Source organism: Myceligenerans crystallogenes, assembly GCF_039529775.1.
Lineage (GTDB): Bacteria > Actinomycetota > Actinomycetes > Actinomycetales > Cellulomonadaceae > Myceligenerans > Myceligenerans crystallogenes.
In genome coordinates, this window is record NZ_BAAANL010000002.1 from 308,673 (window position 1) to 365,022 (window position 56,350).

At 74.5% G+C, this 56,350-nt stretch carries 51 protein-coding genes and 1 riboswitch (2 of these 52 only partly in view); of the genes, 28 read left to right on the forward strand and 23 right to left on the reverse strand.

Annotated features, from left to right (window positions below):
• Positions 1–374, forward strand: partial view of a winged helix-turn-helix transcriptional regulator gene (locus ABD208_RS06130; RefSeq protein WP_344100601.1) — the 3' portion only. It extends 280 nt beyond the left edge of the window; only the last 374 of its 654 coding nucleotides appear in the window; its start codon lies beyond the left edge, outside the window; its stop codon occupies positions 372–374.
• A gap of 13 nt (positions 375–387) precedes the next feature.
• On the opposite strand, the gene ABD208_RS06135 is transcribed toward ABD208_RS06130, so the two are convergent.
• Genes ABD208_RS06135 through ABD208_RS06155 form a run of 5 tightly spaced genes read right to left on the reverse strand, consistent with a single transcriptional unit; the run spans position 388 to position 9,588 of the window.
• Positions 388–1,131 (reverse strand): GNAT family N-acetyltransferase, encoded by a 744-nt coding sequence (locus ABD208_RS06135; protein WP_344100603.1) that lies wholly within the window; start codon positions 1,129–1,131, stop codon positions 388–390.
• 51 nt (positions 1,132–1,182) lie between these two features.
• On the reverse strand, positions 1,183–3,711 hold the full coding sequence (locus ABD208_RS06140; protein WP_344100605.1) for a penicillin acylase family protein: 2,529 nt from the start codon (positions 3,709–3,711) through the stop codon (positions 1,183–1,185).
• Positions 3,708–6,365: a GNAT family N-acetyltransferase gene (locus ABD208_RS06145; RefSeq protein ID WP_344100607.1), complete on the reverse strand. Its 2,658-nt coding sequence runs from the start codon at positions 6,363–6,365 to the stop codon at positions 3,708–3,710. The genes ABD208_RS06140 and ABD208_RS06145 overlap by 4 nt, the downstream gene beginning before the upstream one ends.
• Entirely contained in the window at positions 6,362–7,768 is a 1,407-nt protein-coding gene (locus tag ABD208_RS06150) for a lysine N(6)-hydroxylase/L-ornithine N(5)-oxygenase family protein (RefSeq protein WP_344100609.1), read from the reverse strand. Before ABD208_RS06150 ends, ABD208_RS06145 begins: the two co-directional genes overlap by 4 nt.
• On the reverse strand, positions 7,768–9,588 hold the full coding sequence (locus ABD208_RS06155) for a pyridoxal phosphate-dependent decarboxylase family protein (RefSeq protein ID WP_344100611.1): 1,821 nt from the start codon (positions 9,586–9,588) through the stop codon (positions 7,768–7,770). The genes ABD208_RS06150 and ABD208_RS06155 overlap by 1 nt, the downstream gene beginning before the upstream one ends.
• Before the next feature lie 224 nt (positions 9,589–9,812).
• Here ABD208_RS06155 and ABD208_RS06160 point away from each other — a divergent pair, with 224 nt between their 5' ends.
• The gene (locus ABD208_RS06160; protein ID WP_344100613.1) at positions 9,813–10,727 is read left to right on the forward strand and encodes a hypothetical protein; all 915 of its coding nucleotides are present in this window, start codon (positions 9,813–9,815) and stop codon (positions 10,725–10,727) included.
• A 48-nt stretch (positions 10,728–10,775) separates the two neighbouring features.
• A complete protein-coding gene (locus ABD208_RS06165) occupies positions 10,776–11,366 on the forward strand; it encodes a hypothetical protein (RefSeq protein ID WP_344100615.1) in 591 nt (196 codons plus the stop codon).
• A gap of 44 nt (positions 11,367–11,410) precedes the next feature.
• Here the strand turns inward: ABD208_RS06165 and thiD are convergent, their stop codons facing one another.
• The 6 genes from thiD to ABD208_RS06195 form a co-directional block, all read right to left on the reverse strand.
• Complete coding sequence (thiD, locus tag ABD208_RS06170; protein WP_344100617.1) at positions 11,411–12,271, reverse strand: bifunctional hydroxymethylpyrimidine kinase/phosphomethylpyrimidine kinase; 861 nt, start codon at positions 12,269–12,271, stop codon at positions 11,411–11,413.
• Positions 12,262–12,359, reverse strand: a riboswitch (TPP riboswitch). It overlaps the preceding gene by 10 nt.
• A 48-nt stretch (positions 12,360–12,407) precedes the next feature.
• Entirely contained in the window at positions 12,408–13,268 is an 861-nt protein-coding gene (locus ABD208_RS06175) for an HpcH/HpaI aldolase/citrate lyase family protein (protein ID WP_344100619.1), read from the reverse strand.
• On the reverse strand, positions 13,265–13,780 hold the full coding sequence (locus tag ABD208_RS06180; protein ID WP_344100621.1) for a MaoC family dehydratase: 516 nt from the start codon (positions 13,778–13,780) through the stop codon (positions 13,265–13,267). The genes ABD208_RS06175 and ABD208_RS06180 overlap by 4 nt, the downstream gene beginning before the upstream one ends.
• On the reverse strand, positions 13,777–14,928 hold the full coding sequence (locus ABD208_RS06185; protein ID WP_344100623.1) for an acyl-CoA dehydrogenase family protein: 1,152 nt from the start codon (positions 14,926–14,928) through the stop codon (positions 13,777–13,779). The genes ABD208_RS06180 and ABD208_RS06185 overlap by 4 nt, the downstream gene beginning before the upstream one ends.
• Before the next feature lie 62 nt (positions 14,929–14,990).
• Complete coding sequence (locus ABD208_RS06190; protein ID WP_344100625.1) at positions 14,991–17,003, reverse strand: acetyl/propionyl/methylcrotonyl-CoA carboxylase subunit alpha; 2,013 nt, start codon at positions 17,001–17,003, stop codon at positions 14,991–14,993.
• A gap of 8 nt (positions 17,004–17,011) precedes the next feature.
• Positions 17,012–18,679, reverse strand: coding sequence for a carboxyl transferase domain-containing protein (locus ABD208_RS06195; RefSeq protein ID WP_344100626.1), 1,668 nt, complete (start codon positions 18,677–18,679; stop codon positions 17,012–17,014).
• A gap of 70 nt (positions 18,680–18,749) precedes the next feature.
• Here ABD208_RS06195 and ABD208_RS06200 point away from each other — a divergent pair, with 70 nt between their 5' ends.
• From ABD208_RS06200 to ABD208_RS06215, 4 genes are all read left to right on the forward strand, one after another.
• Positions 18,750–19,382: a TetR/AcrR family transcriptional regulator gene (locus tag ABD208_RS06200; protein WP_344100628.1), complete on the forward strand. Its 633-nt coding sequence runs from the start codon at positions 18,750–18,752 to the stop codon at positions 19,380–19,382.
• Between the two features lie 172 nt (positions 19,383–19,554).
• A complete protein-coding gene (locus tag ABD208_RS06205; RefSeq protein ID WP_344100630.1) occupies positions 19,555–19,977 on the forward strand; it encodes an ArsR/SmtB family transcription factor in 423 nt (140 codons plus the stop codon).
• On the forward strand, positions 19,974–20,636 hold the full coding sequence (locus ABD208_RS06210) for an SRPBCC family protein (RefSeq protein ID WP_344100632.1): 663 nt from the start codon (positions 19,974–19,976) through the stop codon (positions 20,634–20,636). Before ABD208_RS06205 ends, ABD208_RS06210 begins: the two co-directional genes overlap by 4 nt.
• Positions 20,637–20,677: 41 nt before the next feature.
• Positions 20,678–21,397, forward strand: coding sequence for a response regulator (locus ABD208_RS06215; RefSeq protein ID WP_344100634.1), 720 nt, complete (start codon positions 20,678–20,680; stop codon positions 21,395–21,397).
• 3 nt (positions 21,398–21,400) lie between these two features.
• Here ABD208_RS06215 and ABD208_RS06220 read toward each other — a convergent pair whose 3' ends face one another.
• On the reverse strand, positions 21,401–24,340 hold the full coding sequence (locus tag ABD208_RS06220) for a helix-turn-helix transcriptional regulator (protein ID WP_344100636.1): 2,940 nt from the start codon (positions 24,338–24,340) through the stop codon (positions 21,401–21,403).
• 154 nt (positions 24,341–24,494) lie between these two features.
• Between ABD208_RS06220 and ABD208_RS06225 the strand changes: the two genes are divergently transcribed.
• The 6 genes from ABD208_RS06225 (at position 24,495) to ABD208_RS06250 (ending at position 28,957) form a co-directional block, all read left to right on the forward strand.
• Positions 24,495–24,956: an SRPBCC family protein gene (locus ABD208_RS06225; RefSeq protein ID WP_344100638.1), complete on the forward strand. Its 462-nt coding sequence runs from the start codon at positions 24,495–24,497 to the stop codon at positions 24,954–24,956.
• Positions 24,957–24,969: 13 nt separating this feature from the next.
• On the forward strand, positions 24,970–25,428 hold the full coding sequence (locus ABD208_RS06230; protein ID WP_344100640.1) for an SRPBCC domain-containing protein: 459 nt from the start codon (positions 24,970–24,972) through the stop codon (positions 25,426–25,428).
• Positions 25,425–25,844 carry an ArsR/SmtB family transcription factor gene (locus tag ABD208_RS06235; RefSeq protein WP_344100642.1) on the forward strand — a complete coding sequence of 140 codons (420 nt, stop codon included), beginning with the start codon at positions 25,425–25,427 and terminating at the stop codon, positions 25,842–25,844. Before ABD208_RS06230 ends, ABD208_RS06235 begins: the two co-directional genes overlap by 4 nt.
• A 40-nt stretch (positions 25,845–25,884) precedes the next feature.
• Complete coding sequence (locus tag ABD208_RS06240; RefSeq protein WP_344100644.1) at positions 25,885–26,877, forward strand: dihydrofolate reductase family protein; 993 nt, start codon at positions 25,885–25,887, stop codon at positions 26,875–26,877.
• Between the two features lie 134 nt (positions 26,878–27,011).
• Complete coding sequence (gene ddaH / locus ABD208_RS06245) at positions 27,012–27,908, forward strand: dimethylargininase (RefSeq protein WP_344100646.1); 897 nt, start codon at positions 27,012–27,014, stop codon at positions 27,906–27,908.
• Positions 27,905–28,957, forward strand: coding sequence for an ornithine cyclodeaminase (locus tag ABD208_RS06250; RefSeq protein WP_344100648.1), 1,053 nt, complete (start codon positions 27,905–27,907; stop codon positions 28,955–28,957). Before ddaH ends, ABD208_RS06250 begins: the two co-directional genes overlap by 4 nt.
• Here ABD208_RS06250 and ABD208_RS06255 read toward each other — a convergent pair.
• Complete coding sequence (locus tag ABD208_RS06255) at positions 28,954–30,129, reverse strand: acyltransferase family protein (protein ID WP_344100650.1); 1,176 nt, start codon at positions 30,127–30,129, stop codon at positions 28,954–28,956. The genes ABD208_RS06250 and ABD208_RS06255 overlap by 4 nt on opposite strands.
• A gap of 192 nt (positions 30,130–30,321) precedes the next feature.
• Between ABD208_RS06255 and ABD208_RS06260 the strand changes: the two genes are divergently transcribed.
• Complete coding sequence (locus tag ABD208_RS06260; RefSeq protein ID WP_344100652.1) at positions 30,322–31,317, forward strand: hypothetical protein; 996 nt, start codon at positions 30,322–30,324, stop codon at positions 31,315–31,317.
• A gap of 77 nt (positions 31,318–31,394) precedes the next feature.
• Here ABD208_RS06260 and katG read toward each other — a convergent pair whose 3' ends face one another.
• Positions 31,395–33,608 (reverse strand): catalase/peroxidase HPI, encoded by a 2,214-nt coding sequence (gene katG, locus ABD208_RS06265; protein WP_344100654.1) that lies wholly within the window; start codon positions 33,606–33,608, stop codon positions 31,395–31,397.
• Positions 33,609–33,649: 41 nt separating this feature from the next.
• On the reverse strand, positions 33,650–34,096 hold the full coding sequence (locus tag ABD208_RS06270) for a Fur family transcriptional regulator (RefSeq protein WP_425561079.1): 447 nt from the start codon (positions 34,094–34,096) through the stop codon (positions 33,650–33,652).
• An 84-nt stretch (positions 34,097–34,180) separates the two neighbouring features.
• Here ABD208_RS06270 and ABD208_RS06275 point away from each other — a divergent pair, with 84 nt between their 5' ends.
• A complete protein-coding gene (locus ABD208_RS06275) occupies positions 34,181–35,356 on the forward strand; it encodes an AI-2E family transporter (protein WP_344100658.1) in 1,176 nt (391 codons plus the stop codon).
• Positions 35,357–35,437: 81 nt separating this feature from the next.
• Here the strand turns inward: ABD208_RS06275 and ABD208_RS06280 are convergent, their stop codons facing one another.
• Positions 35,438–36,316 carry a formate/nitrite transporter family protein gene (locus ABD208_RS06280; RefSeq protein WP_344100660.1) on the reverse strand — a complete coding sequence of 293 codons (879 nt, stop codon included), beginning with the start codon at positions 36,314–36,316 and terminating at the stop codon, positions 35,438–35,440.
• Positions 36,317–36,665: 349 nt separating this feature from the next.
• On the opposite strand from ABD208_RS06280, the gene ABD208_RS06285 reads away from it, so the two are divergent.
• The 6 genes from ABD208_RS06285 (at position 36,666) to ABD208_RS06310 (ending at position 41,845) form a co-directional block, all read left to right on the forward strand.
• The gene (locus ABD208_RS06285) at positions 36,666–37,943 is read left to right on the forward strand and encodes a cytochrome P450 family protein (protein WP_344100662.1); all 1,278 of its coding nucleotides are present in this window, start codon (positions 36,666–36,668) and stop codon (positions 37,941–37,943) included.
• A 10-nt stretch (positions 37,944–37,953) separates the two neighbouring features.
• On the forward strand, positions 37,954–38,415 hold the full coding sequence (locus ABD208_RS06290; RefSeq protein WP_344100664.1) for an anthrone oxygenase family protein: 462 nt from the start codon (positions 37,954–37,956) through the stop codon (positions 38,413–38,415).
• A gap of 178 nt (positions 38,416–38,593) precedes the next feature.
• The gene (locus ABD208_RS06295) at positions 38,594–39,820 is read left to right on the forward strand and encodes a glycosyltransferase (protein ID WP_344100666.1); all 1,227 of its coding nucleotides are present in this window, start codon (positions 38,594–38,596) and stop codon (positions 39,818–39,820) included.
• 68 nt (positions 39,821–39,888) lie between these two features.
• Positions 39,889–40,413, forward strand: a complete 525-nt coding sequence (locus ABD208_RS06300) for a pyridoxamine 5'-phosphate oxidase family protein (RefSeq protein ID WP_344100669.1) — start codon at positions 39,889–39,891, stop codon at positions 40,411–40,413.
• A 26-nt stretch (positions 40,414–40,439) separates the two neighbouring features.
• A complete protein-coding gene (locus ABD208_RS06305) occupies positions 40,440–41,090 on the forward strand; it encodes a maleylpyruvate isomerase family mycothiol-dependent enzyme (RefSeq protein WP_344100671.1) in 651 nt (216 codons plus the stop codon).
• A 41-nt stretch (positions 41,091–41,131) separates the two neighbouring features.
• Positions 41,132–41,845 carry a hypothetical protein gene (locus tag ABD208_RS06310; protein ID WP_344100673.1) on the forward strand — a complete coding sequence of 238 codons (714 nt, stop codon included), beginning with the start codon at positions 41,132–41,134 and terminating at the stop codon, positions 41,843–41,845.
• A 121-nt stretch (positions 41,846–41,966) separates the two neighbouring features.
• On the opposite strand, the gene ABD208_RS06315 is transcribed toward ABD208_RS06310, so the two are convergent.
• Positions 41,967–42,467: a DoxX family protein gene (locus ABD208_RS06315; protein WP_344100675.1), complete on the reverse strand. Its 501-nt coding sequence runs from the start codon at positions 42,465–42,467 to the stop codon at positions 41,967–41,969.
• 60 nt (positions 42,468–42,527) lie between these two features.
• Here ABD208_RS06315 and ABD208_RS06320 point away from each other — a divergent pair, with 60 nt between their 5' ends.
• Positions 42,528–43,142 carry a TetR/AcrR family transcriptional regulator gene (locus tag ABD208_RS06320; RefSeq protein WP_344100677.1) on the forward strand — a complete coding sequence of 205 codons (615 nt, stop codon included), beginning with the start codon at positions 42,528–42,530 and terminating at the stop codon, positions 43,140–43,142.
• Between the two features lie 39 nt (positions 43,143–43,181).
• On the opposite strand, the gene ABD208_RS06325 is transcribed toward ABD208_RS06320, so the two are convergent.
• Together ABD208_RS06325 and ABD208_RS06330 are read right to left on the reverse strand one after the other, a co-directional pair.
• The gene (locus tag ABD208_RS06325) at positions 43,182–43,724 is read right to left on the reverse strand and encodes a hypothetical protein (RefSeq protein WP_344100679.1); all 543 of its coding nucleotides are present in this window, start codon (positions 43,722–43,724) and stop codon (positions 43,182–43,184) included.
• A gap of 88 nt (positions 43,725–43,812) precedes the next feature.
• Positions 43,813–45,702, reverse strand: a complete 1,890-nt coding sequence (locus tag ABD208_RS06330) for an ABC transporter ATP-binding protein (RefSeq protein ID WP_344101211.1) — start codon at positions 45,700–45,702, stop codon at positions 43,813–43,815.
• A 230-nt stretch (positions 45,703–45,932) separates the two neighbouring features.
• Here ABD208_RS06330 and ABD208_RS06335 point away from each other — a divergent pair, with 230 nt between their 5' ends.
• The gene (locus tag ABD208_RS06335; protein WP_344100681.1) at positions 45,933–47,081 is read left to right on the forward strand and encodes a winged helix DNA-binding domain-containing protein; all 1,149 of its coding nucleotides are present in this window, start codon (positions 45,933–45,935) and stop codon (positions 47,079–47,081) included.
• Between the two features lie 42 nt (positions 47,082–47,123).
• Here ABD208_RS06335 and ABD208_RS06340 read toward each other — a convergent pair whose 3' ends face one another.
• Positions 47,124–48,080 (reverse strand): LysR family transcriptional regulator, encoded by a 957-nt coding sequence (locus tag ABD208_RS06340; RefSeq protein ID WP_344100683.1) that lies wholly within the window; start codon positions 48,078–48,080, stop codon positions 47,124–47,126.
• A 71-nt stretch (positions 48,081–48,151) separates the two neighbouring features.
• On the opposite strand from ABD208_RS06340, the gene ABD208_RS06345 reads away from it, so the two are divergent.
• From ABD208_RS06345 to ABD208_RS06355, 3 genes are read left to right on the forward strand one after another with little or no spacing between them, the layout of a single operon-like run.
• Positions 48,152–49,117 (forward strand): EamA family transporter, encoded by a 966-nt coding sequence (locus ABD208_RS06345; protein ID WP_344100685.1) that lies wholly within the window; start codon positions 48,152–48,154, stop codon positions 49,115–49,117.
• Between the two features lie 4 nt (positions 49,118–49,121).
• Positions 49,122–50,204: a sigma-70 family RNA polymerase sigma factor gene (locus ABD208_RS06350; protein WP_344100687.1), complete on the forward strand. Its 1,083-nt coding sequence runs from the start codon at positions 49,122–49,124 to the stop codon at positions 50,202–50,204.
• Between the two features lie 35 nt (positions 50,205–50,239).
• On the forward strand, positions 50,240–51,910 hold the full coding sequence (locus tag ABD208_RS06355; protein ID WP_344100689.1) for a RyR domain-containing protein: 1,671 nt from the start codon (positions 50,240–50,242) through the stop codon (positions 51,908–51,910).
• 13 nt (positions 51,911–51,923) lie between these two features.
• On the opposite strand, the gene ABD208_RS06360 is transcribed toward ABD208_RS06355, so the two are convergent.
• From ABD208_RS06360 to ABD208_RS06370, 3 genes are all read right to left on the reverse strand, one after another.
• Positions 51,924–52,955, reverse strand: coding sequence for a methyltransferase (locus ABD208_RS06360; RefSeq protein WP_344100691.1), 1,032 nt, complete (start codon positions 52,953–52,955; stop codon positions 51,924–51,926).
• 90 nt (positions 52,956–53,045) lie between these two features.
• On the reverse strand, positions 53,046–53,717 hold the full coding sequence (locus ABD208_RS06365) for a response regulator (protein ID WP_344101212.1): 672 nt from the start codon (positions 53,715–53,717) through the stop codon (positions 53,046–53,048).
• Between the two features lie 32 nt (positions 53,718–53,749).
• A complete protein-coding gene (locus ABD208_RS06370) occupies positions 53,750–55,096 on the reverse strand; it encodes a sensor histidine kinase (RefSeq protein ID WP_344100693.1) in 1,347 nt (448 codons plus the stop codon).
• A 206-nt stretch (positions 55,097–55,302) separates the two neighbouring features.
• Here ABD208_RS06370 and ABD208_RS06375 point away from each other — a divergent pair, with 206 nt between their 5' ends.
• Both ABD208_RS06375 and ABD208_RS06380 read left to right on the forward strand, forming a co-directional pair.
• Positions 55,303–56,199 carry an alpha/beta hydrolase family protein gene (locus ABD208_RS06375; RefSeq protein WP_344100695.1) on the forward strand — a complete coding sequence of 299 codons (897 nt, stop codon included), beginning with the start codon at positions 55,303–55,305 and terminating at the stop codon, positions 56,197–56,199.
• A 102-nt stretch (positions 56,200–56,301) separates the two neighbouring features.
• Positions 56,302–56,350: the 5' end (the start) of a helix-turn-helix transcriptional regulator gene (locus ABD208_RS06380; RefSeq protein ID WP_344100697.1), read on the forward strand. 1,442 nt of this gene lie beyond the right edge of the window; only the first 49 of its 1,491 coding nucleotides appear in the window; it begins with the start codon at positions 56,302–56,304; its stop codon lies beyond the right edge, outside the window.

A 56,350-nucleotide genomic window follows, 5' to 3' on the forward strand; every position in this document is an offset into this window, starting at 1 on the left:
CGCCCGCGCGGCAGCGGTGCGACGTCTTCACCGCGAACTGCCCGAGCCGACGCCTGCTGGACACGATCGGGAACAAGTGGGTGAGCCTGACGATCGTGGCGATCGCGGAGGCGGGCTCCCTGCGGTACTCGGAGCTGGCGGCGCGGATCGACGGGGTGAGCCAGAAGATGCTCACCCAGTCGCTGCGGAACATGGAGCGTGACGGCCTGGTGACGCGCACGGTCACCCCGTCGGTCCCGCTCCGGACCGACTACGCCCTGACGCCGCTCGGCCTCTCGCTCCTGCCGGTGCTGCGGGGTCTGAAGGACTGGGCGGAGGAGCACATGTCCGACGTCGACGCGGCCCGCGAGTCCTACGCCACGGCGCAGGGCTGAGGCGCCCGGCCGGTCATCGGCGGCCCGCGGACGCCGCCGCGAGGATCCCCTCCGCCCGGCCGCGGGTCAGGTACGCCATCACGGCGTCCTTCGGCCCGTTCGGGGACTCGAAGTGCACCTGCTCGCCCGCCTCGAAGCCCATCGCGACCATCCGGGCCAGCGCCGCCGCGTTCCGGGCGTCGGGCTCGCCGATCACCCGGCGGGTGCCCGGCCCGGCGAACAGGAAGGCGAGGCAGGCCGGGCCCAGGACGGCCCAGCTCTCGTCCGAGCCGCCCGCGCCGGGCAGGGCCGGGGCGCGGAAGAAGTGCAGGCCCAGGTCCCCCTCGGCGACGGGGTAGGCGCCGGCGACGGGGTCGTCCTCCGGGTGGTAGGCCTGCACGAGGGCGACCGGGTCGCCGTCCCAGCGCACCAGGTAGGCGTTGTGGGTGGGCAGGGAGTCGACGAACTCGTACGTCTCGCGCAGCTCGTCGCGCGTGAGCTCGCCCAGGCCCCAGAACCGCGCGCGGGGCTCGGTGACCCAGGCGTGCAGCACGTCCAGGTCGGCGACCGGGTCCAGGACGTGCGCGGCGATCACCCCGCGCGGCGTCGTCGTCCGCCAGACCTCGGCGCCGGGGGCGCCGTGCAACAGGCGGACGGCGGGCCGGTCCGGCACGGACGGGTCGGCCGAAACCTCCGATCCGGGCACGGCCCACGGCACCGCGGGGCCGGGGTCTCCCGCGGGCGGTGGTGTGAGGTCAGGGGTCTGGGGGGTGCTCATGGTGGTCTCTCGTTCGGTCGTCGGGGTGGGGGGTCCGGGGGCGGGCGCGCGCTACGACGCCGCCGGTTGCAGGGCCGGGGCGAGGTACGACGGCGCCGGGGTGGGCGCAGGTGCCGGGGCCGCGGCGCGGGGCGCGTCAGGCACGACGAGGGGGACGACGTCGGGCACGACGAGGGGGACGACGACGGGGGTCAGCCGGGACCAGTCCGTCTCCACCGGCAGCGTCCCGCCGTCGGCCCACGTCTCGTGCTGGTCGGCGACGTGCGGGTCGCCGGGGTTGCCGCTCGCGCCGAACGGGACCACCCAGCGGCTCGCGCGGCGGTCGGACAGGTCCCAGATCCAGCGGGCCACCGCACCGCGCGCCGCCGCGGGCGAGACGCCGGGCGTGCCGCCGGTGCACTGCACCGTGTCGTTGTCACCGCCCAGCACGGGAGCCGAGCCTGCGGCGGGCACCCGCAGGTGCGGACCGCCCGGCAGCGGCACGGGCGCCAGGACGTGCAGGTCGCCCCATGTCACTGCGCCAGCCACGACATCGGTCACGACATCGACCGCGACCTCGCCCAGGGCGGGGACCGCGCCCGGCCCCCCGTCGAGGCCCGCGTCCAGGCCCGCCTCCGCGACCGCGCCCGGCCCCAGCGCCCGCAGGACGCGCACCAGCCCGTGCCCGATCGCCGCCTCCGGGACGAACCACGGCGCGAAGATCTCCCCGTACCGGCACGGGTCCGTCCGCAGCCCGGCCAGCCGTGGGTCCGCGGCGGCCCGCCGCACGAGGGCGTCCCGCCACCTGACGAACCGGGCCGCGGCGGCGCTGCCCGCGTCCAGCGGGGCGCCGGCGCCGGCCCACTCCTCCAGTCCCCGGGGGACGCCCGTGAGCTCCAGGAGGGCGAGCGCGCCGGCGCTCGCGACATCCGCGTGGATCCGGCGCTGCGTCCCGGGCGACTCGCCGCCCGCCGGTGCCTCGGCCAGGAGCCGGCGGATCCGGTCTGCGCGGTGGGGCGCGTAGGACCAGCCGAGCGCGTGGTTCTCCCGGCGACGCCGGTCGCGCGCCCCGGCACCCGGCCGTGACGCGGTCACGGGACGCTCGTTCGCGTCCACCGCGACGCCGGTCGTCACGAGTTCCGGCTCGGGCAGCAGGGTCCAGGCCCGGGGCCGTGCCGCCTCGGTCCAGGCGCGTACGGGCAGCACGCGTTCCCCGGGCGCACGCCGGGCGACCCGGCCCGCCGTCAGGGAGTAGATCTCCCCGCCGGAGTCCGCCGTCAGGACGCGGTTCACCGGGTCCACCCAGCCGTCCGCGAAGGCGTCCGCCACGTCCCGCGCCGTGCGCGAGCGCAGCAGGCGCCGCCAGGTCGCGACACCGGCGTCGGCCAGGACGCGCACGGGCCAGCGGACGGTGAAGCGGGGCACGGAATCAGAGCCTGCATCAGAGCCTGCATCGGAATCGGAATCGGAGTCTGAGTCCGAGTCTGAGTCTGAGTCCGAGTCGTCCGGTGATCCGTCCCTCCGGTCCGCGACCCAGACGCCGCGCGGCGTCTCGATCCACCGCACCCGCTCGTGACGTACCGCCCCGCCGGCCTCGCGGACCTCGATCGTCTCGGTCCCGGAGTCCGCCGCTTCCCAGCCGTCGGGGCCCTGGGCCTCGTGGCCGCCGGCCGCCGTCGTCCGGAAGCGTTCCTCGAAGACCTCGACCTGGTGCGCCATCGCGTTGGTGATGCCCCAGGCCACGCCGGTCTCCGGCGCCGCGGCTGCGGGCGGGCCCGCAGCGGGCGAGGTCACCGCGAACCCGAAGTGCTGCACGCCGGGCACGCCCGGGAAGGCGAGGCCCAGCACGTCGTAGGCGTCCTCGCCCGGCCCCTGACCGGTGCAGGCCAGCCGGATCTGCTGGTAGGGGCCGGGGAGCTCCAGGATCCGGTGCGGGTCCCCGGCGAGCAGCGGCGCGCCCGACGCCGTGCCGCCGGGGGCGACCGCCCACGCGTTGGAGCCGGAGTCGCTGCCCGCGCCCGCGCCGCCGTCGGCCGCGAACCACTCGCACAGCGTCTCGGGCGGCACGCCCGGGAACGCCGGGCCGAGCGAGCGGGCCACGTGGTCCCGCCACAGCACGGCCGGGAACCCGTTGAACAGCACGTGGTCCACGAGGAACACGCCGATCGGGGTCCACGGGCGCCACGACGACGCCGGGCCGTCGCCCGCCGCGGGGCCGGACCCGGGCCGCGCGGCGGCGAGCCCCGCGTTCACCCCGGCCGCGTACGCCGCGAGCCAGTCCCGCTCGGGCCGGGCGAGCGCGTCGTGCACCCGCCGTGCGGTGTCGGCGAGCCGGACCCGCACGGCGAACCGGTCCCACACCAGGCCCTCGGGGCCGATGCGGGCGGCCAGCCGCGCCTCGGCGCGGCGCCGGCCGGTCTCGATCTGGTCCGCGCGGTCGAGCGCGGTGACGTAGCCCTGGCCGTAGGCCAGGGCGCGCTCGGTCGCCGCGCGCACGTGCGGGATGCCGAGGGAGTCGCGGTGGAGCTCGAAGCGGTGGGGCCGCTCGGGCGATCCGGTGGGGGGTGGGGGTGTCTGGGGAGGGTGGTGCTCTGGGATCACGCGGGTTCCGTACTCCTGAGGGGATTTCGTAGTCGTCCGGCGTAGATGAGGGAGGACGACTGGCTTGCCAGGTTGACCATGTTCGTGGTGTCGCGCAGCTGGAGCCGGTTGAGGCAGGAGTGCGCGAAGGTCTCCGCCCGCAGGTCGACGCCCGGGCCGGGCCCCGCCAGGTCCGGGTGCTCGTCCCGGTGCCGGCCGATCACCTCGCCGACGATCCGCCAGAACGGCGCCGCGCCCAGCACGCCGTCGGCCGCGAGGATGCCCGACAGGTGCCGCAGCACGCCGTCGAACACGTCGGTGAAGACCGCCAGGGCCTTCTCCTCGTCGTCGACGACGTCGCGGATCCGCTCCACGCGCTCCGGCAGCGCGCGGTCCGACAGCATCACGACCTCCTCGCCGATGTCCTTCATGAACACCCGCCGCACCACGTGGTCCCGCAGCACGAGCACGAGGTTCTCCCCGTGCGGCATGAAGGCCAGGTCGTGCGCGAGCAGGCAGTGCACCACCGGGTACAGGTAGGCGTCCAGGTAGTGCCGCAGCCAGTCCCGCGCCGGGAGGCCCGACGCGCGGATCAGCGACGTCACCAGCGCCCGGCCGCTCGCGTCCCGGTGCAGCAGGCCGGCCATGGTGGCGACGCGCTCGCCGTCGGCCAGCAGCGGGACGGGCGACTCGCGCCACAGCGCCGCGAGCATCTTGCGGTACGGGTTCGGCGCGGGCGTGCGGTGGTAGACGTCGCCCGTGTAGCCGACGGCGGCGACCTCCCGCAGCAGGCCGAAACCGGCGGCCCGCAGCGTCTCGTCCCCGGTCACCAGGTCGTGCACGAAGTCGTTCACCGCCGGGGTGTCGCGCATGTACCGCGGCGACAGGCCACGCAGGAAGCCCATGTTCTGGATCGCGGTGGCGACCTTCACGTAGTGCCGGTCCGGCCGCGTCACGTCGAACATCGTGCGGATCGACTGCTGCGGCTGGTACTCGTCGGCCCCCGGGCCGAGCGGCACGAGGTCACCGCGCGCGACGTCCGCCGCGAACGTGATCGCCACCCGGTGCTCCCACTGCCACGGATGCACGGGCAGGTAGAGGTAGTCCGCCGGGTCCAGGCCGCGCCCGGCCAGCCGGTCCGCGAACGCCGCCCGCTCCGCGCCCGACAGCTGCGTCCCGTACAGCTCCCGCTCGGACCACCCCGCCCCGGCCGACAGATGCGTGTGCTCCCGCCGCGCCGCCAGCCACATCAGGCGCAGCCGCCCGCCCCGCTCGGGCGCGTACGCGCGGTAGTCCGACAGGGAGAACCCGATCCGGCCGTTGTTCGCGACGAAGCCCGGATGACCCTCGGTCATCGCGGCCTCCACGGCCTGGAAGGCGCCGGGCACGTCGGGCCCCGCGAGCCGTTCGGTCAGCACGTCCGACGACGGCGCGACGCCCAGCAGCTCCCGCTCCCGCTTCGCCATCGCACCCGCCAGCGTGGCCGAGAGCTCCTCCAGGTACACCGGCAGGAGGTGCTCCGGGATCTGGAGCAGCGGCTGGAGCTCCGCGACGAGCTCGAGGGCGTCCAGGGGCAGGGAACCGCCCGGAACCGTCCGCGACCTGCGCAGGCTGGCCTCGTCGATGACCCAGTGCTCCAGCGGGTAACGGCGCGCCGCGAAGTGGTACGTGACCCCGGCCTCGTCCAGGACCAGGACGTACGGGCGGGGGTCGTCGTGCGTGACCTCGGTCGGCGCGGCGTCCGCTGCCGCGCCCGCCGCGACGCCGGTCATCCTGCCTGCCACGGCGTCCCGTCCCACGCCGGCCGGATCCGCCGCGACCGGCAGGAACAGCCGCTCGTGCGTGAACTCCGCGATGGCCTTGGCCACGAGGTGACGGTGGGCCGCCTCCGCGAGCGCCGGGCGCAGGTGGGCCGCCGGTTCGGTGCCGAGCGGGCCGGTGCCGTCGCCGAGGGGCGAGGCGGCGAAGTCGTCGCGGGTGCAGACGCTGAGGCGGGCGCGCTTGGTGTGCGTGCCGTGGACGACGTCGACGTCGCCCACGACGCGGAAGCCCGCCGCGGCGTTCTTGGCGTGGATCGCGAGGTTCCGGGCGTCGGGTTCGACGACGACGCGCAGGGCGCCGCGACCGGCGAGCCCTGGCCCGCCGTCCGCACCCGCGCGGTCCCCGCTGCCGCCGTCCCGGGCGCCGTCGTCGGCGGTGCCGTCGGTGAGGCAGAACCGCATCACCGCGGCCATGACCGCGTCCGTCAGCCCCGAGATCCGCGGCTCCGGGCCGCCGGCCGGGGGCGCGGGCGCGATCAGGACGTGCATGCCGAGGTCCCCGGGCAGGTGCCGGTGGATGCCGGGCGGGAGCGTGTCGAGGACCACCCGGGACGGGTCGTACGTCTCGCAGTACGCGACCGGCGCGCCGTCGCGGCGCAGCAGCCAGCCGTCCTCGGCGGCGGACGCCGCCACGTGATCGAGGTACTCGCGCACCTGGGCGGGCGTGAGGTCGCCCATCTCCCAGAAGGCGGAGGCCGGGTGGGCGAGCCAGGCGTGCATGAGCGCGACGTCGCGGGCCGGGTCGGCCGGTTCCACCGTCAAGGTGCCCACGCGGGTGGTCGTGGCGAACCTCATCGCGAGCCTCGCCGCGGACCCCGCGGCGGTTTCCGGTGTGCTTTCCGGCATGAAGGTCATGACGGCACCTCCGCGGTCCCGGGCAGCCCGAACGTCTGGAACGCGATCCGCCGCTCGACCGGATACGGCTCCCGGCCCGTGACCTGGGCCAGGATCACCGAGCTGCGCCACGGCGCGAAGCCGAGGTCCGGGGCCGTGACGCCGTGGGTGTGCTCCTCGCCGTTGACCACGAACACGCGGCGGGCCGCGTCCACCGTGTAGTCGCGGGAGACGACGTAGCGGCCCCGCTCGTCCAGGTCGAGGCGCTCGCGGACGGGCGCCAGGAAGTCCGGCGTCCCGCCCGCGTAACCCGTCGCCGCGACGATCGCGCGGGTGCGGTGCTCGGCGATCTCGCCGGTCTGGCCGTGCCGCAGGGTCAGGACGTACTCGCCCCCGCGCGCACCGCCGTCACCATCACCGTCGCCCGCCGGCTCGAAGCGCGCCGCGGTGACCTCGCAGTCCGACAGCAGCGTCGTGGGCAGCTCCGCCCCGAGCGCCGACTTGCGGTACAGCGCGTCGTAGATGTCGTCCACCAGCTCGGCGCTGATCCCCTTGTACAGGTTCCGCTGCTCCCGGCCGAGCCGGTCGCGCAGTTCCTGCGGCAGCGACACGTAGTGGTCCGTGTACTCGGGAGAGGTCATCTCCAGGGTGAGCTTCGTGTACTCCATCGGGAAGAACCGCCCCGAGCGCGTCACCCAGTCCAGCCGGTACGGGCTCGCCTCCGGATCAGCGCTGCCCTGCCCTGACCCCAGGCCCTCCAGCAGGTCGCGGTACACCTCCCCCGCCGACTGCCCCGAGCCCACCACCGTCACCGCCCCCGAGGCCGCGAGCGCCGCGCGGTGCGGCAGGTACTCCCCGGTGTGCACGACGGGCCCCGCCCCGCCCGCACCCGCGAACTCCGTGAGCGCCTCGAGCGCGGCCGGCAGCCGCGGCGTCGTCCCGGTGCCGAGCACGAGATGCTTGGCACAGTATTTCTCCTCCGTGACGCCGTCCGGGCCGGTCACCCGCGCGGTCACGACGTATGCCCCGGCGGCGTCGTCGTGCACGACGCTCGTCACGCGCCGCCCCCAGCGCAGCATGCCGGGCGCGTCCGCCTCGATGCGTTCCGCGGCCCAGCGGCAGTAGGCGTCGTACTCGGCGCGCAGCGGGTAGAACGACTCGCGGATGTAGAACGGGTAGAGCCGCCCGGTCTGCTTGAGCCAGTTGAGGAACGTGTACGACGACGTCGGGTCGGCCATCGTGACCAGGTCCGCGAGGAACGGGACCTGGAGGGTGGTGCCCTCGATGAGCATGCCGGGATGCCAGGAGAAGGCGTCGCGCTGGTCGAGGAAGACGGCGTCGACGTCGGGCAGCGGGCGGGCCAGGGCCGCCAGGCCCAGGTTCATCGGGCCCAGGCCGATACCGAGCAGGTCGTAGGTGCGCATCAGGCGGACCCCTCGTTCCGGCCCGCAGCGGGGCCCGCGCCCGGCCCCGCAGCAGGCGGCGCGTCGGGCCGCACGCCGTCGCGCACGAGGCGCGGGTGGGTGTCGCGGCAGGGCGGCACGTCCGGCGTGACCAGCTCCTCCCCCGCGAGCAGGCCGTGCGCGGCGGAGCGGACCAGGTCCAGGACGGCGCGCACGTCGCCGAGCGTCATGTCCGGGTTGAGGAGGGTGAGCTTGAGGCAGGGGCGGCCGTCGACCACGGTCTTGGCCACGAGCGCGCGCCCGGAGTCGAACAGGACGCGGCGCACCTGCGGCACGAGCGCGTCGGCGCGCTCGGGGGCCAGGCCGTCCGGCTCGTAGCGGAACAGCACGGTGGACAGGTCGGTGGGCGCGACGAGCTTGAGCTCCGGGTCGCCGGCCAGGTCGGCGTGCACGGCCTGGGCCAGGTCGCACATGGCGTCGACGAGCTGCCCGACGCCGTCGGCCCCCAGCGCCCGCAGGGTGACCCACAGCTTGAGCGCGTCGAAGCGGCGGGTGGTCTGCAGGGACTTGTCGACCTGGTTGGGGTCGGGGTTGGGCTCGCCGCCCGGCTCGTGGTCCTCGGTGGCGGGGTTGAGGTAGTCGGCGTGCCAGGAGCCGCGGGCCATGTCGGCGGCCTCGCGCACGATCAGCGCGCTGGAGGACACCGGCTGGAAGAACGACTTGTGGTAGTCGACCGTGACGCTGCGGGCGCGCTCGATCCCCGCCAGCTTGCCGCGGCGGGTGGGGCTGACCAGGAGCCCGCAGCCGTAGGCGGCGTCCACGTGCAGCCAGGCGCCGGTCGCGTCGGCGAGGTCCGCGATCGCGCGGATCGGGTCGATGCAGCCCCGGTCGGTGGTGCCGCCGGTGGCGACCACGGCCATGGCGATGTCGCCGGCCCGGACGACGTCGGTCAGCGCGCGGCCGAGCGCGTCGGGGTCCATACGGCCCTCGTCGTCGACCCCGACGGCGATCACGGCGTCCTCGGACAGCCCGAGCAGCAGCGCCGACTTCGCGACCGAGAAGTGGCTCGCGGACGTCGCCAGGACGCGCAGGCGCGACTGCGCGACGGCGCGCTCGGTGCCGCGCAGGTCCTCCAGCGCGCGCTGCCGGGCCAGGAACATGGCCTGGAGGTTGGACTGGGTGCCGCCGGACGTGAACACGCCGTCGGCCCCGGCCGCCTCGCCGCGCTCGTCGCGGCCCACGGGGAAGCCGATGCGCGCCGCGGTCCAGTCCACCAGGCGGCGCTCCATGAGCGTGGCCGCCCCGGACTGGTCGTACGTGTCCACGGACGTGTTGATCGCCGCGAGCATCGCCTCCGCCGCCACCGCGGGCAGCGCGACCGGGCAGTTCAGGTGGGCCGCGTAGGCCGGGTGGTGGAACCACACCGCGTTGTCCGCGTAGAGCGCGGCCGTCTCGCGCAGCGCCTCCGTCGTCCCGATGCCGGGCCCGTCCAGGTCGACCGCGTCGGTGCGCTCACCGAGCTCGGCCCGGCCCACGCCCGCGAACGGCTGCGTGACCGCGGCCACCCGCGCCGCGATGTCGTCCACGACGCCCTTGGTGACGCGCGCGTACTCCGCGGCGGTGGCGCCGCGCAGCAGCGCGTCGCCCGGGACCGGGCCGCGCGGCGCGCGCTCGTCCCCGTCGCGGGGTGTCGGAGCGGGTGTCGCACCGGGCGTCGCACCCGAGGTCGCACCGGGCGTCACGGCGGATGTCACACCGGATGTCGCTCGAGGTGGCTCGGGCGACGACGGCGCCGCGGCGGAGCGCAGGCCGGTGGCCGCGGCGGGCAGGGGTGAGGACATGCGAGAGGCTCCTCGGGTGGGTCGACGGTGAAGGGGCAGGCAATTAAGTAAGGCTTGCCTGACCTAAATTAGCCGACGCTTCGTCCTTCTCCAACCACGGACCCATGTTCCGGACGCCTGCCGGACGCCGCGGGCCCGCGGGACGCAGCACGGTCCGGACACGATTTCGGCGACACGACGCCGAATATGTCGCGTACAGAACCCCAGATCGGTACGTTTCGCCTATGAGCGACGAGCGCCAGATCACATCTGACGACACGGAGAACGACGCGGCTCCGGCCCCCGCGGGCAACGGCGCCGGCGAGGACAGCGACCGCATCGAGCGACTGCGCGCGCTGCTGACCGCACCGATCAAGATCCCCGAGTCGGAGAGCAGCGGAGCGGGCAGCGGTGTGAGCAGCGGTGCGAGCGGCAGCACGAGCACCGCCACGGGCGGCACCCGCGACGGGGCCGACGCCGATCCCGACGCCGGCGACCCCGACGAGTACCCCGCCCCCGCCGTCGACATCCCGCCGCACGTGCGGGCCGCCGCGGAGGCCGCCGCGTCACGCGGGGCCGACGAGCAGCGCACCGCCAAGGGCGGGAAGAAGCGCCGGACCTGGGCCGACGCGTTCCTCGACTCCGGCAGGCGCGACCTCGGCGCGGCCGGCGGCGATGCCGCCGCCCAGCTGCTGGCCCGGCTCGACGAGCTCGACCGGCGCACCGGCGAGGACATCGCCCTGGTCCGCGCCCGGGCCAACGAGGCCGCCGACTCGGCCGCCGAGGCGCGCCAGGGCATCGAGGCCCTGCGCACCGAGGCGTCCGCGGCCGCCGAGGGCGCGCGGGCCGCCACCGCGCGGCTCGACGTCGCCGAACGGACCGCGGCCGAGAACTCCGCCACGAGCTCCGCGGCGACCGGCGAGCTCCGCGACGACCTCACCGCCCAGCGCGACGAGATCGCCCGGCTCACCGCGTCCCTCGAGGAATCCCTGGAAACCGCCCGCGAGGCCGCGGCCGGCGCGGGATCCGCGGCCTCGGCGGCCTCGGCGGCGCGGGAGGCCGCGCAGACGGCGGCGAGGAAGGCGGGCACGGCCATGGTCGTGGCCGTCATCGGGGTGGTGTGCGCGCTGGCGGCGATCGGGCTGGCTTTCCTGCCCTGACCTCGGGAGGGGTTCGCCGCCGGGCCCGGCGCTGGTACCTTTCTGGCCATGGCGCCCCTGGACGACTCACCCCGGCACGCGACACCGAGGCAGGCCCGCAAGGCCTGGGACCCGCGGCCCCTCCTGTCCGATCTCAAGGCGGGGGTGCAGGCGCAGCTGTCCCGGGCGGACGTGCCCGGCGAGGGCCCGGACGGCGCCGGGGTCTCGACGGTCGCCCAGCCGACCGTCGACGCCGGGATGTCCGACCCGGCGGGGTCCGAGAACGCGCGGGTCGGCGGGTCGGCGATGGTGCACGCGCCGGTCGCGCCGGACTCGGCCGAGTCCCGCGACAAGAAGAACCTGCGGCGCGCGGCCGAGGCGGCCGAGGCCGCCGCCGCGCAGGCCGCGGGCGCGGCGTCGCAGGCGGCGATCACCGCCGAGCGGGCGATGAGCGAGGCCCACGCCGCGCGCACCGACGCCGCCGCCGCGAGCAGGAACGTGACCGCCGCGCTCGGCGAGCTGAGCGCCGCCGCCGAGGAGATCTCGGCGCTGCACCGGACCCTGCAGGACGTGCGGGAGCGGGCCCGGCGGGAGGTCCTCGTCGCGTGGGGCGGCGCCGGGGTGGCGCTGCTGGTCGCCGTCGTCGCGCTGCTCGTGTGACAGCCGGGCGCCGGCCGGTGACGTGACCGCCCGCCGCCCGGGCCTCACGCCTCCAGCGCGTACGGCTTGACGCCCGCCGCGTCCCACAGCATGCCCAGGTGGTCCACCGGCCCGTGCCCGCCGCGCGAGCCGACGCCCAGGCTCTCCCCCCGCGCGATCGCCGCGCGCAGCCAGGTCGTCGCGCGGCGCAGCGACTCCGGCCACGAGCCCGTCGTCACGCGCAGCGTCGCCATCGCCGACGACAGGGAGCAGCCCGTGCCGTGCGTGCTGGTCGCCACGAGCCGCGGCCCGCTGACCCTGGCCTCCTCGCCCGCGGCCGAGACGAGCGCGTCCGGCGTGTCCGACGCCATGAGGTGGCCCCCCTTGGCCAGCACGAGCACGTCGTGCTCGTGGGCGACCTGGCGCGCCTGCGCCACGACCTCGGTCCAGGTCACGGCCTCGGCCGCGCCGGTCAGGGCGGCCAGCTCCGGGATGTTCGGGGTGACGAGGTCGGCCAGCGAGATCAGGTCGCGCAGCGCCGCCTCCGCCGCGGGCTCCAGCAGCCGGTCGCCCGAGGTGGAGATCATGACCGGGTCGATCACGACGACCGGCGGGCGGACCCGCCGCAGCCACGCCCCGACCGCGTCGGCCACCCCGGCGGTGCCCAGCATGCCGATCTTGACCGCGTCGACGGCGATGTCGTCGCTGACCGCGTCGAGCTGCTGGGTGACGAACTCCGCCGGCGGCGCGTGCACGCCCCGCACGCCCTGGGTGTTCTGCGCCGTCAGCGCGGTGATCACGGCCATCCCGTAGCCGCAGTGCGCGGCGATGGACTTCAGGTCCGCCTGGATCCCCGCGCCGCCGGACGGGTCCGAGCCCGCGATCGACAACACGCGCGGCACCTTGCGTCCATGCAAAGCACTCATCTCGACATTCCCTCCGCCGGTACGAGCTGGGTCAGGTTCGACGGGTATGTTCTCAGCTGCCACGAAGGAAGCACCCCGTGTCGATTTCTTTCCCAGCTTACGGGGCCACGGCCTGACTTGTCGAGAAAAGTCCGGCTCAGCGGGATGTCGGGTGGGTCACACCGGCCCGGTCCAGGACGGCGCGGGCATGGCGCAGCACCGGCTCGTCGATCATGACGCCGTCGAGCGTGAAGACCCCCGTGCCGCCGGGGGCGGAACCGCCCGCCGCCCCGGCCGCGGCGAGGATGCGGCTCGCGCGCGCGATCTCCTCGCCGCTCGGCGCGTACGCGGCGCGGATCACCGGCACGTGCTTCGGGTGGATGCAGGCCGTGGCCGCGAAGCCGGACGCGACGGCGTCGGCCGCCTCGGCGCGCAGGCCGTCCAGGTCGTCGATGTCGAGGTGGACGGCGTCGATCGCCGGTTTGCCCGCGGCGCCCGCCGCGAGCAGCACGTGGGCCCGGGCCGTGCGGGCGACGTCGCGGTACTCCCCCCGCGCGCGCTCGCCCGGCCCGAAGCGGCTGGAGGTGCCGCCGAGCGACGCGACCAGGTCCTCCGCGCCCCACATCAGCGCGATCACCTCGTCCCGGTGCGCCAGGGCGGGCGCCTCGACGACACCCGCGGCCGTCTCGCACAGGGCGATGACCCGGAACCCGTCGAGCGCGGGCAGGCCCGCGTCGGCCTTGGCGACCATCAGCGTGCGGAATGGCGTGGCCCGCACGGCGGCCAGGTCGGCGGCGTGATCGCGGGTCCCGGGCGGGTTGACCCGCACGACGGTGCGCTCGGGGTCGAGGGCGCCCGCGGCGGCGTCGGACCTCAGCGCGTCGCGCGCGGCGGGCCGCGCCCCGGGCGCGACGGCGTCCTCGAGATCGAGGATGACGCCGTCCGCCCGGGACGCGGCCTTGGCGAACCGGTCGGGCCGGTCCGCCGGGCAGAACAGGAGGGCGGGTCCGGGGATCACGAGCCCGCGCCGTCCGTGCGCGACGGTTCGGCCGCCTCGTGCCCGGCCCGCGTCCAGAACAGGCCGTTGCGCACCGCGCGCGCGACGACGACGTCGTCCTGGTTGCGCCCGACGTGCTCCAGCGTCACGATCCCCTGGCCGGGGCGGGACCCCGAGGGTCGCTTGGCCTGCACGATCGTCTCGCCGTACAGCGTGTCGCCGTGGAAGACCGGCGCGGGGAACGTGACCTGCTCGAAGCCGAGGTTGGCCACGAGCGTGCCCGCCGTGACCTGCCACGTGGACAGGCCCACCAGCGTGGACAGCGTCCACAGGGAGTTCACGAGGCGCTGCCCGAACGGCTGGGTCGCGGCCCAGGCGGCGTCGAGGTGCAGCGGCTGGCCGTTCATGGTCAGCGTGGTGAACAGCACGTCGTCGGCCTCCGTGGCGGTGCGGCCCGGGCGGTGCAGGTAGCGGTCCCCGGGCTCCAGCTCGTCGAAGTACCGGCCGCGCGCCAGGAACTCCCGCCCGCTCATGCCAGCCCCATCTCCCGCGCCAGCACCATCAGCTGCACCTCCGTGGTTCCCTCGCCGATCTCGAGCACCTTCGCGTCGCGGTAGTGCCGCGCGACGGCGTTCTCGTTGAGGAAACCGTACCCGCCCCAGATCTGGGACGCGTCGTGCGCGTTGGCCATCGCGGCCTCCGACCCGATGAGCTTGGCGAGCGACGCCTCCGCCTTGAACGGGACGCCCGCGACCAGCTTCTGCGCGGCGTCCATCCAGGCCAGGCGGGCGCTGTGGGCGCGGGCCTGCATGCGGCCCAGCATGAACGCGACGTGCTGGTTGTGCCCGATGGGTTCCCCGAACACCTTGCGCTCCTTGGCCCGGGCCAGCGCCTGCTCGTAGCAGCCGAGCGCCGCCCCCGCGCACAGCGCCGCGAACGCGACCCGGCCCTCGTCCAGCGCCCGCAGGAAGTTCGCGTAGCCGCGGCCCTGCTCCCCCAGCATCGCCGAGTGCGGGACGCGCACGTCGGTGAAGGTCAGGGGGTGGGTGTCCGACGTGTGCCAGCCGACCTTGTCGTACGCGGGCCCCACCTCAAACCCGGGCGTGCCGCTCGGCACGACGAAGCACGTGAGCTCCGGGCGGCCGTCCGGCTTGCGGCCCGTCACGGCGGTGACCGTGACCAGGGAGGTGATGGGCGTACCGGAGTTGGTGATGAACTGCTTGGAGCCGTTGATCACCCACTCGTCGCCCTCGCGGACGGCCGTGGTGGCGGTGGCTCCGGCGTCGGACCCGGCGCCCTGCTCCGTCAGGCCGAACCCGGCCAGCGCGCGCCCGGCGAGCAGGTCCGGCAGCCAGCGTTCCTTCTGCTCGTCGCTGCCGTGCCGGTAGACCGGCACGATGCCGAGCCCGACGCCCGCCTCGAGCGTGACGCCGAGCGACTGGTCCACCCGGCTGATCGCCTCCACGGCGAGGCACAGGGACACGTAGTCCTTGCCCTGGCCCCCGTACTCGACGGGGAAGGGCAGGCCGAACAGGCCCAGGTCGCCCATCTGCGCGATGATGTCGACCGGCAGCTCGCGCTTCGTGTCGTAGTCGTAGGCGCGGGGCGCGACGACCTCGTCGGCGAACCGGCACACCTCGTCGTACAGCTTGGTCTGCTCGTCGGTGAGCAAGTACTTCATGGTTCCTCCCGGGGTGGTGGGGAATGGACCGGGCCCGCACGGGGTGCGGCGGGACCGGGGGTCTAACCGGCGTGCTCCGCCGGCGCCACGGTCGCCACGAGCTGGTCGCGGGAGACCTGGTCGCCGGCCGCGACGTGGAGGGTGGCGACGCCGTCGTGCGGGGCGAGGAGGGGATGTTCCATCTTCATCGCCTCGACGACGACGAGGGGGGTGCCCGCGGTGACGGGGCCGGGCGGGGCGACGTGGACGACGGTGCCGGGCATGGCCGAGCGCAGGTCGGGGCCGGCCCCCGGCCCGCCGGCCGCGGCGGCGGCCCGTTCCGCGCGGCGGGCGGCGAACGCCTGCTCGCGGGTGGGGGCGTCCAGGGCGAGGGTGCGGCCGTCCCGGTGCAGCCAGACGGTCCGGACGGCGGGGCCGGACCTGCCGCGCGGCTGGACGACGACGGCCGGCGCGCCCTCGCGGGGGTCGCTCGGCGCCGGGATCCCCGCGACCACCGTCTCCCCGGCGATCGTGTGGCTGCGGGGCTCCGCGGGAGCGCCCGGGCGGAAGCCGTCCGGGGCCCACGGCCCCGGCGGGACGGGATCCGCGGCCAGGGCCCGCGCGGCGGCCCGCAGGTCCGCGGGTTCCGGGGCGGGGTCCTCGGGGGCGGGCAGCCGCTCGATCAGGCCGGTGTCCAGGCGGCCCGCGGCGACGTCGTCGTCCGCCACGAGGATGCGCAGCCAGTTCAGGTTCGTGCCGACGCCGAGCACGACCGTGCCGGCGAGCGCCCGGTCCAGGCGCGCGAGCGCCGTGGCGCGGTCGGGGCCGTGGGCGACGATCTTGGCGAGCATGGGGTCGTAGTCGCCGCCGACGACGCTGCGCTCCGCGATGCCGCTGTCCACGCGGACGCCGGGGCCCGCGGGTTCGCGGTAGGCGAGGACGGTGCCGGTGTCGGGCAGGAAGCCGCGGGCAGGGGTCTCGGCGTAGAGCCGGGCCTCGACGGCGTGGCCGGTGAGGGTGACGTCGTCCTGGGCGAGGGGCAGCTTCTCGCCGGCGGCGACGCGGAGCTGGAGCTCGACGAGGTCGAGGCCGGTGACGGCCTCGGTGACGGGGTGCTCCACCTGGAGGCGGGTGTTCATCTCCAGGAACCAGAAGTCGAGGGAGCCGGGCTGCTGCCCCTCGCCGGCCCGGTCCGCGGCAGAGGTCAGGGCGTCGCCGGGGACCAGCATCTCGACGGTTCCGGCGCCGACGTAACCGCAGGCGCGCGCGACCTCGCAGGCGGCCTCGCCCATGCGGGAACGGACGGCCGCGGCGACCGGGGCCGGCAGGCCGGCGAGCAGCGCGGACGGTGCCTCCTCGATGACCTTCTGGTGCCGGCGCTGCAGGGAGCACTCGCGCTCGCCGAGGTGGATGACGTTGCCGTGGGCGTCGGCCAGGACCTGCACCTCGATGTGCCGCGGCCGGGGCACGTAGCGCTCCAGGAGCAGGGTGTCGTCGCCGAACGCGGACCGGGCCACCCGGCGCGCGGAGGCGAGGGCCGCGGGGAGCGCGGCGGCGTCGTCGGCGACCTGCATGCCCTTGCCGCCGCCGCCGGCGGCGGGCTTGACGATCAGGGGGAAGCCGACGGCGTCGGCCGCACCGACGAGTTCCGCGTCGGAGAGCACGCCCGTCGTGCCGGGCAGCACCGGCACGCCGCGGGCGGCGACGAGGTCGCGGGCGGCGATCTTGTCGGCCATGGCCTCCATGGCCTCCGGCGGGGGCCCGATCAGGGTGATGCCGGCGGCGCCGCAGGCGCGGGCGAAGGCGGGGTTCTCGGACAGGAAGCCGTAGCCGGGGTGGACGGCGTCCGCGCCGGTGGCGCGGGCCGCGGCGAGGACGGCGTCGATGTCGAGGTACGACGACGTCGCGGCCGCCGGGCCGATCCGGACGGCCTCGTCGGCGGCGGTCACGTGCGGGGCCGCGGCGTCGGCGTCGGAGTAGACGGCGACGGAGCGGATGCCCAGGCGGCGCAGGGTGCGGATGACGCGGACGGCGATCTCGCCGCGGTTGGCGACGAGGACCATGCCGAACGGCCTCCGGAGCGGTGCGGTGTCCATTCGTGCCCTCACATCCGGAACAGGCCGAAGCGGCGCTCGGGCAACGGGGTGCGGGCGCAGACGTCCAGGGCCATGCCCAGCACGCGGCGGGTGTCGGCGGGGTCGAGGATGCCGTCGTCCCAGCCGCGGGCGGTGGCGTGGTAGGGGCTGCCGGCGCGTTCGTAGCTGTCGCGGACCGGGGCCTCGAACGCGGCCTGCTCGGCGTCGGACCAGGTGCCGCCCGCGGCCTCGATCTGGTCGCGCTTGACGGTGGCCAGGACGGAGGCGGCCTGCGGGCCGCCCATCACCGAGATGCGCGCGCCCGGCCACGTCCACAGGAAACGGGGCGAGTAGGCGCGGCCGCACATCGAGTAGTTCCCGGCGCCGAACGACCCGCCGACGACGACGGTCAGCTTCGGCACGCGCGTCGAGGCGACCGCGGTGACCATCTTGGCGCCGTCCTTGGCGATGCCGCCCGCCTCGGCGTCGCGGCCCACCATGAAGCCGGTGATGTTCTGCAGGAACAGCAGGGGGATGCCGCGCTGGTCGGCCAGCTCGATGAAGTGGGCGCCCTTGAGCGCGGACTCGCCGAACAGGACGCCGTTGTTCGCCAGGACGCCGACGCGGTGGCCGTGCAGGCGGGCGAAGCCGGTCACGAGGGTGGTGCCGTAGCCGGGCTTGAACTCGTGCCAGTCCGGGTCGGGGCCGCCCGGGCCCGGTTCGGGGCCCGAGTCGACGAGGCGGAAGATCACCTCGCGGGCGTCGTAGGGGGCGTTGACGTCCACCGGGACGACGTCGTACAGCGTCTCCGGGGGCGAAGACGGCGGCAGCGGGGCCGGGTGCACGTCCCAGGCCGGCGGCGGGTCGGGCGGGAGGGTGGCCACGATGTCGCGGACGATCTCCAGCGCGTGCTCGTCGTCGTCGGCGAGGTGATCGGCGACGCCGGAACGGTGGGCGTGCAGCTCTCCCCCGCCGAGCTCCTCCGGGGAGACGACCTCTCCGATCGCGGCCTTCACCAGCGGCGGGCCGCCGAGGAAGATCGTGCCCTGGTTCCGCACGATGACCGTCTCGTCGCTCATCGCGGGCACGTACGCGCCGCCGGCCGTGCAGGAGCCGAGGACGGCCGCGACCTGCGGGATCCGGGCCGCCGACAGGCGGGCCTGGTTGAAGAAGATGCGGCCGAAGTGGTCCCGGTCGGGGAAGACCTCGTCCTGCAGCGGGAGGAACGCGCCGCCGGAGTCCACGAGGTAGACGCACGGCAGGCGGTTCTCGGCCGCGATCTCCTGGGCACGCAGGTGCTTCTTGACCGTGGCCGGGTAGTAGGTGCCGCCCTTCACGGTGGCGTCGTTGGCCACGACCATGACGTGCCGGCCCGCGACGACGCCGATCCCGGCGATGACGCCGGCGCCGGGGACGGCGTGGTCGCCGGCCTCCGTGCCCTCGGTGCCGTCCGCGGCGTACATCCCGAACGCCGCGAGCTGGGACAGCTCCAGGAACGGGCTGCCCTCGTCCAGCAGGCGCCGCACGCGGTCGCGGGGCAGCAGCTTGCCGCGGGCGAGGTGCTTCTCGCGGGAGCGGGCGGGGCCGCCCTCCGCGGCGCGGGCGATGCGCTCGCGCAGGGTCGCGGCGAGGTCGCGCTGGGTGGGCGCGGTCCGCGCCGGTACGGCCGGTGCTGACGTGGCAGGGGTGGTCGCCATGGGGGCAGCATAACCCCGGTTGGTTAATGGTGGTTAACCAGACGGCGGCGCGGCGGCTTAAACTGCCCGGGTGACACCAGCGACACCAGCGACACCCGTGACGCCCGTCCAGACGCCACGACGGCTGCAGATCCTGGACACCGCGGCGGAGCTGTTCGCCGCGCGCGGGTTCCATGGCGTGAGCGTGGGTGACATCGGGGCCGCGGTGGGGATCTCGGGGCCCGCGCTGTACAAGCATTTCGCGGGGAAGCAGGACATCCTCGGGGCGTGCCTGCTGCATGCGTCGGAACAGCTGCTGGAGGGGGCGCGGGAGCTGACGGCGGGCGCCGCGGGGCGCTCCGGGAGCAACGACCCAGACGACACCGGCAAGGGTTCGGGTGACACCGCCCTGACCCGGCTGATCGCCTTCCACACGGACTTCGCCCTGACCCAGCCCGCGTTGATCGTCGTCCAGGAACGCGAGTGGGGCGCCCTCGGCGAGGCGGCCCGGGCAGCGGTCCGCGAGCGCCAGCTCGCCTACATCGAGGTGTGGACCCGAGCCCTGGCCCCGCACCGCCCGGACCTGGCGCCGCCCGAGGCGCGCGCGGCGGTCCAGGCGGCCTTCGGCCTCCTCAACTCGACCCCGCACTCGGCCCGCATCAGCCGCACGACGATGCGCGACCTGCTGATCGGGATGGCCGAGTCGGCCCTGACCCCCACCTAACCCCCTCACCCACCCCATCCACCCCCACCGCCGTGGCGTCAGTAGCAGATCGAATCCATTCGCACGCCGGGTTCGGGGACCTGCGGTGCTACTGACCAGTGGTCGAGCAGCGCCGGGCTTCGCGGCGTGCAGGCGGGTTGCAATATATAAGTTTCTGCTTAATGATTGAGGTGTGGAGACGTTCGAGGCGCTGGGCGATCCCGTCCGGCGGCGGATCCTGGAGCACCTGTCCCGCGGCGGCGAACTGTCCGCGGGGCAGCTCGCCGCGCTCGCCGGGGACGAGTTCGCGATCAGCCAGCCGGCCGTGTCGCAGCACCTGAAGGTGCTGCGCGAGGCCGGCCTGGTGACGGTCCGGGCCGAGGGACGACGGCGCGTCTACGCGCTGCACGCCGAGGCCCTGCTGGAGGCCGAGGGGTGGCTCGCCGGGCTGCGGCAGTTCTGGTCGCAGCGGCTGGACGCCCTGGAGACGGAACTGCGGCGCGGGGCGCGCGAGCGCACCGCGGGTAGCGCAGCAGGCGGCCGCGAGGAATCCGGCCGGCACGACACCATTCACGGCGCGGCACCGCCCGCGCCCGGTCCGAGGAGGACGGCATGAAAGACCTGATCGAAGCACTGAACGCACGCGACCTGAGCACCGACCTGGACGCCGTCGCACGGCGCGTGTCCGACGGCGAGGTGCCCGCCGGGCCCGCCAAGGTCATCACCCTGACCCGCACCTACCGCGCCGCGATCGACGACGTCTGGGACGCGCTGACCAGCGCCGAGCGGCTCCCCCGCTGGTTCCTGCCGGTCAGCGGCGACCTGACCCTCGGCGGCCGGTACGCCTTCGAGGGCAACGCGGGCGGCGTCGTGCGCGAGTGCGAGCCGCCGCGCCGGTTCGTCGTCACGTGGGAGATGGGCCCGGCGGGGCCGCGGGACTCCTCGCTCGTCGAGGTGAGGCTCGCCGACGACGACGGCGCCACCCGCCTCACCCTGGAGCACCGCGCCCAGGTGCCGCCCGAGATGTGGGACCAGTTCGGCCCGGGCGCCGTCGGCGTCGGCTGGGACGGCGCCCTCCTGGGCCTGGCCACGCACCTGGCGGGCCTGACCAAGTCGGCCACGGACGACGAGATCGCCGCCCACCCGGCGATCATGGAGTTCAACCGGGCCTCGGCCGCGGCCTGGGGCGCCGCCCACGAGGCCGCGGGCGCCGAGCCGGCCACGGTCCGGGCGAACGTCGCGGCGACCACGGATTTCTACGTGCCGCAGGGGTGACCGGGCCGGGACGAAGCACGACACGCACGAGAGGACGGCCGATGAGCGAGGACGACCGCGCGACGCCGCCGGGCAACCGCGTGCTCGTGGTGGACGACGACGCCGGGCTGGCCCGCGCCCTGGCCATCAACCTGCGCGCCCACGGCTGGGACGTGACCGTGGCGGGCACGGGGGCCGCCGCCCTCGAGGCCGCGGCCTCGGCCCGGCCCGACGTCGTCGTCCTGGACCTGGGCCTGCCCGACCTGTCCGGCCTGGATGTCATCGCAGGGATCCGGGGCTGGAGCCGGGTGCCGGTCGTCGTGCTGTCGGCCCGCCAGCTGGGCGAGGACAAGGTCGACGCCCTCGACGCCGGCGCCGACGACTACGTCACCAAGCCCTTCGCGATGAACGAGCTCATGGCCCGGCTCCGCGCCGCCGTCCGCCGCGCCGCCCCGGACCCGGCCGCGGCGCCGGGCGAGGCGGTCGTGACCGCGGGCGCCCTCAGCATCGACCTCGCCCGCCGGATCGTCACCCGCGGCGGCACCGAGGTGCGCCTCACGCCGACCGAGTGGGGCCTGCTGGAGGTCCTGGTCCGCAACCGCGGCCGGATGGTCGGCCGCCTGCAGCTCCTGCGGGAGGTGTGGGGCGCCTCCTACGGCTCCGAGACCAACTACCTGCGCGTCTACACCGCGCAGCTGCGCCGCAAGCTCGAGGACGACCCGTCCCACCCCCGGCACATCCTCACCCACCCGGGCGCGGGGTACAGGTTCGAGGCCGGCTGAGCCTCAGCCGCGGGCCCGCAGCGCGGCCTCGGTGCGGCTGGCCACGCCGAGCTTGCGCAGGATCGCCGAGACGTGGACGGACGCCGTCTTCGGCGAGATGAACAGGCGCCCGGCGATCTGCCCGTTGGTCAGGCCCTCGGCCACGAGGTCCAGCACCTGCTGCTCGCGCGCGGTGAGCTGGTCCGCGTCCGGCGCCGGCCGCGGGGCCCCGCCCGGCTGCGCCGCGGCGTCGTCGGCCGCCAGTCCCGCGCGGCCGAGCAGATCGGCCGCCCACCCGGAGATCAGGCCCGCCCCGATCCGGTCCGCCTCGGCGGCCGCGGCGTTCAGGGCGGCCCGCGCCCCGGGCCGGTCCCCGGCGCCGAGCAGGGCCTGTCCCGCGCGGAACCGCGCGTACGGGTACAGGTGGGCGGGCCCGCGCGGATGGTCCGCGACCGCCTCCCACGGGCCCTCGCCGAGCTCGGCCGCGAACGCCGCCGCCCACACCGGGTACGACGGCCAGTGCGCGCACGCGGCGAGCTTCTCGCGCAAGGGCGCGACGTCGGCGTCGACGTCGGCCTCTGGGTTGATCCCTGCGTCGATCCGCGCGCCGATCCCCGCGTCGATCCCCGAACCGGCCACCGCGGCCCGCGCCGCGACGGTGACCGCCTCGAGCAGGTACGGCGGCCGGTCCGACGTGGCCAGGAACGCGGTCACGAGCTCGTAGGCCGCCGCCGCGTCGTCGTCCAGCAGCGCGAGCTGGGCGCGCAGGACCGCCACGCGCATCCGGACCTGCTCCTCCAGCGCCCCGAACCGGTCCCAGGCCGCTCCCCGCGCCGCGGCCTCGGCGCGCGCCCGCGCGACCTCGCCCTGCCAGAGGGTGAGCCACGTGGACTGCATCTGCAGGTGCACGGCGTGCGGGCTCAGGTGCGTGCCGGAGCCGGCCAGCGGGATCGACCGCGCGAACGCGTCGGCGGCCTCCGCCCACCGGCCGGTCCCCACCAGCGCCTCGGCGCGGTTCAGGCTGATCAGCGACGTCGAGAGCTCGGACGCGCCGGCCCGCCGGGCCGTCGCCAGGCCCTCCTCGGTCTCGGCCAGCGCACGCTCCCACTCGCCGCGCAGCAGGAACGCGTCCGTGCCGTTGATGTAGTAGCGCTGCAGCGCGTTCCAGTCCGAGCCGGCCAGGTCCCGCGCCGCGACGAACTCCGCCATCGCGGCCGGGTCGCCCGTGCCGTGCCGCGCCGTGGCGCGGATGTTCAGCCCGATCGCGGCGAGCGGCCGGTGCCCGGCCCGCAGCGCGGTCTCGTGGCCCGCGCCCGCCGCCTCGATCGCCTCGGCGGACCGCCCGTCGAGCATCAGGTAGCGGGCCTTGCGGATCAGCACCTCGGCCCGTACGGCGTCGTCGACGCCCGGGGCCAGCAGGTCGAGCGCCTTGTCGACGAGCGCGGGCCCCTCGGGCGACCCGGCGTGCGCGGCGCACAGCGCCGCGTCGCACAGCATGCGCGCGTGCCCGACGACGTCGCCGGCGGGCCACTCGTCCAGGGCCTGGTACGCCAGCGCGAGCGCGCGGTCGGTCCGCAGCGACTGGCGGACGGCGTCGGCGACCACGCGCAGCAGCTCGTGGTGCTCGATCCCGGCCACGTCGCGCGCGTCCGGGACCTGCTCCCAGAGCTCGAGCGCCCGTTCGCCGAGCCGCACCGCGGCGGAGATCGCGGCGCCCGCCACGGCCGCGGTGTGCGCCTCGACGGCGGCCGCGAGCGCCTTGTCCAGCACCCCGGCGCGCCACCAGTGGTCGGCGATGTGGGAGAGCTTGGCGACCGAGGGGGTGCGCCGGGACAGGGCCGTGGTCAGGGCGTTCGCGTAGGCGATGTGCAGCCGGCGGCGCTCGCCGGGCAGGAGCTCGGCGTACACGGCCTCCTGCATGAGGGCGTGCCGGAACTGGTAGCGCTCGGCGGTGGCGACGAGCACGGAGGACTCGATGGCCTCGCGGGCGGCGTCGTCCGGGCTCAGCGGGTCGTCGCGCCCGGGGGCCTCGGGGCCGGACCGGGCGAGCACGTCGTCGAGCACGTCGTGCCAGACGCTCGCACCCGCGGCCGCGACGACGCGGCACAGGGCCTGCGCGGGGCGGGACAGGCGCCAGTAACGCAGCAGCAGGATGTCGCGGAGGGACTCGGGCAGCTCGGCGCCGTCGAGGCCGCCGGCGAGCTCCTCGACGTAGAAGGGGACGCCCTCGCTGCGTTCGACGAGATCGCTGAGGAACCGGGCGGGCAACCGCGGCTGCGCGCCGGGCGTCGCGTCGTCGCCCGCGAGCAGGTCCCCGGCCATCGCGCGGACCTCGTCCTGGTCGAGCCGGCGCAGGTCGAGGCGCGTGGCGACGCGCGCGCGGTCGAGCTCGGCCATGGCGGCGCGCAGGGGGTGGCCGCGGCCGACGTCGTCGGACCGGTACGTGAGCACGAGCAGCAGGCCCGGTGGCGCGGTGCGGGCGAGGCGGATCGCCAGGGCGCGGGTGACGTCGTCGGACCAGTGCAGGTCCTCGAGCACGACGAGGACGGGGCGGTCGGCGGCGAGCCGGGCCAGCAGCCCGGCGATGACCTCGGGGACGCGCTCGGCGCCGGGGTCGCCGTCGGCCTCGACGAGTCCGGGCGCGACGGCGCTCAGCGCGCCCGCGGCGGGGCCGGCGGCGGCGAGCGTCGCGGCGGCGCCGCGCTCGGCGACGATGCCGTAGAGGATCCCGGTGAGCGCGGCGTACGGCACGGGCCCGGAGCCGGAGTCCGTGCACTGCCCGGTCAGGACGACGACGCCGTCGGCCGCGCCCGTCAGCTCCTCGACCAGCCGGGTCTTGCCGATGCCGGCCTCGCCCGCGACCACGACCGTGCGGCCGGGTCCGCGGCCTGCCCGGGCGAGCGCGTCGCGCAGGGCGGCGAGCTCGGCGGCGCGCCCCACGAGCCGGGCATGGGTGACGGGCATGGGGGCATCGTGCCACGCGGGAGGGCCTGGGGCCCGGGAATTTCGCGGGGCCGCGGCCGCCCGGCGCCCTTGGGCAACTCATGGTTGCGCGTCGCGCCGGTTCCGGCTACGGTGATGCGCAATCACTAGTTGCACTTCAATCCGGAGGACCCAGATGACCGACATCCTGCACCGCATCGGTGCCCAGGCCCCGCTCGAGAAGGTCTACGAGGCGATCGCCACGCCCGCCGGCGTCGCCGCCTGGTGGACGCAGCAGACGACCGGCGAGGGCACCGTGGGCAGCGACCTGGACACGGAGTTCCGCACCCTGGAGGGCGAGCTGGTCGGCACGATCGGGATGCGGGTCGCCGAGCTCGACCCGGCCGCCGGCGTCGTCGACTGGCTCGTCACCGACGGGCCCGAGGAGTGGAACGGCACGCACATCCGCTTCGAGCTGCACGAGGACGAGGACTGGACGATCGTGATGTTCCGGCACACCGGCTGGGCCGAGCCCGTCGAGTTCCTGCACCACTGCAGCACCAAGTGGGCGTCGTTCCTGCTCAGCCTCAAGAAGTACGTGGAGACCGGCGAGGGCGAGCCGTCGCCGCGGGACGTCCGGATCAGCAACTGGCACTGAAAGGATGACAACCATGGAGTACGGATCGATCGAGCGCGAGCTGTTCGTCAACGCCTCCCCGGAGGTGGTGTTCGACGTCGTCAGCAACCCGGAGCACGTCAAGGAGTGGTGGTCCGACGACGCCGAGTTCGGCCCCGGGCCCGGCTCCCCCGGCTGGCTCACCTTCGGCGACCCCGCCGCGGGCGGGGACCGCGTCCGGTTCCAGGTGGCGGACGCCGTCCCGCACACGCGGTTCGCGTTCCGCTGGACGCACGCGGACCCGGACGCCGCGCCGGGGAACTCCAACCTGGTGGTGTTCGAGCTGACGCCCGCGGACGGCGGCACCATGCTGCGGTTCAGCGAGACCGGGTTCCGCGAGCGCGGCTGGGCCGAGGCCAAGGTCAAGGAGGTCCACGACGACCACACCAGCGGCTGGGACCACTTCCTGCCGCAGCTCGTCACGCACGCGGAACGGATCGGGGCGGACGCGTGACGAAAGTCAGGGAGGCGGGTGCGAGAGAGGCGGGCGGCGCCAGGGTGACGGCCGGCGAGGCGGGCGGCGCCACGGTGTCCGACGACGACCTCTGGTCCGCCGTCGGGGACCCCACCCGCCGCCGCCTGCTGGACCTCCTGCTGCACGAGGGCGGGGGCACCGCCACGAGCCTGAGCTCGCACCTCCCGGTCACCCGCCAGGCCGTGGCCAAGCACCTGGCGGTCCTGGACCGCGCGGGCCTGGTCCACGCGACGGCGTCGGGCCGGGAGCGGCGCTACCGGGTCGACGACGCCCAGCTCCAGCGCGCGGTGGCCCAGCTCACCGAGGTAGGCACGGCCTGGGACGCCCGCCTGGCCCGCATCCGCCGCCTGGCGGAACGCCTCCACCAGTCGACGAAGAACCACCCACCTGCCTGACGGGCTGGTCAGGAAGGGTGTGCCGGATGGGCTGGTTCGGGTGGCCCGGCGGCAGGGCGGGCTCGTCTCCGTCGTCCAGTGCGAGGAGCACGGGATCGGCGCCGGGGTGCGCCGGCGGCTCGTCCGGTCGGGCGAGTGGTCGCGGGTCGTTCCCGGCGTTCTCGACACCGGGTCGATCGATCCCCGGCTGCATCCGCTCGACGCCGCCGATGCCGGCATCCCGCCGGACGACCTGCAGCGGAACATCCACGACGACGACGGCGACTTCATCGGCCGCGGTGACCTGCTGTGGTATCTCGGCGGGGGCCGCTGGCTCATGGTCATCTCGGTCGATGGCAGCGGTTCCATCGTCCGGGATGGCATGGTCGCCGGTCCGCGGACAGGTCCGCCGGGCGGCGATGAGTTCTCGGCGGCGGCGTCGTCCGACATGAGGACGGCAGCCCTAGCTCTGGAGGATCCGATGCGCACCATCGTCTCGACCGCGTTCGTCTCGCTCGACGGGAAGGTCGATCCGACCGGCGGCGACCCCGACCTGCGGGACACCGCCTGGACGTACCGCACCGTGGAGATGTGCGAGGAGATGTACGAGCTCAAGGGACGCGAGCAGGAGGAGGCCGACGGGCTGCTCCTCGGGCGGCGCAGCTACGAGATGTTCGCGCCCGTGTGGCCGCGGATGGCCGAGTTCGAGCGGTACAACACGCTGCCGAAGTACGTCGTCTCGACCGCGCTCGGCGACGGGGATCTCGTGGACGACTGGGGCGAGACCACGATCCTGCGCTCGCTCGACGAGGTCGCGAGGCTCAAGGCGGACGGCGAGGGTGAGCTCCAGGTGCACGGCAGCGCGAGCCTCGGGCGGGCGCGGGCCGACGCCGGGCTGGTGGACCGGTTCGACCTGCTCGTGTTCCCGGTGCTGCTCGGGCAGGGGAAGCCCCTGTTCTCCGACACGGACAAGGGGGCCCAGCGGCTGCGGCTCGTGGAGCACGAGGTGTACGCGAACGGGGTGCAGAAGCAGGTGTTCGACGTCGTCCGGTGACGCGGACCGGCGCAGCAGGGGCCGCCGCCCGGGCCGATGCGTTCAGCCCGGGCGGCGATTTCCCAAGCCGGGCAACACAACCGCGCAACAAAACACCGCCGTGACGCAACATCGTCGAAGATAACGTCCAAGGCATGACGCAGAACCGCGAGCGCCACGCCGCACCCCGGCACTTCCTCATGTGCCCACCCGAGCACTTCGACGTCGTCTACGCCATCAACCCCTGGATGGACACCACCGTCCCCGTCGACACGGGCCGCGCGATCCGGCAGTGGACGGCCCTGAAGGACGCCTACGAGGCCCGCGGCCACACGGTCGACGTGATCGACTCCGAGCCGGGCCTGCCCGACATGGTGTACGCGGCCAACGGCGGCATCGTCGTGGGCGGGCAGGCGATCGCCGCGCGGTTCGCCTACCCGGAGCGGGCCAAGGAGGGCCCCGCCTACGACGCCTGGTTCACCGGGCCCGCGGCCCGCGCCCGCGGGATCGCCGCGCTCGGCCAGTCCGGGGAGACCCAGGAGGGCGAGGGCGACCTGCTGCTGATCGGCAGCACGCTGCTCGCGGGCCACGGGTTCCGCACGACGCGCGCCGCCCACGAGGAGGCCGCGCGCCGCCTGGGCCTGGCGGAACAGGGCATCGGCGTCGTCCCCCTCGAGCTCGTGGACCCGCGCTACTACCACCTCGACACGGCGCTGGCCGTCCTCGACGACGGCGCCGGCGGCAACCCCCCGCTGGTCGCCTACCTGCCCGGCGCGTTCGCGCCGGAGTCCCGCGCCGTGCTCGAGCGGATGTTCCCCGGCGCGATCATCGCGTCCGACGACGACGCCGCCGTGCTGGGCCTGAACGTCGTCTCCGACGGGAGGACCGTGTTCCTCACCGACCGCGCCGGGAAGCTCGCCGAGGACATCGCCGCGGCCGGGTTCGACGTCGTCGGCGTCGACCTGTCCGAGCTGTTCAAGGGCGGCGGGTCCGTGAAGTGCTGCACGCTGGAGCTGCGGCCCGGCGCCGTCGGACAGGAGACCTCCCGATGACCACCGTCCCCTTCCTCGACGTCGCGGGCGCCGCCCGCTGGGCCGCGCGCCGCGGCCCCGAACGCGTCATCGCGGACCTCACCGACGCGATGGAGCGCGACTTCGCCCGCTGGGCCGAGCTGGACAAGCGCCCCCGCATCGCGAGCCACTCCGCCGACGGCGTCATCGAGCTCATGCCCGCCGCCGACGCCGAGACGTACGGCTTCAAGTTCGTCAACGGCCACCCCGCCAACCCCGCCCGCGGCTTCCAGACCGTGACGGCCGTCGGGATGCTCGCGCGCGTCGACAACGGCTACCCCAGCTTCCTCGCGGAGATGACCCTGCTGACCGGGCTGCGCACGGCGGCGGCGTCGGCGCTCGCCGCGCGTTACCTGGCGCGCCGCGACTCGCGGGTCATGGCGATGATCGGCGCCGGCTCGCAGGCGGAGTTCCAGGCGCTCGGCATGCGGGCGGAGCTCGGGATCGAGACGCTGCGCGTGTTCGACGTCGACCCGGCGGCGTCGGCCAAGCTGGCCCGGCACGCCAAGGAGCTCGGCTTCGACGTCGTGATCGCCGCCGATCCGGGCGAGGCCGCGCGCGGCGCCGACGTCGTCACGACGTGCACGGCGGACAAGCGCAACGCCGTCGTGCTGACCGACCGTCAGGTCAGGGAGTCGTGCCGTCCCGGTGTCTTCCTCAACGCGATCGGCGGCGACTGCCCCGGCAAGACGGAGCTGGAGCCCGCCACGGTCGCCCGCGCCAGCGTGTTCGTGGAGCACACGGAGCAGACCCGCATCGAGGGCGAGATCCAGAAGCAGGCCCCGGACTTCCCGGTCACGGAGCTGTGGGAGGTCGTCACGGGCGCGAGGCCGGGCCGGCGGTCCGGCGACGAGCTGGTGGTGTGGGACTCGGTCGGCTTCGGCGTGGAGGACTGGACGACGCTGAAGTTCGTCGCGGCCGACGTCGCCGCCTCGGCCCCGGAGCTGCTCCAGCACCTGGACCTCATCGCGGAACCGTCCGACCCGAAGGACCTGTTCTCCCTGGTCGCGGCACGCGGAGACGCGGCCTAGGACCCCACCGCTGAAGGCTGTGCCGCTGTGTCCGCGTTCCGCGGACCCGACGGCACAGCCTTCAGCAGCCGGTCCGGTGGCCGCCAGAGCCAGCCGAGGCGGCTGCGCCTGGTGACGAGGTCGATCACGAGCGCCAGCGGGATGACGACGGCCGCCACGACCACGGGCAGCCACTGCGAGAAGGGGTGCGGGACCACGATCCCGGTCATCGCGAGAAGCCACAGGATGGTGTGGATCAACGGCGTGTGCAGGACGAAGACCGGCAAGGTGCGTGCGCCGATCCGGCCCAGCCGCGGGACGACGACGGCGAGCCCGCAGCAGATCGCGATCCCTGCGAGCAGCCCGGCGATGTTGACCAGGAGATACGGTCCGAAGGCATGGGTGAGACCCTGCCCGGCGACGAGCCAGGCCAGCCCGTACCAGCCGCCGACGACGAGGGTCCCGGACCACCAGCGCAGGCGCTGCGCGTACGCCTCGACGAGCGGGCGCAGGTGCAGGCCGATCAGGAAGAACAGGAGGTACCGCGCCGCTCCGCGATACGCGATGCCGCCCAGGTCCACGCCCGAAAGGGCCCAGGCACTGATGCCGAGCGCGACGCCGAGCTGCAGCCAGACGGGGACCGGACGGATCAGGCGGGCAAGGAGGAAGAGGACGCCGAGCACCCAGATGAACCAGAGCTCGGACCACGGATAAACGGGCGCGACCGCGACCTGGACGACGAAGATCCACCACTCGGCGTCGGGAATCTGGTGGTGTCCGGTCGCCTGGCGTACGGCGAGCGAGATCGGCTCCCACAGGACGAACACCCAGGCGAAGTAGATGATCTTGCCACGCAGCAGGGTGCGCCACGACGCCGCGACCCACTTCGCCGCGAACAAGCCCGCCACCGTGAAGAACAGCGGCATCCGAAGACTCCGCAGCGGCGACGTGTACTCGTCGGCCACCGAGAAGTCGTAGCCCGCATCACCGATCCATCCTGTCGCGTGATAGACCACGACGAGGATGATCGCCAGGGCCCGGGCGGAGTCCGCCCAGGCGATCCGGGGGCGCGCGGCCGGACTGACCGCTTCGGGCAGGACTTCGGCGTGTTTCCGGCCTTCCGCGCTGCCGTCCCGCGGACTCTCGTGCCGTGCCACCGGACTGCCGGGTGTGCTGGTCAGGGCCTCGTTCACGGGGCAACTGTAGGTGGCGTCCGTCAGCCGAAGGACCTGTTCTCCCTGGTCGCGGCGCATTGACGGCACTGAGCCGGGTGCAATATTCACCCCCGTGTCCGTTCTGTGATGCCCGGGGGACACCCGGGCGGCGGAGCATGTGCCACGGTCGGCGGTGTCGCCGGCCGTGGCCTTCGTCCTCCGGGAGACCTCATGCCTCGTGCCCTGCCCATCGCTCTCACCGTCTGCGCCGCCGGTGCGCTGATCGCGCCCGCCGCGCTCGCGCCCGCTGCCGCCGCCCCGGTGTCCACCGCCGTCACCGCCACGACGGCCGACGTCGCCCGGCGCTGGGCGCCCGTCCACTACCAGGACGTCGACCAGACCGGCACACACGCCCTCGGCGGGCGGTCCGACTACATCACGCGGGTCGACTTCGACGGCGACTGGAACGGCCTGAACAACTGGGACAACGCCGGGACCGGGTCGATGGCGGCGTCCGCGTACTGGTCGTCGGTGGAGACGTCCACGCACTGGTTCCTCACCTACACCTTCTTCCACCCGCGGGACTGGACCGACTCGTTCTTCGACACCGAGCACGAGAACGACGCCGAGGGCGTGCTGCTCGCCGTGGAGAAGGACGGCACCACCTACGGCAAGCTGCGCGCCGCCGTCACGGTCGCGCACACGAACTTCTACTCCTACCTGCCCGGCGGCACCACCTGGTCCGCGGGCGGCGAGTCGGTGGACGGCACGCTGCCGATGCAGGCCAACCCGCACGACGGCCTGTCCCACCCCGTCACGGCGCAGGAGGCCAAGGGCCACGGCCTCAAGGCGCGCGGCGGCTACGACATCAACGGCGACGGCGTCATCTACTTCCCGGCGACCTCCGCCGAGGCCCCCGCCCACCCCGACGACCGCGACGTGCGCTACGACCTCGTCGACGTGTTCGCGTCCGGCGGCCTGTGGGAGCGCCGCAGCACGACGCCGTTCGCGAGCTGGGGCTCGTTCGCCGGCGACACGTCGGGCGGCTGCGGCAGCGGCGCGATCGGCTGCTCGGCCAACGCCGCCAACGCCCCGTGGGGCTGGGACGACGGCGACGACGTCCCGGGCCGCGGCGCCCTGGCCACGGACCCGGCGGGCGTGATGGCGTCGTACTTCACGATCGCGGGCAGCTTCTCCCGGACGTACACGAGCAACCGCTTCCGGTGAGCTGACGACGCCGGCCCGGGACTCCCCCGCATGTCGGGGAGTCCCGGGCCGGCTCGCCTCAGGCCGTCAGACCCGGATCACTTCCGCAGGTCGAAGCGGTCCAGTTCCATGACCTTCTGCCAGGCGGCCGCGAAGTCGCGGACGAACTTCTCGCCCGCGTCGTCGGACGCGTACACCTCGGCCAGGGCCCGCAGCTCGGAGTTCGAGCCGAGGACCAGGTCGACGCGCGAGGCCGTCCAGCGGCCGTCGCCCGAGGTGAAGACCTGCTCCTCGGCGTCGGGCTTCCACTCGAGGCCGAGCTCCAGCAGGTTGACGAAGAAGTCGTTCGTCAGGACGCCGGGGCGGTCGGTCAGGACGCCGAGGTTCGAGCCGTCCCAGTTGTTGCCGAGCACGCGCAGGCCGCCGGTCAGCACCGTGGCCTCGGGGGCGGTGAGGCCCAGGAGGTTGGCGCGGTCGACGAACAGGTACTCGCTCGGCAGCTTGACCAGGCGCGTGTCGTAGTTGCGGAAGCCGTCGGAGACGGGCTCCAGCCAGGCGAAGTTCTCCTCGCTGGTCTGCTCCTGGGTCGCGTCCACGCGGCCGGGCGTGAAGCCCACCTCGATCTCAACGCCGGCCGCGCGGGCGGCCGTCTCGACGCCGACGCCGCCCGCGAGCACGAGCACGTCGGCGAACGACACCTGGACGTCCGACGACGCGTTGAAGTCCGCGACGATCTCCTCGAGCCTCGCGACGACCGGCGCGAGCACCTCGGGGCGGTTGACCTTCCAGTCCTTCTGCGGCGCCAGGCGGATGCGGCCGCCGTTCGCGCCGCCGCGCTTGTCCGACGTGCGGTGCGTGGCCGCCGCCTTCCACGCGGTGGACACGAGCTGGCCGACGTCCAGGCCCGAGTCCGCGATCTTCTGCTTCAGCGTCGCGATCTCGGCCGCGCCGATCACCCGCTCGGGCGCCGCGGGCAGCGGGTCCTGCCACACCAGGTCCTCGGCCGGGACCTCGGTGCCGAGGTAGCGGGCCTTGGGGCCCATGTCACGGTGCGTCAGCTTGAACCAGGCGCGGGCGAACGCCTCGGCGAACGCGTCGTGGTCGGCCAGGAAGCGGCGCGAGATCTTCTCGTACTCCGGGTCGAGGCGCAGCGACAGGTCGGTCGTGAGCATCGTCGGGAGGCGCGTGGCGCCGCCGGCGTCCGGGGCGGGGATGCTCGCCTCGGCGTCCTTGGCGACCCACTGGATCGCCCCGGCGGGCGACGTCGACCTCTCCCACTCGAACGCGAACAGGTTCTGGAAGAACAGGTTCGTCCAGCGCGCCGGCTCCTGGGTCCAGGTGACCTCCAGGCCCGAGGTGAGGGCGTCCGCCCCCACGCCGGTGCCGTGGCCGTTGCGCCACCCCAGACCCTGCTCCTGCAGCGGCGCGGCCTCCGGGTCCGGGCCCATCCGGTCGTCCGGGTGGGCGCCGTGCGTCTTGCCGAACGTGTGACCGCCGGCGATGAGCGCGACCGTCTCCTCGTCGTTCATGCCCATGCGGCCGAACGTCTCGCGGATGTCCCGTGCGGCCGAGACCGGGTCCCCGTTGCCGTTCGGGCCCTCCGGGTTGACGTAGATCAGGCCCATCTGGACCGCGGCGAGCGGCGCCTCCAGCTCACGGTCGCCCGTGTACCGCTCGTCGTCCAGCCAGACCTTCTCCGGACCCCAGTAGACGTCCGCGTCGGCCTCCCACACGTCGGCACGGCCGCCCGCGAAACCGAACGTCCGGAAGCCCATCGACTCCAGCGCCACGTTGCCGGCGAGGATCATCAGGTCGGCCCACGAGATCGACTGGCCGTACTTCTTCTTCACCGGCCACAGCAGGCGGCGCGCCTTGTCCAGGTTGCCGTTGTCCGGCCAGGAGTTCAGCGGGGCGAACCGCTGCTGGCCCGCGCCGCCGCCACCGCGGCCGTCGTGCGAGCGATAGGTGCCCGCGGAGTGCCAGGCCATGCGGATCATCAGGCCGCCGTAGTGGCCGTGGTCCGCCGGCCACCAGTCCTTCGAGTCCGTCATGACGGCCGTCAGGTCCGCCTTCACGGCGTCGAGGTCCAGCGCCTCGAACGCGGCCCTGTAGTCGAAGCCCGGGTCCAGCGGGTCCCGCTCGGCCGTGTGCTTGGCGAGGATGCTCAGGTTGAGGCGGTTGGGCCACCACTCGGTGTTGGCATCCCCCCGCGTGGGGTGGACACGGGCCTCGCCGTACCCCATCGGGCACGTGCCCGCGGACTCCGGTTCGGCTGTCACGGGCACGCCTCGTTCGGGGCTGCTTGCAGACATGGGGGACTTCCTTCCAGGTCAGAGGTCCTCGGTGGAACTGTTCAGTTGATGGCGCTCGCGTGCGCACGGCACTCGGGGCAGAGCCCCCAGTAGACGACCTCCGCCTCGTCCACGGCGTAGCCGTGGTCGTCCTCGGGGAGCATGCACGGCGCCTCACCGACCTCGCAGTCGATGTCGGCGATCGCGCCGCACCCGCGGCACACCAGGTGGTGATGGTTGTCCCCGACCCGCGTCTCGTACCTGGCCGTCGCGCCCGACGGCTGGATGCAGCGCACCAGCCCGGCGGCGGTCAGGGTGTGCAGCGAGTCGTAGACGGCCTGATGGGACACGTCGGGCAGGTCCCGCCGCGCCGCCTCGAGCAACTGGCCCGCGTCGGCGTGCGGATTGCCGGCCACGGCCGCCAGCACGGCCACGCGAGGCCGGGTCACGCGCAGACCGGCCTCTCGTAGTCGCTGCTGCAGGTCGTCGGCCGTGCTCACGACACCCAGTCTCACCCCTGATCCTGAATGAGTCAAAAGAAGACCCGCGGACCGTGGCCCGGGATGTCACACACCCCCGCTACGGTTCCGCTCATGACCGCAATGACGTCCGACGACGCCGCCGCTCCCGGCGACACGGCCGCCGCCGCGCCGGAGCAGGCCCCGCCCGTTCCCCCGCCCGGCTCCCCCGCCTCCCGGCACCCGCCCCGCTGGCTGCCGCGCGCGCTGGCCATGGGGGTCGTCGCGGTGTTCGCCGGGATCTTCACGTGGAACGCCCTCGGGCAGCTGAAGTCCCTGTGGATCGCGCTGCTCATCGCGTTCTTCCTGTCGCTCGCGCTGGAACCGCCCACGATCTGGCTCGTCAAGCGCCGCTGGCCGCGCGCGGCCGCCGCCGCGACGACGCTGTTCGGATCGCTGCTGGTGCTGGGCGGGGTCGCCGCGCTGTTCGGGAACCTGTTCGTGAAGCAGCTGACCGAGCTCGCCAGCTCCCTGCCGGAGTACTACGAGACGCTGCGCGACTACGCGGGCGACTCGTTCGGCATCCTGCTGCCCACGTCCAAGGCGCTGGTCGACGACGGGCTCGCCGCGTTCGGGGGCGACGTCGCCTCCGGCGCGATCGGCGTGCTCGGCGACGTCCTGTCCGGCGCGTTCTGGACCATCACGATCCTGCTCGTCGCCTTCTACCTGCTGGCCGCGGGCCCCCGGTTCCGCCGCGCGGTGTGCCGCTGGGTGCCGCCGCACCTGCAGGACGACGTGCTCTACCTGTGGGGCGTGGTGCAGCGCAAGGTGTCCGACTACCTCGACACCCGGCTCGTCCTGGCGATCATCTCGACCGTCGTCACGTACGTGTTCCTGCTGATCCTGGGCACGCCGAGCGCGATCCCGCTGGCGGTGTTCGTCGGCATCGTGTCCCAGTTCGTGCCCACGATCGGCGCCTACCTCGGCGGCGCGCTGCCCACCATGGTGGCGCTCACCAGCCAGGGGCCGGGCCAGGCCGTGGCGGTGCTGATCTTCGTGATCGCCTACCAGCAGCTGGAGAACCTGGTCATCGCGCCCAAGCTGTCCGAGCGCGCGCTGGAGATGAACGCGGCCGTCAGCCTGCTGGCCGTGCTCGCGTTCGGCGCCGTGTTCGGCGCGCTCGGCGCCTTCCTCGCGCTGCCGGTCGCGGCCACGATCCAGGCGATGGCGCAGACGTACCTGCAGCGGCACGACCTGATCGAGTCGGCGATGTTCGACGACCCGAAGGACAGCTGGATCGAGGCGCGGTAGGAGAGCCGGCCGCCGGATCGTGCGGGCAGCAAACCGCCGGACCGCCCGAGGGGGGCGGTCCGGCGGCCGGATGCGGAGGGATCAGCTCGCGACGAGCTCGCTCTCGCGGGCAGGGGCCGACGGCGTCGTCGTCCCCTCCTGCTGCGACCGCGACGACCCGCCGATCCCCGCCTGGCGTCCGTGCGCCAGCAGCAGCGGCAGCGCCACGAACGTGAACCCGCCCACGAGGTTGCCCAGCAGGGTGGGAATCTCGTTCCACACCAGGTAGTCGACGATCGTGAAGTCGCCGCCCAGCATCAGCCCGGACGGGAACAGGAACATGTTCACGATCGAGTGCTCGAAGCCCATGTAGAAGAACAGCATGATCGGCATCCACATGCACACGACCTTGCCGATGACGCTCTTGGACATCATCGCGCCCACGACGCCCGTGGAGACCATCCAGTTGCACAGCACGCCGCGGACGAACAGCGTGAGCATCCCCGCCGCCCCGTGCTCGGCGTACCCGACCGTGCGACCCTCGCCGATGGTGCCGAGCGCCTGCCCGACCTCGTCGGGCTCGACGGAGAACCCGTACGTGAAGTAGATCGCCATGAGCAGCGCGACGGTGAGCGCCCCGGCGAGGTTCCCGAGGAACACCAGTCCCCAGTTGCGCATCATGGCACCGAAGCTCACGCCCGGCGCCCGGGTCAGCCACGCGAGCGGCACCAGGGTGAAGACGCCCGTGAGCAGGTCGTACCCCAGCAGGTAGAGCATGATGAAACCCACCGGGAAGAGCATCGCGCCCACGAGCGGGTTCCCCACCCGCGTGCTGACCGTGACGGCGAACGCCGCGCCGAGCGTCAGGAGCGCGGCGGCCATGTAGGCGCGCACGAGGGTCTCGCGCGTGGACTGGGAGACCTTGGACCCGCCGGCCGCGATCATCGCGGTCAGGAGGTCCGGCGGCTTGACGTGTGGCATGAGGTGCCTCCGATCCGAGGGTGCGGCTGGAACCGAGCGTCTCGCACGCCGGTTTCCCCTGACACGCGGCGGCGTTACCTGGACAGCACGACAATCTCACTGCCCAGGTTCATCGACTGTGAGATTGTCGCAGGTCCCCGGTCACTCCCTGACCACCGGGTCGTCACCGCCGGACCGGCCGCATCACAGCCCCACCGCTCCGGCCGCGCACGTCACTGGTACTTTCACGCTGCCCCCACGGCGCGGGGATCGTTGGTCGCGCCCGAGAATGAACGCCCTTCAGGATCAGTCCTTACCTGGCATGCGGCACGGCGGGCGGTGTGTTCAGATCAGTCGTATGGATCGGATCGTGAACCGTCCCGCGACGGTTGAGCTGACGCAGACGCCGGACCTGACCCCGCTGCCCGCGACCACGACGGGCCCGGACTCGCAGTCCGGATACGCGGCACTGCGCGCGCGCTGGGGACAGATCGCGCCCGTCGAGATCGAGCCGGGCGTGCCCGCCTGGCTCGTCATGGGACACGCGGAGATCTACCGGATCCTGCGGTCCGAGGCGCTCTTCTCGCGGGATCCCCGCAACTGGCGGTGGCACCGGGACGGGCTGCTCCCGGACGGGGCCGCGATCCTCGCCTACTCCCCGCGCCGCCCCCGGGCGGCGTCGTACCACCACGACGGCGCGGAACGCGCGCGCCTGCGCGCGCCCCTGGACGCGGCCCTCGGCACCCTGCCCGAGAAGGCGGTGCTGACCACGACCCGCGAGGTGTGCCGCCGGCTGATCGGCGAGTTCGGGCAGACGGGGCGCCACGAGCTCGTCGGCGACTACTGCAGGAAGGTCGGCTTCCTCGCGATGGCCGCAATGTTCGGCTTCGACGCGGGCACGAGCGCGCGCCTGATGGTCGACTCGGGTCTGACGCTCGGCCACGGGGCGCGCGCCCAGGAGGCGCAGGAGCGGATCGCGGCGACGCTCGTGGCGCACGTCCGGCAGCGGCGCTCGGCCGGCGCCGCGGACCTCACCAGCGCGCTGGCCCACGACCGGCGGTTCCGGTCCGACGTGGAGATCGCCGAGACCATGGCGATCCCGATGCACGCGGCCAGCACGTTCCTGACGGCCTGGATCGCCCAGACGTTCCACCTGATCCTCGGGGACGGCCCGTTCGGCGCCCGGTGGACGCAGGGCCGCATCAGCCTCGACGACCTGCTGGAGGAGGTGCTGTGGCGCGAGACCCCGGTCGCCAACTCGCCGGCGCCGCGCTACGCGATGACGGACCTGAGGCTGGACGGGAAGCTGATCCGCACCGGTGACGCCCTGGTGCTGGCCATCGCGGCGGCGAACGGGGACCCGCGGATCCACACCGGCGATCCGTGGGACGAGCTCGGGAACCGCTCGCACCTGGCGTGGGGCACGGGCGTGCACCAGTGCCCGGCGCCCCGGCAGGCGCGCATCATCGCGCGGGTCGCGGTGGAGGAGCTGCTGCAGGTGGCCGACCTCCGGCTGCTGACCCTCCCCGGGCAGACCACGTGGACGGCGTCACCGTGGGTGCGGTACCCGCAGCGGCTGCCGGTCGAGTTCCGGCGCGTGCCGCGCGGACGGCACACGGCTGTCGACACGCGCCCTCCCGCTCGGTAGCTTGACGCCCATGGTGTTCACCGTGCCGGCGGTCGCGTCCGTCCTGCTGCTCGGCCTGGCCGCGGGCGTGTTCCACGCGTTCTCGTCGTTCGTCATGAGCGGTCTCGGCCGCGCGGGCGACCTCCCCGCGGGCGAGGCCATGACCGGCATCAACGAGACGGCCGTGCGGCCCGCCTTCATGAGCGTGTTCTTCGGGGCGCTGCTGGTCCCGGCGCTGACCACGGTCGTCGGGTTCGTGTCCGGCGACGACGGCGCGGGCTGGCTGCTGGCCGCGACCCTCGTCTACCTGGCGGGCACGTTCGGCGTGACCGTGGCGCGCAACGTCCCCCTGAACGACCGGCTCCTGGCGGCCTCCGACAAGGCCGCGGCCTGGCGCGACTACCGCGGCCCGTGGACGGCGTGGAACCACGTGCGCACGATCGCGGGCGCCGTCGCGACGGTCCTGGCCGCGCTGGGACTGGTCCTGCGCTAGCGGCGCCGGCACGCGCGCATGTGAAACCGCCGTTCCGGCGAGAGAATGCGGGCACACCCCCGCCCGCATTTCCAAGATATAGCCCAGGTGGGGGCTTGCCGCAAGGCCCCCTCGGCAGCGGAGAATCGTCGCTCGCAGCGGCTCCGGGCATCGCCGGGGCCCGGGACAAGGGGGAACCATGCGCGTGGTGCTGTCGACCTACGGGTCGCGAGGAGATGTCGAGCCGATCGTCGCGCTCGGGCTGGCGCTGGCCGGGCGGGGCGCCCGGGTGCACGTGTGCGCGCCGCCCGACCTGGGGTGGCTGGCCGAGGAGGCCGGGCTGGAGTTCAGCGGTGCCGGGCGGCACGTCCAGGAGATGGCGACCGTGGCGATGACCGGCAAGGTGAAGGTGTCGCTCCCGGAGATCACGGCGGAGCTGGCCGCCGCGTTCCACGAGGCCGTGCGCGCCGCGGCCGCACCGGCGGGAGGTGCGGCCGCCGTCGCCGTCGTCTCCGCCGGGGTGATCGGCGCCCAGGCCGGTGCCCGATCCGCGGCCGACCTGCTCGGGGTGCCCTACTTCGGCACGACGTTCTCCACCAACGCCATCCCGACGGCGGAGCTCCCGCCGATGCGCTGGCCCGGCCAGCCCGCACCGGACGACGCCGGCAACGAGGCGCTGTGGAAGCTCAACGCCGAGCACCTCGGCACGCTCTTCGGCCCTCCGGTCGACGCGCAGCGGGCCGCGGCCGGCCTGCCCCCGGCCGGGAACGTCCGCGACCACGTCCTCGGGGAGCGCACCTTCCTCGCCTCGGACCCGGTGCTCGGCCCGTGCACTCCCCTACCGGGGTACGACGTCGCCCAGACGGGCGCGTGGATCCGGCCCGACAAGCGGCCCCTGCCCGGCGACGTCGAGGCCTTCCTCGCGGACGGCCCGCCCCCGGTCTACGCCGGGTTCGGCAGCATGCCCCTGCGCGACGCCGCGGCGACCGGCCGCGCGGTCATCGAGGCCGTGCGCGGCGCCGGGCGGCGCCTCGTCCTGGGCAGCGGCTGGGCCGGGCTGTCCGGGGAGCTCACCGGAGCCGACGACGCCGTCCTCACCATCGGCGAGGTCAACCAGCAGGCCCTGTTCCCCCGCGTGGCCGCCGTCGTGCATCACGGTGGCGCCGGGACGACCACCACGGCCGCCCGGGCGGGAGCGCCGCAGGTGATCGTGCCGCAGGTCGCCGACCAGCCGTACTGGGCGAGCCGGGTCGCGGAGCTCGGCGCCGGCGTCGCGCACGACGGGCCGCTGCCGACGACGGAATCCCTGTCGGCGGCCCTGGAGGTCGCGCTCGCGTCCCGGACCCGCGACCGCGCCGCCGCCCTCGTCCCGGCGATACGCGCGGACGGCGCTGCAGTGGCCGCGGACCTGGTCCTCGGCGCCTGAGCACGGGGTCGCCGTCCGCGGGCCCGAGGCCGGCGATGAGTCCCGCCGGGCGGCGTCGTCCACCCTGCATGGACACTCACAACATCTCGAACCTCTACGACCTGCCGCCCCTCGAGTGGGACGCGGCCCGGACGCAGCTGCGGGACGCGACCGCGCAGGGCGGCGGCGGGCCCGACCGCTGGACGTGGTGGGTCACCACCGTGAACGCGGACGGCAGCCCGCACACCAACCCCGTCGGCGCGCTCTGGCACGACGACGCCGTCTGGTTCGTCACCGGGCCGCACACCCGGCGCGGCCACAACCTCGACCGCGACACCCGGGTGACGGCCGCGTTCTCCGCACCCGAGCTCGACCTGGTCGTGGAGGGCCGGGCCGAGCGGGTCACCGATCCGGCCCAGGTCGCCGCGCTGGTGAAGGTCTACAACGACCAGGGCTGGCCCTGCACCACGGACGAGTCCGGGATCGGGCTCGACGCGCCGTTCATGGCGGCGTCGGCGGGCAAGGCGCCGTGGTTCCTGTACCGGGTGGCCGCGACGTCGGCGCATGCGGTGTCGACCGTGGAGCCGGGCGGCGCCACGCGGTGGACGTTCTGAGCGGGCGGCGCGTGACCGTGACCGGCATGACGACCACCCGCGCGGACGGCCTCGTGGCCGCGGAGCGCCGGGCTCTCGCGGCGGATCTGCGCGGGCTCACCGGCGAGCAGTGGGACCGGCCGTCGCTGTGCGGCGGGTGGACGGTGGCCGACGTCGTCGCGCACCTCGGATCGGCGATGACGATCGGCACGTCCGGCTGGATCCGCAGCATCGTGGGCGCGGGCTTCCGGCCCGGCGTGCACAACCAGCGGCAGATCGAGCGGTTCCGGCGGGCGACGCCGGGCGAGACGCTGGACCGGTTCGCGCGGCTCGGGGCGGCCGGCGGCGAGCCGGTGCGGATGCCCACCAAGGATCCCGTGCCGTGGCTGGGTGAGCTGATCGTGCACGGCGAGGACATCCGGCGCCCGCTCGGGATCGAACGCTCGTACCCCGGCGAGGCGCTCGGCGCGGTGGCCCGGTTCTATGCCTCGCACGACTACGCCGTCAACAGCCGGTCCCAGGTCAAAGGGCTGCACCTGGTCTCGGCCGACGTGCCGTTCGAGGCGAACGCCGGCTCGGACGCCCTGGTCGAGGGGCCGATCCTCGCGCTGATCATGACCATGGCCGGCCGCCCGTCCCACCTCGGCGACCTCACGGGCGGCGGCGTTCCCGAGCTCCGCCGGCGCCTGCGGGCGTAGCTCGTCCGGCAGCCCCGGCGTCAGCCCCTACGATGTCGCGAATGAGCACTTCACTCGACGAGTACAACGAGGCGACGCACGACGCCCTGCACCGCGCCTGGAGCGGCTGGGGAACCGTGGACGAGCACGTCATCGCCCACCTGATCTCCCCCGAGTTCCTGGGCGGGCCCCGCTGGCCGTCCACGCGGCAGGCGCACGTCGTCGTGCGGCGGGACGGCGAGCTGCTGGTCGCGAGCGACGGCCTGGCCGACCCCATGGAATGGGAGGACGGCGGCGACCCGCCCGTCACCAACGGCTTCGGCGTGGAGGTCTACGCGATGTCGGGCGACGAGTTCGAGGACACCTCCGTCGAGGCGATCCCGCGCACGTGGCTCGGCATGCTCCTGATGGGGGTGTCCTCGACGGTGGCGCAGAACGGGCCCACGTTCGCGCGGATGCTCCAGGCCGAGGGGACGATCACGGTCGCGTTCGGCGCGGACGCGCTGCCGGCGGCCGCCCACGAGCGCTACGTCGACGGCGACGGCCTCGCCGTGGTGCTGCTCGGCGCGACCGGCAAGGAGATCCCGGACACGGTGGACGGCCCGCTGTCCCCGATCCGGCTGGTCAACGCCAAGCTCCTGACCGCCGCCGAAGGGGCGTTCTGCGTCCAGGACGGCCGCGGCAGCCGCGAGTCCCGCGAGGAACTCGTCCGCCGCTTCCACGACCAGGGCGCCCCGCTGCACTCGAGCCTGACCCGCGACTCGGTGGTGGGCTGAGCCGGGGGCCGATGCGGTCGGCCCAATGTCGGCCGAGGTCGGCCCGAAGTCGCAGGTTCGGCCGCCCGGGCGACCGACCGCAAGGACAGCGGGCCGACCGCCCGACGAGCGGCCGACGGCATCAGCACGGCAGCCACACGATCGCGGCGCAGGCTCCCACGTACAGGGCCTGCTCCGCGAGGCGGCGGCCGAGGGGCGTGACGGGCGTGCCGGCGAAGTCGAGGCCGCGGCGGGCGGCCGAGATGTTGGCCGGGGTCATCGCGAGGGTGAGCAGGCCGAGGCAGATCGCGGCGGCGGGCGCCGTCGCCGGGACCAGCAGGCCGATGGCGCCCGCCACCTCGAGGATCCCCGTGCCCGCGACCAGCAGGTCCGGGCGCGGCAGGCCGGGCGGGACCATCCGCACGAGGTCGCGCCGGACACGCGGGATCAGGCGGCCCGACGACGCCAGCAGGTAGACCGCGGCGACGCCGGCGCGCAGGGCGTCGTGCCAGGTGTCGAAGCCTGGCACGGCGAGGCCTACCAGGCGCGTGACGACGGTGATCCCGATCAGGAGGACGGGTAGCGGGACGGGCATGATGGCTCCGATCTTGACGCCGACAAGTTCGAGGGCCCACTCCACCACCCGGCTGGTATCTTGTCAATGTAAAGATCATCGCCCGTCGTCGAGGGGAACCACAGCGGGATGAGCTATCACCACGGAGACCTGCGCCGGGAGATGGTCGCGGCCGCCGCGGCGGCGATCGCCGAGCAGGGACCGGCCGGGCTGAGCCTGCGCGAGCTGGCCCGGCGCGCGGGGGTGAGTCATGCCGCCCCGGCGCATCACTTCGGCAACAAGACCGGGGTGCTCACCGCCGTCGCGACGGAGGGGTACACGTTGCTCGCGGCAGCCCTCGACAAGGCGGCACCCGACGGGGCGGCGCACGGCCGGCAGGCGGACGACGCCCTGCTCGCCGCGGGCCTCGCCTACGTCGGTTTCGCGGTCGGCCACCCCGGCCATTTCGCCGTCATGTTCGACCGCTTGCTGCTGCACGACGACGCCGGGCTGCGGGCCGCCGAGGAGAAGTCGGCCGCTGCCCTCGCCCGGGTCGCCTCGGACCCCGAGGCCGGCCGCGCCGCCTGGTCCGTGGCCCACGGTTTCGCGAGCCTCTGGCTCTCCGGCGCGATCTCGGGTCCCGACGCCGTCGCCGCGGCCGAACCCGTCCTGCGCCGGGCCGCCATCACGGGCGGGCCCGGCGCAGCCGGGGTCAGCCAGCCCGGCGGTACGCCCGGAACGCCGTCGCTGCCGGCGCCGACATGACCACGGCCGCGGCCGCGAGCGGCCCCAGCCGGCTCCAGATCAGCTCGCGGTGGCCGAGGGTCGCCGGGGTGACGCGGGCTCTCGTGCATCAGGCGCGAACAGCATCCTGGCCAGCAGGAGCATGAATCCCGCGGATGCCGCGGGGGTCGCGAAGACCGCGTACGTCGACGGGGCCGCGACCGCTCCGGTCGTGATGATGGCCCAGCCCGCCCCGTAGCCAAGCGCGCGGCCGCGGGGCATCGGGTGGTTCACCGCGGTCTCGCGCCGGAGGGACGTCATGACGATCCAGCCGACGGCGAGGCCGATCAGCAGCGGCGAGAGGTAGGCGAGCGCCCCGCCGGACAGGACGACCGGGAGGCCGTCCCCGTCGCCGGCTCCGGCCGCACTCGTCCGGCCGGCCGCGAGCAGCAGACCGATGACCGGCAGGGTCACGGCCAGGACGATCACCGCCGCGGCACCGACCACTCCCGCGACGTAACCCCGGGTCGGCGGGACATGGTTGCGGCGGGCGGCCACGGCGGCCGGTTCGGGTCCGGGATCCGCCGGGCGCCCGGTCGCGGCCGCACCGTCGTCGCCGGACATCGTGCCGCCGGAGAGTTCCTCCCCGATGACGTCGCGCAGATCCCCCAGTTCCCCGACGGCGCGGCCCGCCGCCTCCCCCGCGGCCGCCTCAGTTCGCGGCCGCGAACTGCGTCCGGTACAGCTCGGCGTAGAGGCCGCCCGCGGCCAGGAGCTCCGGGTGGGTGCCCTGTTCGGCGACCCGACCGTCGTCGAGCACCACCACGAGGTCGGCGTCGCGGATCGTGGACAGGCGGTGGGCGATGACCAGAGAGGTGCGGCCCGCGAGCGCCTCGTCCAGGGCGGCCTGGACGGCCGCCTCGGAGGCGGAGTCGAGGTGGGCGGTGGCCTCGTCGAGGAGGACGACGTCGGGCGCCTTGAGCAGGAGGCGGGCGATGGCGAGGCGCTGCCGTTCGCCGCCGGAGAGGCGGTAGCCGCGGTCGCCGACGACGGTCGCGGTGCCCTGCGGCAGGCCGGCCACGAGGTCCCAGATCCGGGCGCGGCGCAGCGCGGTCTCGAGGTCGGCGTCGGTGGCGTCCGGGCGGGCGTAGCGGAGGTTGGCGGCGACGGTGTCGTGGAAGAGGTGGGCCTCCTGGGAGACGACGCCGACCGTGTGGCGCAGCGATTCCTGGGTGACGCCGCGCAGGTCCTGCCCGGCGATCCGGACGCTGCCCGACGTCGGGTCGTACATGCGGGTGACGAGGTGCCCGATGGTGGTCTTGCCGGCGCCGGAGCGGCCCACCAGCGCGATCATCGATCCGGCGGGGGCGGTGAAGCTGACGTCGCGCAGGGTGTCCTGCGCCTGTTCCTGGGCGGGCAGCGTGACGGACTCCAGGCCGGCGAGCCCGGCCTCGCCGGCGGAGGGGTAGCGGAACGACACGGCGTCGAGCGTGAGGCCCGCGCCCTGGCTCGCGACGGCGTCGCGCAGGTCGGTGGCGTCCGGGGCGTCGGTGACGGTGGGTTCGAGGTCGAGGATCTCCAGCACCCGCTCGAAGCTGACCAGGGCGGTCATGATGTCGACCTGGACGTTCGCCATGGCGGTGAGGGGTCCGTAGAGCCGGTTGAGGTAGGCCGCCAGGGCCACGACGACGCCGACGGTGAGCGTGCCGGAGATGGCCTGCAGCCCGCCGGTCCCGTAGACGACGGCGATCGCGAGGGACGCCATGGTGGTCAGCCCGACCCGGAACCAGGTGCCCAGCAGCGCGCGGCGCACGCCGAGGTCCCGGAGCCCGCCGACCTGGGCCGCGTAGCTCGCCGACTCGCGGGCCGGGTCGCCGAAGATCTTGGTGAGGTGCGCCCCGGCGACGTTGAAGCGCTCGTTCATGAGCTGGCCGGCGTCGGCGTTGAGCTCGTAGGTGCGGCGGGTGAGGTCGGCCAGGCGCTTGCCGAACCAGCGCGCGGGGATCACGAACAGCGGCGTCACGATCAGGGCGAGCAGCGTGATCTGCCACGACATGACGAACATCGCCGCGAGCGTGAACGCGACGGTGAGCGCGTTGGACAGCACCGTCTGCAACGTCCCGGTGAAGGCCTGCTGGGCGCCGAGCACGTCGCCGTTGAGCCGTTGCACGAGCGCGCCGGTGCGGGTGCGGGCGAAGAAGGCGAGCGGCATGCGCTGCACGTGGTCGAAGACCGCGGTGCGCAGGTCGACGATGAGCCCCTCCCCGATGCGGGACGAGACCCAGCGCTGGGCGACCGCGATCGCCGCGCCGGCGACGGCGAGCCCGGCGGCGGCTCCCGCGAGCGCCACGACCAGGCCGCGGTCCCCGGCGGCGATGCCGTCGTCGATGAGGTTCCGGAACAGCAGCGGTACCGCGGTTCCGGCCGCGGCCTCCAGGACGAGCAGCGCCGCGAACAGCACGAGCCGCCCGCGGTACGGGCGGGCGAACGCGAGGATGCGGCGCACCGTGTCGCGCGCGAGCCGGCGCCGGGCGACGTCCCTGTCCTGCATGAAGGAGCGCATCGACTTGCCCTGCCCCATGCCGCGGGTCGTGTTGTTCATGGTCACGCCCGCCACGCTAGCCCGGGTCACTGACACCCCATCGCCAGGGCGGTCGAATCGGAGGAAACTTTGATTCAGCCGCAACCTTTCGCGCTCCCCGTCCGTCATGAACAGTGGACGCGGCGGCAGCCTCCCCCTGTCTCGCCGCCGCGTCCGCCAATCCCCCCACGACACGCGCGGCGCCGCGCGTCCTGCGCCCGGTGTCAGACACCCGCAATAGCCTGTCGCCCATGACCACCTCCGCCCTCCCGCCCGACGCCGTCCGGCGGCTGCGCCTGCGCGCACAGGGCCTGGCCCCTCGCCGGGACCTGACCCCGGCCGGCGTCGTCGGGCACATGATCGCCCTGCAGGGCCAGGACCTCCCGGCCGTGCTGCGGGCGATCGCGATCCGCAGCCGCCCCGGCACGACGGTCGACGACGTGCGCGCCGCGTTCGACGCCGGCGAGATCGTGCGCGGCTGGACCCAGCGCGGCACGCTCTTCGCCACCACCCCGCGCGACCTGGCGGCCCTGTGCTCCCTGACGGCGCAGCGCGTCAGCCACTCGATGCGCAGGATCCGCGAGACGGAGGGCCTGGACGACGCCGTGATCCGCGACGCCGCCGCCGTGGCCCGTGAGGCGCTGGCCGACGGCGGCGTCTCCCGCGCCACCCTGATGGACCTGTGGCGGCAGGCCGGCGTCCCGGTCGAGGGCCAGCGCGGCTACCACCTCATCGTCCAGCTCGCTCTGGAGGGGATGCTGCACTGGGGCCCGTTCGCGGGGACGCAGCAGCTCATGGTCGCCACCCCGGCGCCGTCGTCGTCCGGCGGGGGCAACCCGCCCGCCCCCGGCGCGCCGGAACAGGAGCTGCGCCGCATCGCGCGCGCCTACTTCGCCACCCGCGGCCCGGCCACGGCGGACGACCTCGCCTGGTGGCTCGGGCTGCCCAGGACGCCGGTGCGGAAGGTGGTCGCGGAACTCAGGTCCGGCGGGGCGGATTCCCCGCCCGACGCGCTCCGCACGATCACGGTCCGGGACGTCGCGGACGCCGGGACCGCGGAGCTGCTGGCCGACCCGGGCCTGCTCGATCCGGGGCCCGGGGACCCCGAGCCGTCGTCGTCGGCCACCGCCCCGGCGGTCGTCACGCTCGTGCCCGGCTTCGACGAGACCGTGCTCGGCTACCAGGACCGCGCGTTCGTGGCCTCGAAGGAGGCCATGAAGACGGTGGTCCCGTTCACGAACGGCGTCTTCCGCCCGGCGGTCCTCCTGGACGGCCGCCTCGTCGGCACCTGGCGCCGCGCCCCGAAGAAGGACGAGCCCCCGTTCGAGCTCATCCCCGGCATCCCCGCCCGCGACCAGGAGGCGATCGCCCGCGCGGTCGCCTCCTGGGACCTGGCCTGACCCCGGCCCCGGCCCGGCGCCGCAGCCCGGCACGTCCCCGCCCTACGCCGCCTCGATCGTCCGGGCCACCTGCGCGAACGCGTCCAGGACCGTCCGGACCGCCAGACGCTCCGCCCGGTCCGGGCGCGCCATCGCGACCACGTACCGGCCCGCGGCGATCCCCGCGACGGGCCGCAGCGCCAGCCGCGGGTCCGACGTCGTGTACCGGGGCAGCACCGCCACCCGGTCGCTCGCCGCCACGAGCGCCTCGACCAGCCGGTTGTCGCGCAGCCGCTGCACCACCCGCAGCGGCCTCCCGGCCGCCGTCTCGACGGCGAGCCGCAGGCTGTCGAACGGATACCCCTCGGGCACGCCGTACCACTCGCACCCGGCCAGCTCCGCGGGCGTGACCTCGGCCGACGCGGCCAGCGGATGCCCCGCCCGCAGCGCGACGTCCAGCGGCTCGCGCAGCAGGGGCACCGTGGTCAGCCGCTCCGCGCCGTCCGGGACGGGACCGGTCAGGCTGTGCCCGACGACGACGTCGTGGTCCCGCACCAGCCGCGCGTAGGCGGTCTCGGCGACGTCGACGTCCGTGCACTCCAGTGCCACGTCCGTGCCCTCGAACCGCTCGAGCACGCCGGGCAGGAGCACCGCCGCCGCGCTCGGCAGCGCCGCCACGGTCACGGTGCCCGACGGCGACCCGACGTACGCGTCCCACCGCGCCTGCACCTGGGCGACCGCCCTGGCCAGGTCCGATGCGGCGTCGGCCAGGAGCCGGCCCGCCTCGGTGAGCCGCACGCCGCGCCCCGCGGGCTCCACGAGCGGCACGCCGAGCTCCCGCTGCGCCGTGCGCAGCTGCTGCGACACGGCCGACGGCGTACGGAACGTCGCCGCGGCCACGGCCGTGACCGACCCGCGATCCGCCAGTTCCCGCAGCAGCTCCAGGTGCCGCGGGTCGATCCGCGCGAGGTCGGCGCGCGCACGGCGCCCCGGCGCCGCCTTCCCGTCCGGCACATCCATGAAGGAAGCCTACACAGTGATGTAGAAACATTCGCTTGTCCTACAACCCCGACTCCGCGCAGACTCGCCGCATGCCGCTCAAGCACCGCCTGCTCGCCCTCGTGGTCGCGCTGATGTGGGGACTCAACTTCCTCGCGATCGACGCCTCGCTCCAGCAGTTCCCGCCGTTCCTCCTCGTCGCGCTCCGGTTCACGCTCATCGCCGTGCCCACCCTGCTGCTGATTCCCCGGCCCCAGGTCCCGCTGCGCTGGCTGATCGGCTACGGGCTCGGCTTCGGGACGCTCCAGTTCCTCTTCCTGTACTGGGCGATGGCCGCGGGCTTCCCGCCCGGGCTGGCCTCGCTGGTGCTCCAGTCCTCGGCGCCGTTCACCGTGCTGCTCGGCGCGACGGTGTTCCGCGAGCGCGTCTCGGCCCGGCAGCTCGCCGGGCTGCTGGTGGCCACGGCGGGGCTGGCGGTGGTCGGCTGGCAGCAGGCGGCGCAGGCCGCGTTCGCGCCGTTCCTGCTCGTGCTCGCGGGCGGCCTCGGCTGGGCGATCGGCAACGTGTCCAACGCCCGCGCCGCGGCCGGGGCCGCCCGGCGGCCCAACCCGCTGCACGTGGCGATGTGGATGTCGGTGGTCCCGCCGGTACCGATGGCGCTGCTGTCCCTGGTGGTGGAGGGGCCGGAGGCGATCGCCGCCTCCTTCGCGCCCGGGCCCTCGTTCTGGCCCGCCCTGGCGGGTCTCGCGTACACCGTGCTGATCGGGACGCTGGCGGCGTCGGGCGCCTGGACCTGGCTGATGTCCCGGCACCCGGCCGGCACCGTGGCGCCGTTCTCGATGCTGGTCCCGGTGGTCGGGCTGAGCTCGTCGGCGCTGCTGACCGGGGAGGACCTGGGGCCGGCGGAGCTGGCCGGGGCGGCCCTGGTGATCGCGGGCGTGCTGTGGGGGTCGCGTGTCCCCCCTGTCACATCTCGCCGTCCCGCCGCGTCATCAGAGCAGGAACGCGAGCGGGACGCGGCCGGCGACGGTTCGCAGGCCCCCGCCGGGAGAGGATGACACCATGAACGACCACGGCCCGCCGGCCGGCACCCCGGCCGGCACCACCACCGACGCCGCCCGCGACGAACTGCTCGGCCGCCTGCGGCCGCTCTCCTTCGCGGTCGCCTACCGCATGCTCGGCAGCGTGACGGAGGCGGAGGATGTCGTGCAGGAGGCGCTGTGGAAGGTCTCCCGGCAGACGCAGGAGCCCGAGGGCCTGCGCAACCCCGAGGGCTTCGTCACCACCGTCACCACGCGCCTCGCGATCAACGTGCTCCGCTCGGCCCGCGCGCGGCGCGAGACGTACGTCGGGCCGTGGCTGCCGGAACCGCTCGTGTCGGGGCCGGCGGGACGGCCCGGCCCGGTGGCCGTCGCGCACGCCACCGCCCCGCCCGACGCCGCCGCCCACGCCGAGCTGGCCGACGAGCTGTCCACCGCGTTCCTCGTGGTCCTGGAGACCCTCAGCCCCACCGAACGGGCCGCGTTCCTGCTGCACGACGTCCTCGGCTACCCGCACGGCGAGGCCGCCGAGATCATCGGCACCAGCGTCACCTCCGCCCGGCAGCTCGCCTCGCGGGCCCGCCGGCGGATCACCGAGAGGCGGAGCGCGGCGCTGGAGAGAACGCCCGCCCGCCAGGAGCGCGACGACGCCCGCCGGCTCGTGGAGCGCTTCCTCGCGGCGGTCGAGCACGGCGACGTCGACGAGTTCGTCGACCTCCTGGCCGAGGACGTCGTCTTCACCGGCGACGGCGGCGGCAACGTCCCCCGCGGGCTCGCGTTCACGCGGCCGTTCGGCGGGCGCGAGCACGTCGCGCGCGCCATCGGCGGCTACACCCAGCACGGCGAGCAGTCGCTCGTGCGGCTGGTCGGCGCCGAGGTCGGCGGCGCGCCCGGCCTGCTCGTCATGGCCGGCGACGAGATCGGCGGCGGCCTGTTCGCCGCGATGTCGGTCGACGTCGCCGCGGACGACACCGGCAGGCTCCGGATCACCGCCCTGCACAGCGTGGTCAACCCCGAGAAACTCGGTCACCTCGGCCCGCTCGCGGACCTCGGCCGCCTGGCCGCCGCCGTGCACGAGCTGCGCGGGCACCGTCGCGGCCGGTAACTGACATAGCGGAACAATGGAGTAGCGTTCCGCTCGTGACGCGCCCCCGCATGCCCTGGACCCGGATCGGATTCGCCGCCCTCGTGACCGGATCGCTCGTGCTGGGTGCCTGGGGCCTCGCGCTCGACACCGCCGCGATCCCGGGCCGCACCTGGCTCGACGTCGTCTACCACGACATCCAGCTGTTCGTGCTGGGCGCGGACCCGGCCAGCACCGGCGGCGCCCTGTCCTGGCAGCTCCAGCTCGCGCGGTTCCTCGCCCCGGTCACCGCGGTCTGGGCGGCCGTCAGCGCGGTCCGCTCGCTGTTCGCCGAGCGGCTGCGCCGCCTGCGGGACCGCCGGACGCGCGGGCACGCGATCGTCGTCGGGCGCACCGACGCGGCCGACGCCGTCGCCGGCGCGCTGCGCGCCGGCGGTCACGACATCCTGCGGGCCGACGACGCCGCCGGCCTGGACGACGCGGGCCTGGCCGGGGCCGAGGTCGTGTACGCGTGCGACGACGACTCGGCGAACGCCTCGGTCAACGTGCTCACCGTGGCGGCCGTCGCCGACACCGTCCGCGAGCGGGGCCACGGGCCGCAGCGCCTGTACGCCCACGTCGGCGACCCGGAGCTGGCCCTCGCCCTGCAGGCGCGGCACCTGGCGTGCCCGCAGGCGGGCGTCGACTTCTTCACGATCGACCTGCTCGCCGCCCAGTGCCTGGCCGCCGCGGAGGTCCGCGACCTCGGGACGGCGGCGTCGGTGGCGGTGCTCGGGTCGGGGAACCTGGCGCGCGCCCTGGTCGCGGCGCTCGCCCGCGAGTGGGAGCTCGTGACCGGCGGCAGGAGCAGGCTGTCGGTGACGCTCGTGGCCGACGACGCCGACCGCGTCGCCGCCGGGCTGAGCACCCGCTGGGGCGCGGTCGCGAACGCCTGCGACCTGCGCCCGCTGACGGTGATCCCGGACTTCGCGTTCGACCGGATCTACGTCTGCCCCGACGACGAGGACACCGCGCTGCACCTCGCCCTGAGCGAGCCGGTGCTGTGGCGCGGCGGGCCGGGCTCGCTGGTGGTGGTCCTCGACCGGCTGGCGGGCCTCGGGAAGGTGTTCGGCGCGAGCCCCGCCCACGTGCTGGACGACCTGGGCGGCCGGCTGCGCACCGTCATGGTGCGCGATCTGCTGGCCCGCCACCGTCACGCCGAGCCGCGCGTCCACGAGGACATGTACGACCGCCTCGCCCGCGCCGTCCACCACGTCTACCTGCGCAACCAGCTCGAGCGCGGCGTCGCGTGGGAGAGCGGGCCGGCGATGCGCCGCTGGGAGGACCTGAGCGAGGACCTGCGCGAGTCGAACCGCGGCTGGGTCATCGGGCTCCCGGGCCGGCTCGAGCGCGTCGGCGGCACGACGGCGCCGCGCAACGGCGGCCCCCGCGGGGGCGAGATCCCCACGGGGGCGATGCTGGACGAGCTCGCCGTGGCGGAGCACGACCTGTGGGAGGAGGTCCGGGTCGCCCTCGGCTGGCGGCACGGCCCCGTCCGCGACGACGCGCGCAAGCTGCACCCGGGGATCGGCGTCCCGTGGCACGACCTGACCGAGGCCGAGAAGGACAAGGACCGCGACGTCATCCGCAACCTCCCGGAGATCCTCGCGGAGTTCGGCCTGGAGCTGGTCTTCTACGACCTGCGCGCGGCCGCCCACGAGCCCGGGCAGCAGCTGACCGGCAGGTGAGGACCCCTCGCCGTCAGCGCCCGGCGACCGGTGCCGCCGGGAGGATCGGCGCGGCGACCAGCGCATGTGCGTCCATGGGCAGTGGCGCCACCCGCTCGACGACCAACCCGGCCCGATCCAGGAGGAGGCTGATCTCGTCGAGAGTGCGGTGCCGGCCTCCGGTCGTCATCAGCAGGTGCAGGTCCCACAACGCGGGCAGCAGGGTGGGATCGTCGTCGTCGACGAACCGATCGAGGACGAGCAGCCGGGACGATGAACCGGCCATCCCGCGACGGCAGTTCGCGAAGACCTGGACCACCAGATCGTCGTCCCAGCCCGCGAGCACCCGGCTGAGGAGGTAGACGTTCCCCCCTGCGGGCACCCCCGCGAACATGTCGCCCCCGACCAGGCGTACGCGGTCCAGGCCGACGGCGGCCGCCAGATGCTCCTTCGCCCTGGGGATCATGTGCTCACGCTCCAGAAGCACTCCCGAGGCGTCGGGCGTCGCGCGCAGGATCGACGCGAGAAGCTCCCCGCCACCGCCGCCGACGTCAACGATCTCGCGGCCCCCCGTGAAGTCGAAGACCTCCGGTACCCGGTCGAAGAACATGCTCGCGGCGTTCATGGTCGCCTGAAACCGCCGGGCGGTACCGTCATGGTCGCCGAGGTACTCGTAGAGCGGCTCCCCGAAGGCGATCTCGAATCCCGATCCGGCCGTGGCGACGGCCTCGTGGGAATGCGCCCAGGCCGCATAGAACTCCTCGCCGTAGAGCAGGCACATCTCACTCAGGGATCCCGGCCCCGTGATCAGCGCCTCGCTCAGCCTGGTGCTGCGATAGCCGCCGGACTCATCGCCCTCGAAGACGCCCATCGCGATCATCAGCCGCATCAGGCGGCGGATGCCCTCGGGATCAGCCCCTGTCTCCTCGGCGAGCTCCCTGCTCGCCGTCCGGCCGGCCGCGACGTGGTCGGGCAGCTTGAACCTGACGGCGGCGTACAGGGCCTGGGCCCTCCAGCCTCCCGTGATCATCTCGATCACCTCGCGGGTTACCTGCGTGTCAGCCACTTTCAGACCTCCTGTGTGCGCCGTTGCGAAATCACGATGATCGGTCTTCGTCGGGCGTGACCTGCCGCTCGAACGCCGTCGTCCCCCGGGCTACCCGTCGATCCCCAGGTGCCGCAGCACCGCCAGCACCCGGCGGTGCGCGGCCGCGTCCTGCGGCAGGTCGAGCTTGACGAAGATCGCGGCCACGTTCTTCTCGACCGCGCCGTAGGACAGCACGAGCCGGTCCGCGATCGCCCCGTTGGACAGCCCCTGCGCCATCAGCGCGAGCACCTCCCGCTCGCGCGGGGTCAGGCGCACGAGGCCGGGATCCCCGCCGGAGCGGGCGGCGCCGAGCAGCTGGGTCACCACCTCGGGGTCCAGCACCGTCTCCCCCGCCGCGACGCGCGCGAGCGCGCCGGTGAAGTCCCGCACGTCGGCCACGCGGTCCTTGAGCAGGTAGCCGACGCCGCGGGCGTCGGCCTCCAGCAGGCGGGACGCGTACGTCGTCTCGATCCACTGCGAGAACAGCAGCACCGGGAGCCCGGGCAGCCGCTCGCGCAGCGCGAGCACCGCGCGCAGGCCCTCGTCGGTGTGCGACGGCGGCATCCGCACGTCGGCGACGACGACGTCCGGCGGGGTCCCCGCGTCCGCGAGCGCCGTGACCTCGGCGACCAGCGCGTCGCCGTCGGCCACGGTCGCCACGACCTCGTGCCCGCGCCGGGCGAGCAGGGCGGCGAGGCCGTCGCGCAGGATCGCGGAGTCCTCGGCGATGGCCACGCGCAGGCCGCCGGTCTCCCCGGCGTGGGGCGCGGGGGTCACGGGCGGGTGCTGGTCGGGAGCGTCACGGTCACCACGGTAGGCCCTCCGGGCGGGCTGATCAGGTCGAACGCGCCGTCGACGGCGTGCACGCGGTCGCGTAGCCCGGCCAGTCCCGTGCGCTTGCCGGATCCGTCGTCGTCGAAGACGACGGCGCCGCCGCGGCCGTCGTCGCTGACCTGGACCACGACCCGGCGGCCCTGGCGTTCGACGTGGACGTGGACGGCGGTGGCTCCCGCGTGCTTGGCGGCGTTGGTGGTGAGCTCGGCGACGGTGTAGTAGACGATCGACTCGACGGCGGGGGCGAGGCGCGGGTCGTCGACGCCCGGGGCGACGTCGGCCCGGACCGGGAGGGGTGCGCGGGCGGCGAGGGTGCGCAGCGCGACGGCGAGGCCGCTGTCGAGGGCGGCGGGGTGAATGCCGCGGGCGATCTCGCGCAGTTCGGCGAGGGTCTCGAGGGCCGAGGCGTGGGCGGTGTCGAGCAGGCCGGTCGCGGCCCGCGGGTCGCCGCCGTCGGAGAGCTGCTCACGGGCCTCGTCGACCTGCATGGCCACGGCGACCAGGCGGGCCTGGGTGCCGTCGTGCAGGTCGCGTTCGATGCGGCGCAGGCGCGCGTCGGCGGCGTCGACGGCGACGGCGCGGGACGCGCGCAGCTCGGCCATGCGGACGGCGCCGCGGGTGGGGCCCAGCAGGGCCTGGGCGAGGACCGTCAGCAACATGGTGAACAGGCGCTGGAGCCACGGCCAGAGGAACAGCAGCAGGACGCCGGAGGCGACCGCGACGAGGAGTTCGTTGGCCTGGCCGACGACGAGATCGCCGTAGAGGCCGTCCTCCATCGCGTCCAGGGGCAGGTAGCGGTACCAGATCGGGTAGGTGACGGAACCGAGCGCCACGGCCAGGAACACGGTGCTCACGACGAATCCGGCCACGACCACCGGGAACGAGACGATCAGGTACAGCCACGCGCGCCAGCCCGAGCTGTCGCCGAGCAGCGAGCCGATCCCGCGCCAGAACCCGCGGCCGCGGACGAACACGGGCGGTTCGGGGATCTCGACGTCGAGCGTCTGGCGCAGGGCCAGCCGGTGCAGGGCGCCCCAGCCGCGGGCACCGACGATCAGGCCGCCCCCGACCCAGAGGCCGGCGACGGTGACGGCGAGCCCGGCCAGCAGCGCGATCGTGACCCAGCCGTAGGCGAACCCGAACGGGGCCACCAGGAGCGCGATCCAGAGGTAGCCGTACTCGCGCCAGGTGCGGGAGCGGAAGGGGGCGGTGAGGAAGCCGACGGGCCGGGCCGCCGGCCGCGCGGCGGGCGCTCCGGACGGAGCGGGCGAGGTCATGGTGCTCATGGTTCCACCTTGGCGAACGGACGGGCACCCGGGCCAGGGTGCCCGCCGGTGGACCAGGGGTAGGGCGGTCCCCCGTGCGACCCGGCACCGGTGATTCTGCCGATGTGCGCCCGCCCGGTCCGGGGTGAATCTTGATCGCGCCCGCCGGCGTCCGGCGCCGGACGCCGGCGGGCATCCACGAACGGCCACGTCAAGGAGGACGAACCGTGCAGCACTCACACGTCAGTTCGCGGCGCTCGCGCCGCGTCACCCGCCTGGCCGCGGGACTCGCGGCCGCCGCGCTCGGGTTCGCGGGCCTCGCGGCCGCGGCCGGTCCCGCGGCGGCCGCCGACAACCCGTACCAGCGGGGCCCGGCCCCCACGGTGTCGAGCATCGAGGCGAGCCGCGGCTACTACGCGACGTCGTCGCGCAACGTGTCGTCGCTCGCCCGCGGGTTCGGCGGCGGCACCATCTACTACCCGACCACCACGAGCGACGGCACGTTCGGCGTGGTGGCGATCTCCCCCGGGTACACCGGCACGGAGTCCACGATCGCGTGGCTCGGCCCGCGCCTGGCCTCGCAGGGCTTCGTGGTGATCACCATCGCCACGAACTCGCTGTACGACCAGCCGGCCTCGCGCGGCGACCAGCTCCTGGCCGCCCTGGACTACGTAGTCGCCAGCAACGACATCGGCCCCCGCGTGGACCGGAACCGCCTGGCGGTCATGGGCCACTCCATGGGCGGCGGCGGCACCCTGGAAGCGGCCGAGGACCGCCCGTCGCTCCAGGCGATCGTGCCGCTCACGCCCTGGAACCTGGACAAGACCTGGGGCGACGTCTCCGTCCCGGCGCTGGTCTACGGCGCGGAGAACGACTCGATCGCCTCGACGTCGTCGCACGCCGTGCCGTTCTACAACAGCCTCGGTGGCGAGAAGATGTACCTGGAGCTGAACAACGCGAGCCACTTCGCGCCCACCAGCTCCGACGTGACGATCGCGAAGTACTCGATCGCGTGGCTCAAGCGGTTCGTGGACGACGACACCCGGTACGACCAGTTCCTGTGCCCGGTGCCCACGAGCTGGACGTACCTCTCGGAGTCGCGCGGGACCTGCCCGCTGAGCTGACCGGGCTCCACCCGGGAGAACACGCCCTCGATGACGCGTACCGGCTGGTCGGACCCACCCTGAGGGTGACATTCCGACCAGCCGGTATGCTATCGTCCCAGGATGGCTCGCCCGACACCGGTGTCGGAGCGGCGGTCCGCACCGTCCGGAC

Coding starts and splice junctions, on each gene's coding strand:
- ABD208_RS06330 (WP_344101211.1), bottom strand. CDS start 45,702: ATGAACAACACGACCCGCGGCATGGGGCAGGGCAAGTCGATGCGCTCC.
- ABD208_RS06165 (WP_344100615.1), top strand. CDS start 10,776: ATGGCGCCCCTGGACGACTCACCCCGGCACGCGACACCGAGGCAGGCC.
- ABD208_RS06135 (WP_344100603.1), bottom strand. CDS start 1,131: ATGAGCACCCCCCAGACCCCTGACCTCACACCACCGCCCGCGGGAGAC.
- ABD208_RS06290 (WP_344100664.1), top strand. CDS start 37,954: ATGGTGTTCACCGTGCCGGCGGTCGCGTCCGTCCTGCTGCTCGGCCTG.
- ABD208_RS06300 (WP_344100669.1), top strand. CDS start 39,889: ATGGACACTCACAACATCTCGAACCTCTACGACCTGCCGCCCCTCGAG.
- ABD208_RS06280 (WP_344100660.1), bottom strand. CDS start 36,316: ATGCCACACGTCAAGCCGCCGGACCTCCTGACCGCGATGATCGCGGCC.
- katG (WP_344100654.1), bottom strand. CDS start 33,608: ATGTCTGCAAGCAGCCCCGAACGAGGCGTGCCCGTGACAGCCGAACCG.
- ABD208_RS06335 (WP_344100681.1), top strand. CDS start 45,933: ATGACCACCTCCGCCCTCCCGCCCGACGCCGTCCGGCGGCTGCGCCTG.
- ABD208_RS06215 (WP_344100634.1), top strand. CDS start 20,678: ATGAGCGAGGACGACCGCGCGACGCCGCCGGGCAACCGCGTGCTCGTG.
- ABD208_RS06180 (WP_344100621.1), bottom strand. CDS start 13,780: ATGAGCGGGCGGGAGTTCCTGGCGCGCGGCCGGTACTTCGACGAGCTG.
- ABD208_RS06310 (WP_344100673.1), top strand. CDS start 41,132: ATGAGCACTTCACTCGACGAGTACAACGAGGCGACGCACGACGCCCTG.
- ABD208_RS06250 (WP_344100648.1), top strand. CDS start 27,905: ATGACCACCGTCCCCTTCCTCGACGTCGCGGGCGCCGCCCGCTGGGCC.
- ABD208_RS06190 (WP_344100625.1), bottom strand. CDS start 17,003: ATGGACACCGCACCGCTCCGGAGGCCGTTCGGCATGGTCCTCGTCGCC.
- ABD208_RS06260 (WP_344100652.1), top strand. CDS start 30,322: ATGCCTCGTGCCCTGCCCATCGCTCTCACCGTCTGCGCCGCCGGTGCG.
- ABD208_RS06305 (WP_344100671.1), top strand. CDS start 40,440: ATGACGACCACCCGCGCGGACGGCCTCGTGGCCGCGGAGCGCCGGGCT.
- ddaH (WP_344100646.1), top strand. CDS start 27,012: ATGACGCAGAACCGCGAGCGCCACGCCGCACCCCGGCACTTCCTCATG.
- ABD208_RS06210 (WP_344100632.1), top strand. CDS start 19,974: ATGAAAGACCTGATCGAAGCACTGAACGCACGCGACCTGAGCACCGAC.
- ABD208_RS06160 (WP_344100613.1), top strand. CDS start 9,813: ATGAGCGACGAGCGCCAGATCACATCTGACGACACGGAGAACGACGCG.
- ABD208_RS06220 (WP_344100636.1), bottom strand. CDS start 24,340: ATGCCCGTCACCCATGCCCGGCTCGTGGGGCGCGCCGCCGAGCTCGCC.
- ABD208_RS06320 (WP_344100677.1), top strand. CDS start 42,528: ATGAGCTATCACCACGGAGACCTGCGCCGGGAGATGGTCGCGGCCGCC.
- ABD208_RS06185 (WP_344100623.1), bottom strand. CDS start 14,928: ATGAAGTACTTGCTCACCGACGAGCAGACCAAGCTGTACGACGAGGTG.
- ABD208_RS06370 (WP_344100693.1), bottom strand. CDS start 55,096: ATGAGCACCATGACCTCGCCCGCTCCGTCCGGAGCGCCCGCCGCGCGG.
- ABD208_RS06350 (WP_344100687.1), top strand. CDS start 49,122: ATGAACGACCACGGCCCGCCGGCCGGCACCCCGGCCGGCACCACCACC.
- ABD208_RS06295 (WP_344100666.1), top strand. CDS start 38,594: ATGCGCGTGGTGCTGTCGACCTACGGGTCGCGAGGAGATGTCGAGCCG.
- thiD (WP_344100617.1), bottom strand. CDS start 12,271: ATGAGTGCTTTGCATGGACGCAAGGTGCCGCGCGTGTTGTCGATCGCG.
- ABD208_RS06340 (WP_344100683.1), bottom strand. CDS start 48,080: ATGGATGTGCCGGACGGGAAGGCGGCGCCGGGGCGCCGTGCGCGCGCC.
- ABD208_RS06195 (WP_344100626.1), bottom strand. CDS start 18,679: ATGGCGACCACCCCTGCCACGTCAGCACCGGCCGTACCGGCGCGGACC.
- ABD208_RS06230 (WP_344100640.1), top strand. CDS start 24,970: ATGGAGTACGGATCGATCGAGCGCGAGCTGTTCGTCAACGCCTCCCCG.
- ABD208_RS06145 (WP_344100607.1), bottom strand. CDS start 6,365: ATGACCTTCATGCCGGAAAGCACACCGGAAACCGCCGCGGGGTCCGCG.
- ABD208_RS06275 (WP_344100658.1), top strand. CDS start 34,181: ATGACCGCAATGACGTCCGACGACGCCGCCGCTCCCGGCGACACGGCC.
- ABD208_RS06345 (WP_344100685.1), top strand. CDS start 48,152: ATGCCGCTCAAGCACCGCCTGCTCGCCCTCGTGGTCGCGCTGATGTGG.
- ABD208_RS06225 (WP_344100638.1), top strand. CDS start 24,495: ATGACCGACATCCTGCACCGCATCGGTGCCCAGGCCCCGCTCGAGAAG.
- ABD208_RS06150 (WP_344100609.1), bottom strand. CDS start 7,768: ATGCGCACCTACGACCTGCTCGGTATCGGCCTGGGCCCGATGAACCTG.
- ABD208_RS06155 (WP_344100611.1), bottom strand. CDS start 9,588: ATGTCCTCACCCCTGCCCGCCGCGGCCACCGGCCTGCGCTCCGCCGCG.
- ABD208_RS06325 (WP_344100679.1), bottom strand. CDS start 43,724: ATGTCCGGCGACGACGGTGCGGCCGCGACCGGGCGCCCGGCGGATCCC.